Source organism: Streptomyces sp. NPDC087422 (assembly GCF_044744145.1).
GTDB lineage: Bacteria > Actinomycetota > Actinomycetes > Streptomycetales > Streptomycetaceae > Actinacidiphila.
Window position 1 is genome coordinate 112,963 of sequence record NZ_JBIUXT010000005.1, and the last position, 56,214, is coordinate 169,176.

General features: G+C 71.6%; 52 protein-coding genes and 2 pseudogenes (2 of these 54 cut by a window edge). 28 read left to right on the plus strand and 26 right to left on the minus strand.

Going from position 1 to position 56,214, the window contains the following annotated elements:
* The 8 genes from ACIO6U_RS17575 to ACIO6U_RS17610 form a co-directional block, all read right to left on the minus strand.
* Nucleotides 1–83, minus strand: partial view of a glycoside hydrolase family 2 protein gene (locus tag ACIO6U_RS17575; protein WP_401719928.1) — the start only. The gene continues 1,717 nt to the left of window position 1, outside the view; the window shows 83 of its 1,800 coding nt (coding positions 1–83); it begins with the start codon at nt 81–83; its stop codon lies beyond the left edge, outside the window.
* 65 nt (nt 84–148) lie between these two features.
* Complete coding sequence (locus tag ACIO6U_RS17580; protein ID WP_355335517.1) at nt 149–763, minus strand: hypothetical protein; 615 nt, start codon at nt 761–763, stop codon at nt 149–151.
* Nucleotides 764–772: 9 nt separating this feature from the next.
* The gene (locus ACIO6U_RS17585) at nt 773–1,609 is read right to left on the minus strand and encodes a carbohydrate ABC transporter permease (RefSeq protein ID WP_401719931.1); all 837 of its coding nucleotides are present in this window, start codon (nt 1,607–1,609) and stop codon (nt 773–775) included.
* Complete coding sequence (locus ACIO6U_RS17590; RefSeq protein WP_401719934.1) at nt 1,606–2,577, minus strand: carbohydrate ABC transporter permease; 972 nt, start codon at nt 2,575–2,577, stop codon at nt 1,606–1,608. The genes ACIO6U_RS17585 and ACIO6U_RS17590 overlap by 4 nt, the downstream gene beginning before the upstream one ends.
* Nucleotides 2,574–3,908 carry an ABC transporter substrate-binding protein gene (locus ACIO6U_RS17595; RefSeq protein ID WP_401719937.1) on the minus strand — a complete coding sequence of 445 codons (1,335 nt, stop codon included), beginning with the start codon at nt 3,906–3,908 and terminating at the stop codon, nt 2,574–2,576. Before ACIO6U_RS17595 ends, ACIO6U_RS17590 begins: the two co-directional genes overlap by 4 nt.
* Before the next feature lie 143 nt (nt 3,909–4,051).
* The gene (locus tag ACIO6U_RS17600; protein WP_401720904.1) at nt 4,052–4,777 is read right to left on the minus strand and encodes a cupin domain-containing protein; all 726 of its coding nucleotides are present in this window, start codon (nt 4,775–4,777) and stop codon (nt 4,052–4,054) included.
* A complete protein-coding gene (locus tag ACIO6U_RS17605; protein WP_355335506.1) occupies nt 4,774–5,694 on the minus strand; it encodes a PmoA family protein in 921 nt (306 codons plus the stop codon). The genes ACIO6U_RS17600 and ACIO6U_RS17605 overlap by 4 nt, the downstream gene beginning before the upstream one ends.
* On the minus strand, nt 5,691–6,839 hold the full coding sequence (locus tag ACIO6U_RS17610; RefSeq protein ID WP_401719940.1) for a Gfo/Idh/MocA family protein: 1,149 nt from the start codon (nt 6,837–6,839) through the stop codon (nt 5,691–5,693). Before ACIO6U_RS17610 ends, ACIO6U_RS17605 begins: the two co-directional genes overlap by 4 nt.
* Before the next feature lie 300 nt (nt 6,840–7,139).
* Between ACIO6U_RS17610 and ACIO6U_RS17615 the strand changes: the two genes are divergently transcribed.
* Nucleotides 7,140–8,183: a LacI family DNA-binding transcriptional regulator gene (locus tag ACIO6U_RS17615; RefSeq protein ID WP_355335501.1), complete on the plus strand. Its 1,044-nt coding sequence runs from the start codon at nt 7,140–7,142 to the stop codon at nt 8,181–8,183.
* Between the two features lie 110 nt (nt 8,184–8,293).
* Here ACIO6U_RS17615 and ACIO6U_RS17620 read toward each other — a convergent pair whose 3' ends face one another.
* On the minus strand, nt 8,294–9,553 hold the full coding sequence (locus tag ACIO6U_RS17620; RefSeq protein ID WP_391051254.1) for a Gfo/Idh/MocA family oxidoreductase: 1,260 nt from the start codon (nt 9,551–9,553) through the stop codon (nt 8,294–8,296).
* 70 nt (nt 9,554–9,623) lie between these two features.
* On the opposite strand from ACIO6U_RS17620, the gene ACIO6U_RS17625 reads away from it, so the two are divergent.
* The 5 genes from ACIO6U_RS17625 to ACIO6U_RS17645 all read left to right on the plus strand — a co-directional run bounded on the left by ACIO6U_RS17625 (nt 9,624) and on the right by ACIO6U_RS17645 (nt 15,573).
* Entirely contained in the window at nt 9,624–10,862 is a 1,239-nt protein-coding gene (locus ACIO6U_RS17625; RefSeq protein ID WP_401719944.1) for an ROK family transcriptional regulator, read from the plus strand.
* 139 nt (nt 10,863–11,001) lie between these two features.
* A complete protein-coding gene (locus tag ACIO6U_RS17630; protein WP_401719947.1) occupies nt 11,002–12,285 on the plus strand; it encodes an ABC transporter substrate-binding protein in 1,284 nt (427 codons plus the stop codon).
* A gap of 1 nt (nt 12,286) precedes the next feature.
* The gene (locus ACIO6U_RS17635) at nt 12,287–13,294 is read left to right on the plus strand and encodes a carbohydrate ABC transporter permease (protein ID WP_401719950.1); all 1,008 of its coding nucleotides are present in this window, start codon (nt 12,287–12,289) and stop codon (nt 13,292–13,294) included.
* Nucleotides 13,287–14,153 carry a carbohydrate ABC transporter permease gene (locus ACIO6U_RS17640; protein ID WP_355335489.1) on the plus strand — a complete coding sequence of 289 codons (867 nt, stop codon included), beginning with the start codon at nt 13,287–13,289 and terminating at the stop codon, nt 14,151–14,153. Before ACIO6U_RS17635 ends, ACIO6U_RS17640 begins: the two co-directional genes overlap by 8 nt.
* Nucleotides 14,154–14,217: 64 nt before the next feature.
* Nucleotides 14,218–15,573, plus strand: a complete 1,356-nt coding sequence (locus ACIO6U_RS17645) for a spherulation-specific family 4 protein (protein WP_401719955.1) — start codon at nt 14,218–14,220, stop codon at nt 15,571–15,573.
* Between the two features lie 64 nt (nt 15,574–15,637).
* Here ACIO6U_RS17645 and ACIO6U_RS17650 read toward each other — a convergent pair whose 3' ends face one another.
* The 5 genes from ACIO6U_RS17650 to ACIO6U_RS17670 form a co-directional block, all read right to left on the minus strand.
* Nucleotides 15,638–17,371, minus strand: coding sequence for a dipeptide ABC transporter ATP-binding protein (locus ACIO6U_RS17650; RefSeq protein ID WP_401719958.1), 1,734 nt, complete (start codon nt 17,369–17,371; stop codon nt 15,638–15,640).
* A complete protein-coding gene (locus ACIO6U_RS17655; protein ID WP_355335483.1) occupies nt 17,368–18,288 on the minus strand; it encodes an ABC transporter permease in 921 nt (306 codons plus the stop codon). The genes ACIO6U_RS17650 and ACIO6U_RS17655 overlap by 4 nt, the downstream gene beginning before the upstream one ends.
* Nucleotides 18,285–19,241: an ABC transporter permease gene (locus ACIO6U_RS17660; protein WP_355335481.1), complete on the minus strand. Its 957-nt coding sequence runs from the start codon at nt 19,239–19,241 to the stop codon at nt 18,285–18,287. Before ACIO6U_RS17660 ends, ACIO6U_RS17655 begins: the two co-directional genes overlap by 4 nt.
* A gap of 12 nt (nt 19,242–19,253) precedes the next feature.
* A complete protein-coding gene (locus tag ACIO6U_RS17665; protein WP_401719962.1) occupies nt 19,254–20,870 on the minus strand; it encodes an ABC transporter substrate-binding protein in 1,617 nt (538 codons plus the stop codon).
* Between the two features lie 105 nt (nt 20,871–20,975).
* Entirely contained in the window at nt 20,976–21,662 is a 687-nt protein-coding gene (locus tag ACIO6U_RS17670) for a response regulator transcription factor (protein WP_355335477.1), read from the minus strand.
* A 401-nt stretch (nt 21,663–22,063) separates the two neighbouring features.
* Between ACIO6U_RS17670 and ACIO6U_RS17675 the strand changes: the two genes are divergently transcribed.
* The 15 genes and pseudogenes from ACIO6U_RS17675 to ACIO6U_RS17745 all read left to right on the plus strand — a co-directional run bounded on the left by ACIO6U_RS17675 (nt 22,064) and on the right by ACIO6U_RS17745 (nt 39,041).
* A complete protein-coding gene (locus tag ACIO6U_RS17675; protein ID WP_401719966.1) occupies nt 22,064–23,548 on the plus strand; it encodes an FAD-dependent monooxygenase in 1,485 nt (494 codons plus the stop codon).
* 2 nt (nt 23,549–23,550) lie between these two features.
* The gene (locus ACIO6U_RS17680; protein WP_355335472.1) at nt 23,551–23,877 is read left to right on the plus strand and encodes a TcmI family type II polyketide cyclase; all 327 of its coding nucleotides are present in this window, start codon (nt 23,551–23,553) and stop codon (nt 23,875–23,877) included.
* On the plus strand, nt 23,874–25,154 hold the full coding sequence (locus ACIO6U_RS17685; protein WP_401719970.1) for a beta-ketoacyl-[acyl-carrier-protein] synthase family protein: 1,281 nt from the start codon (nt 23,874–23,876) through the stop codon (nt 25,152–25,154). The genes ACIO6U_RS17680 and ACIO6U_RS17685 overlap by 4 nt, the downstream gene beginning before the upstream one ends.
* Nucleotides 25,151–26,371 (plus strand): ketosynthase chain-length factor, encoded by a 1,221-nt coding sequence (locus tag ACIO6U_RS17690; RefSeq protein ID WP_355335468.1) that lies wholly within the window; start codon nt 25,151–25,153, stop codon nt 26,369–26,371. Before ACIO6U_RS17685 ends, ACIO6U_RS17690 begins: the two co-directional genes overlap by 4 nt.
* Nucleotides 26,372–26,550: 179 nt before the next feature.
* Nucleotides 26,551–26,823: an acyl carrier protein gene (locus tag ACIO6U_RS17695; protein ID WP_355335466.1), complete on the plus strand. Its 273-nt coding sequence runs from the start codon at nt 26,551–26,553 to the stop codon at nt 26,821–26,823.
* An 11-nt stretch (nt 26,824–26,834) separates the two neighbouring features.
* Nucleotides 26,835–27,620: a 3-oxoacyl-ACP reductase FabG gene (fabG, locus tag ACIO6U_RS17700; RefSeq protein WP_355335464.1), complete on the plus strand. Its 786-nt coding sequence runs from the start codon at nt 26,835–26,837 to the stop codon at nt 27,618–27,620.
* Between the two features lie 153 nt (nt 27,621–27,773).
* Complete coding sequence (locus tag ACIO6U_RS17705) at nt 27,774–28,712, plus strand: aromatase/cyclase (RefSeq protein ID WP_355335462.1); 939 nt, start codon at nt 27,774–27,776, stop codon at nt 28,710–28,712.
* 2 nt (nt 28,713–28,714) lie between these two features.
* Nucleotides 28,715–30,852, plus strand: a pseudogene (locus ACIO6U_RS17710) (SDR family oxidoreductase).
* Between the two features lie 55 nt (nt 30,853–30,907).
* Complete coding sequence (locus ACIO6U_RS17715) at nt 30,908–32,476, plus strand: carboxyl transferase domain-containing protein (RefSeq protein WP_391051274.1); 1,569 nt, start codon at nt 30,908–30,910, stop codon at nt 32,474–32,476.
* 13 nt (nt 32,477–32,489) lie between these two features.
* Nucleotides 32,490–33,452, plus strand: coding sequence for an LLM class flavin-dependent oxidoreductase (locus ACIO6U_RS17720; protein WP_391051276.1), 963 nt, complete (start codon nt 32,490–32,492; stop codon nt 33,450–33,452).
* A 61-nt stretch (nt 33,453–33,513) separates the two neighbouring features.
* On the plus strand, nt 33,514–34,827 hold the full coding sequence (locus ACIO6U_RS17725) for an MFS transporter (protein WP_401719975.1): 1,314 nt from the start codon (nt 33,514–33,516) through the stop codon (nt 34,825–34,827).
* Nucleotides 34,824–35,417 (plus strand): NAD(P)H-dependent oxidoreductase, encoded by a 594-nt coding sequence (locus tag ACIO6U_RS17730; RefSeq protein ID WP_355335452.1) that lies wholly within the window; start codon nt 34,824–34,826, stop codon nt 35,415–35,417. Before ACIO6U_RS17725 ends, ACIO6U_RS17730 begins: the two co-directional genes overlap by 4 nt.
* 170 nt (nt 35,418–35,587) lie before the next feature.
* Nucleotides 35,588–36,232 carry a hypothetical protein gene (locus ACIO6U_RS17735; protein WP_355335450.1) on the plus strand — a complete coding sequence of 215 codons (645 nt, stop codon included), beginning with the start codon at nt 35,588–35,590 and terminating at the stop codon, nt 36,230–36,232.
* A gap of 72 nt (nt 36,233–36,304) precedes the next feature.
* Nucleotides 36,305–37,666, plus strand: a complete 1,362-nt coding sequence (locus ACIO6U_RS17740; protein WP_401719979.1) for a LuxR C-terminal-related transcriptional regulator — start codon at nt 36,305–36,307, stop codon at nt 37,664–37,666.
* Nucleotides 37,667–37,862: 196 nt separating this feature from the next.
* A complete protein-coding gene (locus ACIO6U_RS17745) occupies nt 37,863–39,041 on the plus strand; it encodes an acyl-CoA dehydrogenase family protein (RefSeq protein ID WP_355335444.1) in 1,179 nt (392 codons plus the stop codon).
* Nucleotides 39,042–39,155: 114 nt separating this feature from the next.
* On the opposite strand, the gene ACIO6U_RS17750 is transcribed toward ACIO6U_RS17745, so the two are convergent.
* Both ACIO6U_RS17750 and ACIO6U_RS17755 read right to left on the minus strand, forming a co-directional pair.
* On the minus strand, nt 39,156–39,839 hold the full coding sequence (locus ACIO6U_RS17750) for a response regulator transcription factor (RefSeq protein WP_355335441.1): 684 nt from the start codon (nt 39,837–39,839) through the stop codon (nt 39,156–39,158).
* Between the two features lie 235 nt (nt 39,840–40,074).
* Nucleotides 40,075–40,818, minus strand: a complete 744-nt coding sequence (locus ACIO6U_RS17755) for a TetR/AcrR family transcriptional regulator (RefSeq protein WP_401719983.1) — start codon at nt 40,816–40,818, stop codon at nt 40,075–40,077.
* 198 nt (nt 40,819–41,016) lie between these two features.
* On the opposite strand from ACIO6U_RS17755, the gene ACIO6U_RS17760 reads away from it, so the two are divergent.
* The 3 genes from ACIO6U_RS17760 to ACIO6U_RS17770 all read left to right on the plus strand — a co-directional run bounded on the left by ACIO6U_RS17760 (nt 41,017) and on the right by ACIO6U_RS17770 (nt 44,233).
* Nucleotides 41,017–42,564, plus strand: coding sequence for a DHA2 family efflux MFS transporter permease subunit (locus ACIO6U_RS17760; RefSeq protein ID WP_391048207.1), 1,548 nt, complete (start codon nt 41,017–41,019; stop codon nt 42,562–42,564).
* Nucleotides 42,561–43,418 (plus strand): SDR family NAD(P)-dependent oxidoreductase, encoded by an 858-nt coding sequence (locus ACIO6U_RS17765; RefSeq protein ID WP_401719987.1) that lies wholly within the window; start codon nt 42,561–42,563, stop codon nt 43,416–43,418. Before ACIO6U_RS17760 ends, ACIO6U_RS17765 begins: the two co-directional genes overlap by 4 nt.
* Before the next feature lie 155 nt (nt 43,419–43,573).
* Nucleotides 43,574–44,233: a hypothetical protein gene (locus ACIO6U_RS17770; RefSeq protein ID WP_355335430.1), complete on the plus strand. Its 660-nt coding sequence runs from the start codon at nt 43,574–43,576 to the stop codon at nt 44,231–44,233.
* A 94-nt stretch (nt 44,234–44,327) separates the two neighbouring features.
* On the opposite strand, the gene ACIO6U_RS17775 is transcribed toward ACIO6U_RS17770, so the two are convergent.
* Entirely contained in the window at nt 44,328–44,558 is a 231-nt protein-coding gene (locus tag ACIO6U_RS17775; protein WP_355335427.1) for an acyl-CoA carboxylase subunit epsilon, read from the minus strand.
* A 224-nt stretch (nt 44,559–44,782) separates the two neighbouring features.
* Nucleotides 44,783–45,310: an AAA family ATPase gene (locus ACIO6U_RS17780; protein WP_401719991.1), complete on the minus strand. Its 528-nt coding sequence runs from the start codon at nt 45,308–45,310 to the stop codon at nt 44,783–44,785.
* 165 nt (nt 45,311–45,475) lie between these two features.
* On the opposite strand from ACIO6U_RS17780, the gene ACIO6U_RS17785 reads away from it, so the two are divergent.
* Nucleotides 45,476–46,546: a helix-turn-helix transcriptional regulator gene (locus ACIO6U_RS17785; protein ID WP_401719994.1), complete on the plus strand. Its 1,071-nt coding sequence runs from the start codon at nt 45,476–45,478 to the stop codon at nt 46,544–46,546.
* Nucleotides 46,547–46,668: 122 nt separating this feature from the next.
* Here the strand turns inward: ACIO6U_RS17785 and ACIO6U_RS17790 are convergent.
* The 4 genes and pseudogenes from ACIO6U_RS17790 to ACIO6U_RS17805 all read right to left on the minus strand — a co-directional run.
* Nucleotides 46,669–47,658, minus strand: a pseudogene (locus tag ACIO6U_RS17790) (MFS transporter); the annotation flags it as partial.
* A 96-nt stretch (nt 47,659–47,754) separates the two neighbouring features.
* Nucleotides 47,755–48,420, minus strand: a complete 666-nt coding sequence (locus ACIO6U_RS17795; protein WP_391048199.1) for a dihydrofolate reductase family protein — start codon at nt 48,418–48,420, stop codon at nt 47,755–47,757.
* Entirely contained in the window at nt 48,420–48,932 is a 513-nt protein-coding gene (locus ACIO6U_RS17800; RefSeq protein ID WP_401719999.1) for an SRPBCC family protein, read from the minus strand. The genes ACIO6U_RS17795 and ACIO6U_RS17800 overlap by 1 nt, the downstream gene beginning before the upstream one ends.
* Nucleotides 48,916–49,278, minus strand: a complete 363-nt coding sequence (locus ACIO6U_RS17805) for a metalloregulator ArsR/SmtB family transcription factor (protein ID WP_355335418.1) — start codon at nt 49,276–49,278, stop codon at nt 48,916–48,918. Before ACIO6U_RS17805 ends, ACIO6U_RS17800 begins: the two co-directional genes overlap by 17 nt.
* Before the next feature lie 151 nt (nt 49,279–49,429).
* On the opposite strand from ACIO6U_RS17805, the gene ACIO6U_RS17810 reads away from it, so the two are divergent.
* The 3 genes from ACIO6U_RS17810 to ACIO6U_RS17820 all read left to right on the plus strand — a co-directional run bounded on the left by ACIO6U_RS17810 (nt 49,430) and on the right by ACIO6U_RS17820 (nt 51,965).
* On the plus strand, nt 49,430–50,323 hold the full coding sequence (locus tag ACIO6U_RS17810; protein ID WP_401307900.1) for an oxygenase MpaB family protein: 894 nt from the start codon (nt 49,430–49,432) through the stop codon (nt 50,321–50,323).
* A 79-nt stretch (nt 50,324–50,402) separates the two neighbouring features.
* Nucleotides 50,403–50,690, plus strand: a complete 288-nt coding sequence (locus tag ACIO6U_RS17815; protein WP_401720003.1) for a hypothetical protein — start codon at nt 50,403–50,405, stop codon at nt 50,688–50,690.
* Nucleotides 50,691–50,810: 120 nt separating this feature from the next.
* A complete protein-coding gene (locus ACIO6U_RS17820; RefSeq protein WP_401720006.1) occupies nt 50,811–51,965 on the plus strand; it encodes a glutamate--cysteine ligase in 1,155 nt (384 codons plus the stop codon).
* A 57-nt stretch (nt 51,966–52,022) separates the two neighbouring features.
* On the opposite strand, the gene ACIO6U_RS17825 is transcribed toward ACIO6U_RS17820, so the two are convergent.
* The 4 genes from ACIO6U_RS17825 to ACIO6U_RS17840 form a co-directional block, all read right to left on the minus strand.
* Nucleotides 52,023–54,950, minus strand: coding sequence for a tetratricopeptide repeat protein (locus ACIO6U_RS17825; RefSeq protein WP_401720009.1), 2,928 nt, complete (start codon nt 54,948–54,950; stop codon nt 52,023–52,025).
* 34 nt (nt 54,951–54,984) lie between these two features.
* Nucleotides 54,985–55,350 (minus strand): hypothetical protein, encoded by a 366-nt coding sequence (locus ACIO6U_RS17830; RefSeq protein ID WP_355335405.1) that lies wholly within the window; start codon nt 55,348–55,350, stop codon nt 54,985–54,987.
* Between the two features lie 162 nt (nt 55,351–55,512).
* Complete coding sequence (locus ACIO6U_RS17835; RefSeq protein ID WP_401720012.1) at nt 55,513–56,166, minus strand: type 1 glutamine amidotransferase domain-containing protein; 654 nt, start codon at nt 56,164–56,166, stop codon at nt 55,513–55,515.
* Nucleotides 56,167–56,205: 39 nt separating this feature from the next.
* Nucleotides 56,206–56,214 carry the end of a hypothetical protein gene (locus tag ACIO6U_RS17840; protein WP_355335400.1) on the minus strand. It continues 1,032 nt past the right edge of the window, so the window shows 9 of its 1,041 coding nt (coding positions 1,033–1,041); its start codon lies beyond the right edge, outside the window — the gene reads right to left on this strand; it ends in the stop codon at nt 56,206–56,208.

The following is a 56,214-nucleotide window of genomic DNA, read 5'->3' on the forward strand; positions in this document are numbered from 1 at the left end:
GGGCCGCACAGGTCGTGCCAGTCGGGGTCGCGGACCAGTTGCGGCCGGGGGTGACCGGCCGCGTCGAGGTGTGTGAGGGGCATGGGGGAGTGCTCCGGAGGTGAGTCTTGACGGATGGCGGGACGCGGGCGGCGGCCGGGAGCGCCGGTCAGCGGTCGTACGGGTCGGCGGGGCGCCGCAGGTCCACGGCGGTCGCGGCGAACGCCAACGGGCCGGGCAGCAGCGGCAGGAGGACGGGCATGGCCCACAGCAGCAGCGCCGCCAGGACGACGGCTCCGGCCAGCAGGGCGGTGCCGCGCGGGTCGGCCAGGGAACGCGCCAGGGCCTCGCGGCCCGAGAGCCGGTGCGGTCCGTCCAGGGCGACCGCGCGCAGGCCGACGGCCGCCGCGCCGAGGGCGAGCAGCATCAGGACCGGCGCCATGAGGGCCGCGCCGGGCAGCCCGGAGCGCAGCAGTTCCTCGTCGAGCAGGAACAGCACGGCGAACGCGGGCGGCACCAGGCCCTTGAGCAGCGCGGGCAGGGTCAGTCGGGCTCGTACCTCGGCCAGCAGGTCGCCGAGCCGGACCTGCACGCCGTTCGCCGCGGTCCGGCGGAATACGGCGCAGGCGGCGGAGAGCGCCGCCGGTGCGGTGACCACCGGCAGGCAGGCCACGGCGGTGACCACGCCCACCAGCAGCATGTCGGCGAAGAGGGTGAAGCCGGAGCCGAACACCTCGCCCGGCTCGCGGTGGGCCCGGCGAGAAACGACGGGTGGGTGACTCATCGGTCCTCCTCAGCTCTTCAGTCCCGAGGTGGCCATGCCCTGCACCAAATAGCGCTGGAACACGAGGAAGAACAGCACGATGGGCAGCACGGAGATCACCGACATGGCGAACATGGGCCCGTAGGCGGAGGTGCTCGACTGGTCGACGAAGCTCCGCAGCGCCAGCGTGATGGTGGCCTTCTCCGGCGAGAGCAGGTAGATCATCTGGGCGAAGAAGTCGTTCCAGGACCAGATGAACGAGAAGATCGCGGTGGTGATCAGCGCGGGCCGGCTCAGCGGCAGGACGATGTGGAAGAACGAGCGGAACGGGCCGCAGCCGTCGATCCTGGCCGCTTCCTCCAGGTCCCTGGGCAGATTGCGCATGAACTGCACGATGAGGAAGACGAAGAACGCGTCCACCGCGAGGAATTTGGGCAGGATGAGCGGCCAGTAGGTGTTCATCATGCCGAGCTTGTTGAAGATGATGTACTGCGGGATCAGCACCACGTGCTGCGGCAGCATCAGCGTGGCCACGGTGAAGGCGAACATCGGGCCGCGCATCCGGAACCGCAGCCGCGCGAAGGCGTACGCGGCCAGCGAGCAGGACGTCACCGTGCCGATCACCGAACCGAGGCCGATCAGCATGCTGTTGCCGAGCAGCCGGGTCACCGAGACGCCCGAGACACCGTCGAGCGCGGTGGTGTAGTTGCTCCACTCGAAGTGCCGGGGCCACAGGTCGACGCTGGTCACCACCTCGTCGGCGGGCTTGACGGACGTCACCAGCAGCCAGAGCAGCGGGTAGAGCAGGGCGAGCAGCGCGATCAGGGCGACCGTGTGGGGCAGCCGGCGGCGCAGGGTCAGATTCATCGTTCCGCCTCGTCCGCGTAGAACACCCAGGACCGGGAGGTCTTGAACAGCACCGCGGTGACGGCCGCGATGGCGAGCAGCATCAGCCAGGCCATGGCCGAGGCGTAGCCCATGTGCGAGGCGGTGAAGCCGCGCTCGTACAGATAGAGCGTGTAGAAGAGCGTCGAGTCGGCCGGTCCGCCGTTGCCGCCGCTGACGACGAAGGCGGGCGTGAAGACCTGGAAGGACTGGATCACTTCGAGCACCAGGTTGAAGAAGACCACCGGCGAGAGCATCGGCACCGTGACGGACACGAACTGCCGCCAGGCGCCCGCCCCGTCGAGCGCCGCCGCCTCGTACAGCTCCGGCGAGATCTGCTGGAGACCGGCCAGGAAGATGACCATGGGGGCGCCGAACTGCCAGACCGTCAGCAGCACCACGACGTAGGTCGCCAGATGCGGATTGCCGACCCAGCCGCCGATGTGGATGCCGAGGGTGCCGAGGACGTTGTCGATCGTGCCGCCGTCGTTGAACAGCGCCCGGAACACCAGCGCGATCGACATGCTCGCGCCGAGCAGGGACGGGGCGTAGAACGCCGACCGGTAGAAGCCCCGGCCCCGGCTGCTGAGCCGCTTGAGCAGCATCGCGGCGCCCAGCGCGAGGGCCAGCTTGAGCGGGACGGCGATCACCACGTACTTCAGGGTGGTCAGGACCGACCGCCAGAACCGCGGGTCGGCGGTCAGCATCTCCGAGTAGTTGCGCAGGCCCACCCAGTGCGGGGTGGAGAGCATGTCGTAACTGGTGAAGGAGAGATAGAGGGAGACCGCCATCGGCACCAGGGTCACCGCGACCGCGCCGATCATCCACGGGGTGAGGAACACATACGCGGGCCAGCGCGCCTCCCGGCCGCGGCGGGTGCGCCGGTCCGGTCCCGGCGTGTCCTCGGCCCGCCCGGCGGCCTCGGCCGCCTCGATCCGCGCGACGCTCATGACTCCAACTCCTGCTTCGCCTGGACGACCAGCTCATGGGCCGCCTTCGCGGGCGACGCCAGGCCGAACTCCACCCGCTGGTACTCGCGGACGAAGGCGCTCTGGATCGCGACGTCACCTTTGGGAGGCGCGGACGGCGGCGGCCGCACGCCGTACTTCTGCATCACCTCGTCGAACTGCCAGACCTTCAACTCCGGTCCTGTCAGCTTGCTGTTCACCTCGGCGGCGATCTTCCGATTGGGCGGCTGGGAGCGGGTGACGCCCAGAATGTCGCCCGCCTGCGGGTCGTTGAGGAGGAAGTTCATCAACTGGGCCGCTTCCTGCGGGTGTTTCGAGTGGGCGCCGATGCCGATCAGCATCGTCGGCTTGAAGTACGACCCCGCCTTGCCGTCGATGGTGGGCACCGGCGCGAAGCGCATCGCGTGCCCGGTCGGGCTGGTGAAGCCGGTGAAGGTCGCGTCCCAGGAGTAGTCCATGGCGTCCAGACCGCGGCTGAAGGCGCTGATGCCCGTTGCGTCGGCCTGCGCGCTGTCCTTGGCCGAGACCACCGCCCCCGCCTTCTGGAGTTCGTGGAAGAAGGTCCAGAAGTCGGCGAGGTCCTTCTCGGTGTAGCCGAGCTCGGTGGGGCTCGCGTAGAGCTGCTTGCCGTGGCTGCGCAACCAGTCCTCGAAGACGTCCTCGTTGCTCCCGCCGTCGTTGCCGCCCGCCACGGTCCGCCCGTCGGGGGACTTCAGCTTCAGCCCGGCGATCCTCGCACTGGCGTCGGCCCAGTCCTGCCAGGTCCACGAGGGCTGCGGCGCCGGGACACCGGCGGTGTCGAAGACGTCGGCGTCGTAGACGTAACCGGTGATCCCGCGGCCCATCGGCAGCGCGTACTGCTTTCCCGCCAGGTAGCCGGTGCGCACCAAGGACGTGTCCATCTCGGCGGTGTCGAGGGTGCCGTCCTTGACGTACCGGTCCAGGGGGAGCAGCGCGCCGCCGGTGGAGAACTGGGAGATCTGGCGGTAGTCGAGCTGCGCCAGGTCCGGTATCCCGCCGCCCGCGGCCTGGGTGGACAGCCGCTGCTTGTAGGAGCCGAAGTCGGCGTTGGACATCTGGACGCTGATGTCCGGGTGCGCCTTCTCGAACAGGCGCACCGCCTTCTCGGTACGGGCCTGGCGTTCGTCGTTGCCCCACCAGGAGAAGGTGAGGGTGAGGTGACCGCCCGAGGCGCCGGAGGCGCCGCAGGAGGTGAGCGCGGCCAGCAGAACGGTGCTGCAACCGGCGGCGACCGCCGTGGCGACCGCTCGGCGGCGGAGGAACCGACGCCGGCCGCTTCGGGGCTCGGGCATGGTGGCCTTTCCGGGGTGGGTGGGTGGGTGGGTGGAGCGGTGGCACGAGGCGCCCGCCGCCGCACGGGGGCTGGGAACGGCGACGGGCCGTTCGGCTCACCCGTCGTGGGCGGACGCCGAGGGGCGGGGACGGGCCGTTCGGCTCACCCGTCGTGGTAGACGTCGAGACGGCCGCACATCCCGAACCGTCCGGTCGCGGCGGGTCCGCTCGCGTGGGTACGGGCGTCGGCCAGATGGCGCGCGTCGCCGTCACCGAGAGCGGCCAACTGGTCGTGCGTGGCGGTCACCGCCGCGTGGGCGCCCTCGCGCCAGCGCCGCTCCCAGTCGGCCAGGCGTGGCCGCACCAGCTCGGCCGCCGCGCGGTGGAAGGCGGCCAGCGGCTCCGGATCATCCGCGGCGAGCGCGTCGCGCAGATCGAGGAAACGGCGGGTGGCGAGGTCACGGCGGGCCCGCGCCGCGCCGACCAGCTCCCGCTCGCTCCCGCTCGTCGGCAGCCGGACCGCCGCCGCGTACACCTCGGGGTCGGTCAGCCGGTCGGGGGGCAGGGTGAGGACGGCGTCGCCCGCCTCGGGGAGTCCGCCGTTCTGCATCACGACGGTGATCCGCAGCCCGCCGTCGTTGACCAGCCGGTGGATGGTGCCGGGGGTGAACCAGGCCACGGTGCCCGCGCGCAGCGGGGTCTCCTCGAAACCGGAGGCGGTCAGGGTCTGCACGGCGCCCTCGCCGTCGGTCACCACGTACCCCTCGCTGCACGTCAGATGGAGGTGCGGGGTGCCGCCGCCCGGCCTGCCGTCCACGGTCGGCCAGTCGTAGACGCTCAGCCGGGAGACCGCGACCGCCCCGGGGAACCCGTCGTAGCCCGCCGTCACCACGGGTGCCGCTCCAGATGGGCGGTGACCGCCGCACGGTCCCAGGCGCCGTCGGCGACATGGACGCGGTACGTACGGTCCAGGACCTCGCCGGGGGCCAGGACCAGCTCCTCGTGGAAGGCGAAGGACGGGGCGACCGCGGCGAACGGGTCGGTGCGCACGAACCAGTGCGCGGGGTGGGTGCCCTTCTCGCCCGCGTGGTCGTTGCCCGGCGCGTGCTCGAAGACGACGGTGGCGTGTCCGTCGCGTCCGTCGTGCTCGCCGCTGTAGGCGAGCCAGGGCGCCTGCTCACCCATGAGGTCGCGCTCGGCGCTGTCGCCGTCCGCGGTGAAGGCGTGCCCGTCGCGGAAGGCGCGCGGCCCGCGCCAGAACAGCCCGGTGTAACCGGCGTCGGGCCGCCCGGCGGTGGTGGGGCTGCCGAACCGCAACGGCTCGGCGCGCCGGTTGGTGACGGCCGAGGACCAGGTCAGGGTCCAACCGCCCTCCTCGGCGGTGACCTCGATCCTGCGGTCCTCCTCGGCCCAGAGCGAGCCGTCGTACGGGTGCCAGGTCAGGCGCTCGGCGATCACCACGCCGTCGGGACCCGCCGACACCTCGTCGAAGCCGACGTGCGCCATCGAGCCGATCCGCTCGGGCAGCGCCACGTACCCCTCGCCGTGCACATACGTGTTGCCGCCCCACAGATTCTGACCCGACAGGTGCGAGGCGGTGAGCTGGAGGCCCTTGTGCCAACGGTGGTCGTTCGGGCGGTAGTCGGTGACCAGACCACCGCCGAGGGTGCGGATCGGGTGGAGGTACGGCTTCGGCGCCTCCCAGGCGGCCTCCGGGCGGTACACGTAGGCGAACAGCTCGGTACCGGTGGCCCGGTGGGTCACGGTGATCCGGTCGTCGTGGACGTGGGTCAGCGACAGCGTCATGCGGCCTGCTCCTCCTCGCGGGCGCCGACCGGCAGCCGGTCGGGTTCACCGCCGTGCATGGCGGCGTAGAACGGGTCGTCGGGGCCGATCTCGCCCGCCCGGACGGTGGCGTCGGTGAAGGCGGACTTGTAGAGCGCGGCGGTGAACTCCACGATCCCGCGGCCGCCTTCGCCGCCGGTCGGGTGCGGGGTTCCGGCCCGGATGTCGGCGACGAGGGCGCGTAGTTGGGCCAGGTGGGAGCTGGGTTCGTCGGGGCCGAAGTCGTTCCAGGCCCGTGCCGTCCGCGCCGGGACGCCGGGGGCCGGGGTGATCCGCCAGTCGGCGTTGCGGTAGCCGTAGAGATGGGTGAGCTCGACGGTCGCCAGCTCGCAGTCGATCCGTATCCGGCTGACCTCGTCGGGGCTGAGCACGCTGTTGACGACGGTGGCGACCGCGCCGCTCGCGAACCGGACCTGGGCGGTGGAGACGTCCTCGGTCTGCACGTCGTGCACCAGCCGGGCGGCCATCGCGCGGATCTCCCGCCACGGGCCCAGCAGGTCGAGCAGCAGGTCGTTCTGGTGGATGCCGTGCCCCATGGCGGGACCGCCGCCCTCGGTGTCCCAACGGCCGCGCCACGGCACGGTGTAGTAGTCCGCGCCCCGGTACCAGGTGGTCTGGCAGTGCGCGACCAGCGGCCGTCCGAAGGCCCCCTCGCGCAGCAGCTCGCGGACGTGGCGGGCGCCGGAGCCGAACCGGTGCTGGAAGACGAAGGCCGCGGTCGGGGCGCCGGGGCCCCGCTCGGCGGCGGCCGTCACCGCGTCGTAGTCGGAGAGCGAGGGGCACGGCGGCTTCTCGCACCACACATGGGCACCGGTCCGCAGCGCGGCGACGGCCTGCTCCCGGTGGAGCGAGGGCGGCGTGCAGAGGACGACCAGGTCGGGGCGTACCTCGCCGAGCATGGTGTCGAGGTCGGTGAAGGCGCCCGGCACGGAGAACTCCTCGGCGGCGGCGCGGGCCGCCTCCTCGGCGACGTCGACCACGGCGACGATCTCCACCGAGCCCTCCGCCGCCACAGCGGCGAGCGCGGGCAGGTGACTTCCTCGGGCGATGGATCCGGTGCCCACCACGGCGGTGCGCAGCGGGAGATTCGGGCGGTGCGGGGACATGCGGGCCCTCTCGTGAGGCTGGCGTACGTCACGGGCGGTGGCGCGGGAACGGGCTGTCCGGCCGCCGCTCGACCGCCGGGGGCGCGACGGCGGTCCGCCACGCGCCCACGGCGTCCGGGCGCACGGAGACCCCCGGCAGGGTCGGCCAGTGGTTCCTTCGCCCGGCTGTTCCAACGTTGTAACCAGTGTGTGTCCTGGCGGTCAACCCTTTAGGCGCGGACGACTGCCGCCTGCACGTGTCTGCGGGACGCTCTGCGTTGAACTGCCCTACAATGAGGCGTCTCCGAGAAAGGCGGGTACGTGACAGCAGTGCGGCTCAAGGACGTCGCCGATCGCGCGGGCGTCTCAGTCAAGACTGTTTCCAACGTTGTACGCGGAATGTCGAGAGTGGCCCCCGCCACCCGAGAGCGCGTCATGGTCGCGGTGAGCGAACTGGGGTACCGTCCGAACCCGTCGGCGGTACGGCTGCGCACCGGCCGCAGCGGGCTGATCGCTCTGGCGGTGCCGTTCCTGGCCACGCCCTACTTCGCCGAACTCGCCCACCACGTCAGGACCGAGGCGTCCCGGATCGGTCTCACCGTCCTGATCGAGGAGACGCTGGGCGACCCCCGCGAGGAGCTGCGGCTGGCCACCGGGCTCGGCGCGGCCCTGCTCGACGGCGTGATCCTCTCCCCGCTCCGGGTGCCCTTCGACCAACTCGCCGCCACCACGGCCGGTTTCCCGCTGGTGCTGCTGGGCGAGCGCGAGGACGGCCGGGAGCAACTCCACGCCGACCACGTCCTGATCGACAATGTGGCCGCCGCCCGTGAGGCCGCCGCCCACCTGGTCTCGCTCGGCCGGACCCGGCTCGCCGTCGTCGGCGTGGACCGGCAGGGCTCGGCGACCAGCAGGCAGCGCCTGGAGGGCTTCCAACTCGCCCTGCACGCGGCGGGTCTGTCCTTCGACCCCCGACTCGCGCCGCAGGTCGAGGAGTTCGACCGGCGCAGCGGGCTGCGGGCGGGCCGCGCGCTGGCCGCCCTGCCCGCCGGGAGCCGCCCGGACGCGGTGTTCTGCTTCAACGACATGCTGGCCGTCGGCGCGATCCGGGCCTTCCACGAGGCCGGTCTCGCCGTGCCCGGGGACATCGCCGTCGCCGGCGTCGACGGCAGCGAGGAGGGCCGTTACGCCACTCCCTCGCTGACGACGGTGGTGCCCGACAAAGCGGCCATCGCCTCGCTGGCCGTCACGTCACTGGCCGGCCGGATCGGCGCGGCGACCCCGCCGGGGCACGCGGTGCACGTGGCCCCGTACCGGCTGGAGGTGGGGGAGTCCACGACGGGGGTGCGGCGTCCGGTGGCCGACTGACCGGCGGTGGCGCGCGGGCCGGTCGTGTCCGGGGGCGCCGTGCGGTTTTCTCCGGGGCGCGGGTCGGCGTGCTCCGGGGCGCGGGCCGGTCTGCTCCGGGGCGCGGCTCCTCAGACCGCGGACGCGAGCGCGACGACGGTGCCGGTCGTCCTGGCCTCCTCCGCGGCCCACACCACGCGGTGGCTGGCCAGACTCGCCGCCGCGTCGGACTTCAGGACGCCGCCGTCTCCGGTGGCGACCGCCTCCAGGAAGGCGTCCATCAGCGCCTCGTCACCCCCGCCGTGACCGTCCGCGGCCGAGGCGCCCGCGGTGGTGCTGGTGTCCACGACGCCCTCCTCGCCGGTACGGAAGTCGACCGTCCTGATGGTGACGCCGTCGCCGTCGAGATAGCCGTGGGTGCCCAGCAGCCGGGTCCTGCGGTGCTCCTGCGGGGTGAAGGCGCTCATCGTGAACGAGCAGGTGGCGCCGTCGTCGAACTCCATCGAGACCACCTGGTGGTCGACGACGTCGTTGTCGCACGCGTAGACGCAGCGCCCGTAAGGACCGGTGCGCAGCGCCTGAAGGACACCGGCCTCGGTGTGGTCCTCGGTGACCGCGGACAGCGGCCAGTAGCGCCGCTCGGGGTCCGCCAGACAGTCCAGGTACAGGCGCTTGGCCGAGTACGGGCAGGTGCTCTCGATCGGGCAGTCGGTGCAGCGCGCGGCGGCGCCCGCGGGGGCGGCCTCGGCCCGGAAGTGGGTGAGACTGCCGAAAGAGCTGACCCGGCGCGGCGAGCGGCCGAAGAGGTAGACCAGCCAGTCGATGTCGTGGCACGACTTGGTGAGCAGCATCGGCGCCGAGGTGTCCGAGCGCCGCCAGTTGCCCCGGACGAACGAGTGCGCCTGGTGCCACCAGCCGACCGGCTCCAGGTGCTGGACGCTGACCAGTCGGCCGATCGCGCCCTCGTCCAGCATCCGCTTGAGCGTCTGCGTGTACGGGGTGTACCGCAGGACATGGCAGACGGCGAGCATGATCTTGTTCCGCTCGGCCGCCTCGGCGATCTCCGCGGACTCGGCCTCGGTGGTGGCCATCGGCTTCTCCAGGAGCACGTGATAGCCGAGGTCCGCCAGCGCGACGGCCGGTTCGGTGTGCTGTCTGTCCTGGGTGGCCACGATCGCGGCGTCGGCGAGCCGTCCCGCCGCCGCCAGTTCCGACCAGTCGGCGTACACCCGGTCCTGCGGGACGGCGAACTCCTCGGCCGCGGCGGCGCGCCGCACCGGATCGGGTTCGGCCAGTGCCACCACCCGCCCTGTGCCGGTGACCTGCGCGTGGCGTGCGTAGGTCTGTCCGCGCAGCCCGGCGCCGACGAGAGCTAGAGTCACCCGAGACATAGGATCCTTTCCTATTTATCATGGACTCTCTCATTATTAAGCGCGCAGCAACCAAACTCAAGGGGACGTCGTGACCGAGACTCCGAGCGGCGGCGACCTCTCCCGGCTCCGGCAGCTCAACTCCCTCGCCGTGCTGGGGGAGCTGAGGTCCGCACCGGCGATGACCCTGACCGAGCTGTCCCGGCGGACCGGGCTGTCGCGCGCCTCCACGGAGGACGTGGTGCGCGAGTTGCTGGACAACGGCTGGCTGGCCGAGGTGCCCGCCGCGGCCGGGATGGTGGGCCGGCCCGCCCGGCGGTTCCGGTTCCGCGCCGACGCGGGCCGTGTGCTCGGGGTGGACATCGGCGGCCACAAGATCCTGGCGCTGGTGGCGGACCTGGACGGAACAGTGCTGCACAGCGCCCGGGTCGCGGTGGCGCCGGCCATGGGCCGCAAGGAGCGCCTGGCCGCGCTGGACGGCGCGGTGGCAGGAGCGCTCGCGGGCGGCGGTCTGACCACCGGCGACCTGTGGGCGACGGGCGTGGCCACCACCGGACTGGTGGACGGCGCGGGCAGGGTGATGCTCTCCGAGGCGCTGCCGGAGTGGACCGGCGTGGACGTCGGAGCGCATCTGCGCCGCCTGGTCGGCGGCCCGGCGCTGGTCGAGAACGACAGCAAGCTGGCCGCGCTGGCCGAGTCGTGGTGCGGGGCGGCGCGTTACGCCAAGGACGTGGTGGTGATCCTCGCCGGTCTGCGGACCGGCGCCGGGCTGATCATCGACGGCAAGCTGCACCGCGGCTTCGGCAACGCGGCCGGAGAGATCGGAGCACTGCCCGCCTCGGGCTGGATCAGGGCGCAGGAGCACCTGCGCGCGTGGCCGCCGCAGGCCGGTCCCGCGCCGGAGCGGACCGGGCCGTCGGGGCAGGGGCAGGGGCGGGGCGCGGGAGCGCACGCGGACACAGCGGTTGACCAGGAGGCCGCGGCCGAGGCGGTGTTCGAGGCGGCGCGCGCGGGCGACCGCAAGGCGGCGGCGGTGGTGCGGCGCTATGTGCGGGACGTGGCCGTCGGGACGGCGGCGCTGGTGCTGACCCTGGACCCGGAACTGGTCGTGATCGGCGGCGGTTTCTCCCGGTCGGCCGACCTGATCGCGGAGCCGCTGCGGCGCGAGCTGGACCGCTGGTGCATCCGCACGCCCGAGGTGCGGATCTCCGAGTTCGGCGACGAGGGGGTGGCGCTGGGCGCGCTGCGGCTGGCCCTCGACCACGTGGACCGGCAACTGCGCGAACGGCACGAACTGGGCGGCGTGGAGCACTTCTCCCGCCGCGTCTGACCGGGCGCGGAGACCACTGAGAGGAATTCTTCATCTCACGGGTCTTGACTTAATTTCCATGGACTCCATGATTAATGCCACTCGACGACTCCGGCTGACGGTCCACCGCCGGGGCGTGTGGATCCTGGGAGGGCCCGGTATGCGGAAGTCGGTGCGATGGTGTGAGGTGGCGCTCGGGGTGGTGCTGGCCGCCTCGGCCTGTTCGTCGGGCGGGAGCGGCTCGGACGCGGGCGGTTCGGGCGCGGGCGGTTCGGGCGGCAAGGTCACCTTGTCGTACGGGGTGTGGGACGCGACGCAGAAGACGGCCATGGAGCAGCTCGGCCGCGAGTTCACCCGCACCCACCCCGGCATCACGGTCAAGGTCCAGCTCACCCCGTGGGCCGACTACTGGACCAAGCTCAAGGCGGCTGCCACCGGCGGCGCCGCCCCTGACGTCTTCTGGATGAACGGCCCCAACTTCCAGCTCTACGCCTCCAACGGCGTGATCCGCCCGCTGGACGACGGCATCGCCAAGGACAGGACCGACCTGTCCGCCTACCCCAAGCAGTTGGTCGACCAGTACACGTATCAGGGCAAGCACTACGGACTGCCGAAGGACCTGGACACGGTCGGCGTCTGGTACAACAAGACGCTCTTCGACGCCGCCAAGGTCCCCTACCCGAAGGCCGGTTGGACCTGGGGCGACTTCCGGAAGGCGGCCGCGGAGCTGACGGACGCGAGCAAGGGCCAGTACGCCACCGGCGCGGAGCTGACCAGCTTCCAGGAGTACCAGTACAACACCATCGCCCAGGCCGGCGGCTATGTGATCTCACCGGACGGCACGAAGTCCGGTTACGCCGATCCGAAGACGATCGAGGGCCTGCGCTTTTGGACCGACCTGATCCAGAAGAAGCAGTCGCCCGACCTGAAGACCATGACGGACACCGCGCCGCTCCAGCTCTTCGAGGCGGGCAAGCTCGCGATGTACTGGGGCGGCTCCTGGGACTCCCTGGAATTCGGCGGCAACGCCTACACCAAGGACCGGGTCGACGTCGCCCCGCTGCCCACGGGCGAGAAGCGGGCCACGATCATCCACGGCCTCGCCAACGTGGTCTCGGCGCGGACCAAACACCCCGACCAGGCATGGCAGTTCGTGAACTTCCTCGGCTCCGAGCCGGCCGCCGAGATCCTGGCCAAGTCCGGCGCGATGCCGGCGTACAACGGCACGCAGGGCGCCTGGATCGCCGCCTACCCGCAGTTCCACCTCCAGACCTTCCTCGACGAGGTGCCGTACGGCGTCCCGTACCCGGTCTCGAAGAACACCGCCGCCTGGAACGAGGCCGAGCTGACGTATCTCACCAAGGCGTGGAACGGCCAGGAGCCGGTGGACAAGGCGGCGCGCGGGCTGGCCGCGGCGATGGACGACCTGCTCGCCAAGGAGTGACATGACCCTCACGTCCACCCCCGGCGCCGCCGCCGGGGACGTGCAGGCGGCCACCGGCGCCCGGCCGCGGACCGGGCGGCTGTCACGGCTGCCCGGCCGCTTCCGGCGACCGCGCCGCGACCGCGTCACCGAGGCGCTGTGGGGCTACGCCTTCATCGCGCCGACCGGCTTGGGCCTCGCGGTCTTCTACCTGTGGCCGGTCGTGCAGACCGCGTACTTCTCGTTCACCCGCTGGGGCGCCTTCGGCGGCCACACCTGGAGCGGGTTGGACAACTACCACCGGATGCTGCACGACGGCGAGTTCGGCCGGGCGCTGGTCAACACCCTCGCCTACACCGGGCTCGGACTGCTGTCGATCCCGCTGGCGATCGTCTTCGCGGCGCTGCTCAACCGTCGGGGGCTGCGCGGCGTCGGCGTCTACCGCACCGTGTTCTTCCTGCCGGTGGTCACCATGCCGGTGGCGATCGGCATGGTGTGGCGCTGGCTCTACAACGGCGACTACGGGCTGATCAACTACCTGCTGTCGCTGGTCGGCATCGACGGCCCGAACTGGGTGGCCGACCCTCGGGTGGCGCTGTACGCCCTGGTCGTGGTGGGCGTGTGGAGCAGCATCGGCTACAACCTGGTGATCTTCCTGGCCGGGATGCAGGCGATCCCGCGCGAGTACTACGAGGCCGCGGAGATCGACGGCGCGGGCCCGCTGCGGCAGTTCCGCTCGGTCACCCTGCCGCTGCTGTCGCCCACCGCGTTCTTCGTCTCGGTGATCTCGGTCATCGGCTCGCTCCAACTGTTCGACCTGGTCTACGTCATGGCTGGATCGGGCGCCGCGGCCCGCTCCAACCCGGCGTTCCCGCGCCTGGAGACGGTCGTGCAGCTCTTCTACGACCGCGCGTTCGTCACCAACGACCGCGGCTACGCGGCGGCGATCGTGATGGTCCTGCTGCTGGTCATCGTCGCGCTGACGGCCTTTCAGTTCCGCATGCAGAAGAGGTGGGTGCACTATGGCTGAGGTCCACACGGCCGGCCGGGCCGCGGACCGGCCCGCCCGCCGCTCCCGGCGCGGACGTCATCCGCTGGTGCACACCGTGCTGATCGCGGCGTCGCTGGCGATGGTCGCGCCGTTCCTCTGGCAGATCGTCACCTCCCTGAAGTCGCTGAGCGACGCGACCCATGTGCCGCCGTCGCCGCTGCCCGGCGGGCACTGGGACAACTACGGCAAGGTCTTCGACCTGCTGCCGTTCGGCCGGCAGTTCCTCAACACGCTGCTGATGTCGCTCGGGCGGACGCTCGGCCAGGTCGTGCTGTGCCCGATGGCCGCCTACGCCTTCGCGCGGCTGCGTTTCCCCGGCCGCGGGATGCTCTTCGGGCTGTTCCTGTCGGTGCTGATGGTGCCGCCGCAACTGTTCATCATCCCCCAGTACCAGATCATGTCCGACCTCGGCTGGCTCAACAGCCTCCAGGCGCTGATCCTGCCCGGCATGTTCAGCGCGTTCGGCGTCTTCCTGCTCCGGCAGTCGTTCCTGGCCCTGCCGAAGGAGCTGGAGGAGGCGGCGCGCATCGACGGCGCGGGGCCCTGGCGGATCTACTGGTCGGTGATGCTGCCGCTGGTCCGCCCCGGACTCGTCGCGCTGGCGGTCCTCGCGCTGCTGTGGTCCTGGAACGACCTGTTCTGGCCGCTGGTGGTCAACACCGACCCGGACAAGATGACCCTGTCCGCCGGACTGGCCTCGCTCCAGGGGCAGTTCCAGACCGACTACCCCGTGCTGATGGCCGGATCGCTGCTCGCCTCGCTCCCGGTCATCGCCGTCTTCGTGCTCCTGCAACGGCAGTTCGTGCAGGGAATTGCGCACACCGGGGTCAAGGGCTGACGCCTCCTGTCCCCCTGGTCCCACCCCCTGTTCACGCAACCCCCCACCGTCGAAAGGGGATCACATGTCCCTCATCCGATCACTCGCACGCACCCGGTCGCGGCATCGCCTCACCGCCGCGCACCGGACCAGGGCCGCCGTGAGCGCGGCGGTCGCCGCCGCGCTCGCGCTGACCATGTTCGGCACGCTGTCCGGCCGGGCGAGCGCGGCAGCCGGAGCGCAGCATCTGGCCGTACCCGCGTACTTCAACCCCTCGGACGCCGCCGGCCGCGCCTTCTGGACCCAGATCGACCAGGCGGGGTCCCGCGTCGGCATCGCCGTCGCGAACCCCTCCAACGGGCCCGGCACCGCGGTCGACAGCGGCTACGCCTCGGCCGTGAGCGCGGCGGCCGGAGCCGGGGCGAAGGTGCTCGGCTACGTCGACACCGGCTACTTCGGCACCACAGGGCGTACCACCCGCGGCGGACAGACCAGCGTCGCCGCGTGGACCGCGCAGATCAACGCCGACGTGGCCAACTGGTACTCCTGGTACGGCTCTTCGGGCCTCGCGGGCATCTTCTTCGACGACGCCCTGGGCGACTGCGGCTCGGGCAACGCGCACGTGAACCTCTACAGCGGCATCAACTCCACCACCAAACAGGCCCACCCGGGCGCCCTCACCGTCGACAACCCCGGTTCGCCCGCCGAGTCCTGCTACGCGTCGGCGGCCGACGTCCTGGTGATGTTCGAGAACACCTACAGCGTCTACGCCTCCTGGACCGCGCCCGACTGGGAGCTGAACTACGCCAACCCCGACAAGTTCTGGCACCTGGTCTACGACACCCCGGCGCAGGCCGACATGGAGAACGCGGTCGCACTGAGCAAGCAGCGCAACGCCGGTTATCTGTACGTCACCCCGGACAACCTGCCCAATCCGTGGGACACCCTGCCCACCGGCGCGTACTGGTCCGACGAACTGGCGAAGGCCGCTGCCGCCGGATCGGGCGGGTCCGGGGGCACCGGCGGCTCCGGCGGGGGCACCGGGTGCACCACCACCGCGGGCTCCGGCGCCATCACCTCGTACTCGGCGTGCGCCTCGGCGGGCACGGCCGTCTTCAAGGCGACCTTCAACAGCTCCGAGAGCTTCCACCACGTCTTCATCAACACCGACGGCAACACCGCGACCGGCTACCAGGCGCCCGCGCCGTCGTCCTCACCGCTCGGCGCGGACTACATGATCGAGAACGGCTCCCTCTACCGCAGCACCTCGACCGGCTGGGCGTGGGCTGCCGCCACACCGGCCCCGACCACCACGATCAGCGGCTCGACGTACACCTGGACGCTGCCGCTGACCGCCCTCGGCTCGCCCAGGGGCACCCAGCAGGTGGAGTTCAACGCCGGCACCGCCTACACGCCGGTGGTCTCCTTCAGCGCGGGCTAGAACCGCCCGCGCCAATGTCCGTGCCCGGCCCGCGACGAACCGCGGGCCGGGCACGGACGACCGGTCACCGGACGAGGCTGCCCGGCACGGAGGCCAGCAGTTCCCGTGTGTACGGGTGGGAGGGCGCGGCGAAGACCTCCTTCACCGTGCCGCTCTCGACGAGCCGTCCCGCCCGCATCACGCCGACCCGTGAGGCGATCTGGCGGACGACGGCCAGATCGTGCGAGATGAAGAGATAGCTGAGACCGAGCTGGTCCTGGAGACCGGCGAGCAGATCCAGGATCTGCGCCTGCGACGACACGTCGAGCGCGGAGACGGGCTCGTCGCAGACCACCAGATCCGGGTCCAGTGCCAGCGCGCGGGCGATCGCGACCCGCTGGCGCTGACCGCCGGACAGCTCGGAGGCGCGGCGGCCCAGGAACGCGGCGGGCAGCCGGACCAGGTCCAGCAGATCCGCCGCCCGCCTGGCGCGCTCGGCGCGGGAGCCGATCCGGAAGGCCCGCAGCGGCTCGCAGACGATCTCCGCGACGGACATCCGGGGGGACAGCGAGGCGTACGGACTCTGCTGGACGATCTGCATACGGCGGCGCAGTCGGCGCAGCTCACCGCCGTCGAGGCCGGTGATGTCCCGCCCGTCGAAGGTGATCCGCCCGGAGGTCGGCTCGGTGAGCCGTACGAGCATCCGCGCCGTCGTCGACTTGCCCGAGCCCGACTCGCCGACGAGGGCGACGGTCTCGCCCCGGCCGACCCGCAGGCTGACCCCGTCGACGGCCCGTACGCCGAGGCGCCGGTCCCCTCGGCGGCCGGGGTACTCCTTGACCAGGTCCTCGGCCACGACCAGGTCCTCCGCCGCGCCCGGCTCCCCGGCCACGAGCGGCGCTTTCCCCGCGACCGGGCCGGCTCCGTACGCCCGCTCCCGAACGGACCGGAACGCGGCTCGTGACCGGGCCGGAGCCGGTACCGGCGACCGGGCCAGACTCGGGGCCGCCGCGAGCAGGCCGCGGGTGTAGGGGTGCTCCGGTTCTTCGAGCACCTGCCGTACGGGTCCGGTCTCGACGACCTCGCCGCGCGACATGACACTCACCCGGTGCGCCCGGTCCGCCGCGACCCCGAGGTCGTGGGTGATCAGCAAAACCGCGATGCCCCGGTCCCGGGTCAGCGTGTCGATGTGGTCGAGGATCGTCCGCTGGACGGTGACGTCCAGCGCGCTCGTGGGCTCGTCGGCGATGACCAGCCGGGGCCGCGCGGCCAGCGCGATGGCGATCAGCACCCGCTGGCGCATGCCGCCGGACAGCTCGTGCGGGTACTGGCGCGCGACCCGGACCGGGTCGGGCAGTCCCGCCTCGCCGAGCAGGTCGAGGGCCTGCCGGGCCGCCTCCGCCCGGTCGGCGAGCCGGTGGATGAGCAGCGCCTCGGCCACCTGGGACCCGACCCGCCGCACGGGATTGAGCGACAGCATCGGGTCCTGCGGGATCAGGCCGATCTCCCGGCCCCTGAGCCCGCGCAGCCCCGTCTCCCCGGCGCGCGCCACGTCGGCGCCGTCGAAGAGGACGGACCCCGCGTCGAGCGAGCCGCCGCGCGGCAGCAGCCCCGTCACCGCGAGCGCCGCCGTGCTCTTGCCCGAGCCCGACTCGCCGACCAGGGCGACCACTTCGCCCGGCTGGACGGTCAGGTCGACGCCGCGGACGGCGGGCACGGTTCCGGTGCGGGTGCGGTAGGAGATCCGCAGCCCCCGGATGTCGAGCAACGGACCTGCGGACGGCGGGGATGCGCCGTCCGTCGGTGTCGTGTGCGTCATCGGTCCTCCGTGTCTTCGCCGTCGAGGGAGCGGGCGATGCGATTGGCGGCGAGCACGGTGGCCGCGATCACCAGCCCCGGCAAGGTGGTGAGCCACCAGGCCGTGGCGAGGTAATTGCGGCCGTCCGAGACCAGCGAGCCCCACTCCGGCGCCGGGGGCTGCGCGCCGTAGCCGAGGAACGACAGCGAGGACACCTGGAGGATGACCGCGCCGAAGTCGATGGCCGCGTAGACCAGTACGGGACCGGCCGCGTTCGGCAGCACGTGCCGCCACAGCACCGCGGGCCATCGGGTGCCCGAGGCCCGCGCCGCCTCCACATAGCCGGACCCCGCGACCTTCAGCACCTCGGCGCGCATGATCCTGGTGAAGGTCGACACGCTGGTCACCCCCACGGCGAGGGCCACCTTGACAGTGCCGAATCCCAGCGCCGTCACCAGCGCGAGCGAGAGCAGCAGGCCGGGGATGGACAGCAGGACGTCGGTGAGCCGCATCAGCGTGTCGTCCACGACCCCGCCGAGGTAGCCGGCGAGCAGCCCCGCCAGCGACCCGACGACGAGTCCGACCAGTACGGCAAGCCCGCTCGCCTGGAGGGTGAGCAGGGCGCCGTGCACGACACGGGCGAAGACGTCGCGGCCCAACTGGTCGGTGCCGAAGAGGTGTTCCGCGCTCGGCGCCGCGAGCTTGTCCCGCGGCGCCGCGGCCAGCGGATCGCGGGAGGTGAGCAGCCGGGGGAAGAACGCGGTCGGCAGCAGCACCGCGATCAGCAGCGCCGACAGCAGCAGCCCCGGCCGCGTCAGCCAGAACCGCGCGTACCGGCGGAGCCGGGACCGCGGGTGCGGCGACCGCGCGGGCTCGGCGCGGGTCAGGTCCGCGCCCGGCCCCGCCGTGTCCGCGTCCGGGAGGCTCAGTTCGGTCATGTCCGCACCGTCGGCTTCGTCGTCGCGGTGATCCGCGGGTCCAGCAGGGGCAGGAGCAGGTCGACGGCGAGAGTCGTCAGGACGAACGTGACGGCGCCGAGGACGACGACGCCCTGGACGACCGGGATGTCCTGGGCCGTCACCGCCGCGGCCGTCTCACGTCCTATCCCGGCACGGGCGAATACGGTCTCCACGACCACCGCCCCGGCCAGGAGATTGCCGATCATGATGCCGACCAGGGTCAGCGGGGCGATCGACGCGTTGCGCAGGGCATGTCCGAACAGCACCCGCCGCCGGTTCGCCCCCTTGGCCAGGGCCGTCTGGACGTACGGCTCCGCCAGTGCCGTGCGCAGACTCTTGGCGAGAACCTGCGCGATGAGCGCGGCACCGGGCAGCGCGAGCGTGACCGACGGGAGGACCAGGGAGTCGAAGCCCTCGTCGCCGAAGGCCGGGAAGACATGCCAGCGGAACGAGAACAACTGGACCAGCACCAGCCCCACCCAGAAGGTCGGCGCCGACACCCCCAACGCCGGTAAGGAGAGCAGGAGCTGGCGCAGCGGCCCGCTCCGCGTCCAACTGGCCAGCAGCGCCACGGCGCTGCCCAGCACCAGGGCCAGCAGCAGCGCGCTAGCGGCCAGTTGGACGGTGGTCGGGAGGTCGTGGGAGAGCAGCCGGGTCACCGGGACACCGTTCTGCACCGACCGCCCCAGATCACCGTGCAGGGCATGGAGCAGCCTGGTGCCGTACTGCTCGGCCAACGGCTGGTCCAGGCCGTACTGGTGGCGCAGTGCCTCGGTCTGCGCCGGGGTGACCGTACTGGCGTCACCGCCGCCCGCCGCCATGATCGTCGCCGGGTCGCTGGGCAGCAGGTACAGCACACCGAAGGACACCGTGTAGGCGGCCCACAGCACGAACACGGCCTGGAGCAGCCGCCGTAGGAGATAGGTCCTCATCGTCGCCTTCGTTCAGGAGAGCCAGGCGTCGTGGAACTGCGCCTGGGACGACGAGCCGAGGGTGATGTCGTGCACCTTGCCGCTGAGCGCGTACACGCTGGTCATCTCGAACACCGGTATCTGGTAAGCCTGTTCGAGCACGCGGCGCTGCGCCGAGGCGACGATGGCGGCGCGCTTGGCGGGGTCGGCCGCGGCGGCCTGGGTGTCGAGCAGGGTCTGCAACTCGGGGTCGTCGATGTGCGAGAGGTTGAGCAGCTTGCTGGAGAAGGCGGTGCGCAGGATGTCCGGGTCGGCCCTGGTGCCGTTGCCCCAGGACAGGTCGTAGTCGCCGCTCTTCTGGGCGACCTGGTAGTCGGCGATGCTCAGCACCTTGAGGGTGAGGCCGATGCCGGCCTTCTTCACCTGCTGCTGCACGAGTTCCAGGACGGACTGGTTGGGGCCGAAGTTGGGCGCGAGAATGACCTTGAGGTCGAGCTTCGCGCCGTTCTTCACGCGGATGCCGCCGGGCCCCGGCTTCCAGCCCGCCGCGTCCAGGATCCGCCCCGCGGCGGCCGGGTCGTGGGCGAGGAGCTTGGAGTTGTCCTGGTAGCCGTCGGTGGTGCTGGACAGCGAGCTGGTGGCCGGGTGGTAACTGCCGCTGAGGACGGTGTCGACGACCTCCTTGCGGTCGATGGCGACCTCCAGCGCCCGGCGTACCGCGATGTCGCCCGCCTGGGGCCGCGAGGTGTTGACGCTGAGCGCGACCGGAACGCCGGGGTTGGAACGGGACAGCAGCTTCGCGCCCTGGCCGGTGACGCCCGCCTCGTCCTGCGGCGCGACCCCGGCGATGGCGTCGACCTGCCCGGATTCCAGGCTGCCGGTGCGCACGCCCGACTCCGGTACGACCTTGAAGGTGATCTTGTCCAGGTAGGCGGGGCCGCTGTGCTTCCACAGGGCCGAGCCCCCGGTGTAGTCGGCGCGCCGGTTGAGTTCCACCGAGCGTCCCGGGGTGTAGCTCGCCAGGGTGAAGGGGCCCGAGCCGATCAGCGGCCCCGCGCACAGCTTCTCGGCGCTGACCTTCAGGCTCGCGGGGGCCAGCAGGCCGAGCGTGGTGGTGGAAGTGGCCTGGAGGAACTGGGCGTTGGGGTGGTCGAAGGTGACCTTCGCGGTGTGCGCGTCGATGACCTCGGTACTCCGGTAGCCGCTGAGGTAGCCGGAGCCGAAGATCGACTTCGCCCCGAGCTTCACCACGGCGTCGAAGTTGGCCTTCACGGCGTTCGCGTCCACCGGGCTGCCGTCACTGAAGGTCGCGCCGTCGCGCAGATGGAAGGTGAACGCCGAGGCGTCCGGGCTCACGTCCCAGGAGGTGGCGAGCCAGGGGGCGATCTTCCCGGTCGCCGCGTCCTGGTCGGTGAGCGAGTCCACCAGCCCGCGCGCGGCGTAGACCGCGTCGTTGGTGGCCGCCTGGTGCGGGTCGACGCAGATCGGGTCCGAGCCCAGCGCGAAGGTCAGATGACCGCCCGCGTGGGGCTTGGCCGTCTTCCCGTCGGTCGACGGGGACGTGGAGTCCGACGACGAGCAGGCCGCCAGCGTCAGGGACAGGACGACGGCCGTGGCGAGCAGGTGGGCTTGGTGGCGTGAGCCGGGCATGATGCAGGGCCTTCCAGGCGAGATGTACCGGACACAAGTTCCGGGGTGCGAGATACCGGAACGGGTGTTCCGGCGGTGAAGTGAGGTGGGGGCGGCGGGAGTCGTTCAGCCGTGTCCCATCCGGAACCCGATCCCGCGGAGCGTGACGACCCAGCTCGGGTCGCCCAACTTCTTCCGCAGCGCGCTGACATGGGTGTCGATGGTGCGGCTCGCCCGCGCGCTCAGCGGGCGGCCGTCGTGCTGATAGCCCCACACGTCGGCCATCAACTGCGTACGGGTGAAGACCGTCTGCGGCTGTGACGCGAGTTGGAGGAGAAGGCAGAACTCGATCCGGGTGAGCCTGATGAGCCGGCCGTTCACCCGGACCTCCCGGGTGTCCGGGTCGACGCACAGCGAGCCGATCATGATCGGCTGCGACCGGACGGCGGCCGAGAGTTGCGGTCCTGAACGCCGCAGGACGGCCTCGATACGCGCGTGGAGTTCGCGGTATCCGAAAGGCTTGGCCATGCAGTCGTCGCAACCGGCCTGTAAGCACAGGATCCGGTCGAGTTCGGTGTCGGGGTCGGTGAAGGCGATGATCGGTATGTCGCTCGCCGACCGGAGCAATCGGCACACTTCGAGACCGTCCATGTCGGGCAGCGCCAGGTCGATGAGGAAGAAATCGAACTTGGAGTACTTCTCCAGCGCCTCCGCACCGGTGCCGCACTGCTCGATGTCGAATCCGTGCCGCTGCAACTCGGTACTCAGGCTGCCGACCCCAATCGTGTCGGAATCCGCTACCAGCACCCGCATGACTTTCCAACCTCGATGGGGATCGCTCAAATTTCTTTGGCAGATTAGCGGCCGCCGGGCCCGCTTTGAAGATCCGGCGGGACATTTCATACTCCTGCAAGGTTCCCGCAACTATCCGGCGCATACGCGCAGTTGGGGCGGAGCGCCCGGTCGTGCTCGGTCAAGAAACCTGTACATCCCTTGACGGTTTCTTATGAATCGCCGTCGAGCGGTGTGGCGCCTGACGTCGGCTTCATGGTCGGAGTGTCAGGAACCTGAAGACACGGTTTGACGTTCCTCTGACGGTCATTTTCAGATACCCTTTAGATTTTTGCTTGAATTCTGGGCAGGGCGTGACGGACGATATTTGCGTCCAACGGAAACCCGGCGGACGCGATTGCCCTTTCAGATGGGAGAGGTGTATGAGCGCTTCGGTCATCATTGCGGGAGCCGGACCGGCCGGGCTCGTACTCGCCGGGGAACTGCGGCTGGCCGGTATTGACGTCATTGTTTTGGAGCGCCTTTCCGGACCCACCGCGGAATCACGCGGAATAGGATTGGCGATTCGAACAGTCGAGACTTTCGCCCAGCGCGGACTGCTCCGCCGCTTCGGTGAGCTCACGACCAGCGAGCAGGGCCACTTCGGCGGGGTCCCGCTGGACCTCGGCGTGCTCGACGGCCCGTACCGCAGCGCCAAGACCGTGCCCCAGTCCGTCACCGAGACCGTTCTGCAGAACTGGGCGCTCGAACTCGGCGCCGAGATCCGCCGCGGTCACGAGGTCCGCTCCTACCAGGAGGAAGACGCGTCCGTCGCCGTACGCGTCGGCACCCCGGACGGGGAGCGGACACTGCGGGCGGACTACCTGATCGGCGCCGACGGCGGGCGCAGCACCGTCCGCAAGGCCGGCGGCTTCGACTTCCCCGGCACCGCGGGCGCCACCGAACTGCTGCTCGCGGACATCCGCGGCATCGACGTGGCGCCCCGTATGACCGGTGAACTGTCGGCCGGCGGCATGGTGATGTCCGCCCCGCTGGCGGGCGGCGTGCACCGCATCATCGTCGGCGAGCGCGGCACACCGCCGCGCAGGCGGAGCGGCCCGCCGCTCTTCCACGAGGTCGCCGACACCTGGAAGCGGCTCACCGGGGACGACATCTCCGGCGCGGAGCCGGTGTGGATCAGCGCCTTCACCGACGCCGCACGCCAGGTCTCCGACTACCGCAGGGGCCGGGTCCTGCTGACCGGCGACGCCGCCCACATCCACTTCCCCGCAGGCGGCCAGGGCATGAACACCAGCATCCAGGACTCGGTGAACCTCGGCTGGAAACTCGCGGCGGTCCTGCGCGGCACCGCGCCGCAATCCCTGCTCGACACGTACCACACCGAACGGCACGAGGTCGGCAGGCAGTTGCTCGCCAACACCGGCGCGCAGAGCCAGTTGATCCTCGGCGGCAAGGAGGCGCAGCCGCTGCGCGATGTGCTCGCCGAGCTGACCGCGTACCAGGACGTGACCCGCCATCTCGCGGCGCAGGTCAGCGGGTTGGCGATCCGGTACGACGTGGGACCCGGCCCCAATCCGCTCCTCGGGGCGCGGATGCCGCATGTGGAACTCAGCGTGCGGGGCCGCCCGACCAGCAGCACCGCGCTGCTGCACGCCGGCCGCGGCGTCCTGCTCGACCTGGCCGACAACCCGCACGTGCGCCGCCGCGCCGCCGACTGGCGCGAGCGGATCGACATCGTCACCGCCGTCCTGCGCGGCGACGGACCCGATCCGCTCGACGGCACCACCGCGGTGCTGATCCGCCCCGACGGCTATGTGGCGTGGGCCGGACCCGGCAGCCACTACGACCTTCCGGCGGCACTGGACCGCTGGTTCGGTCCCGCCCGACTCGATTCGCGAGAGAGGTAGAGATGCACAGCACACTGATCGTCGCCCGAATGAACCTGGGCTCGGCCGAGGAGGTCGCCCGGATATTCGGCGCCTTCGACGGGACCGACATGCCGCATCTGATGGGCACGCGCCGCCGTGAGCTGTTCTCGTACCGCGGTCTGTACTTCCACCTCCAGGATTTCGACGCCGAGAACGGTGGCGAGCGCATCGAGACCGCCAAGAACGACCCCCGGTTCATCCGGATCAGCGACGACCTCAAGCCGCACATCGAGGCGTACGACCCCGCCACCTGGCGCTCGCCGGCCGACGCGATGGCCCAGCGCTTCTACCACTGGAGCGCTTCGTGAGCAGGTCGACCGGCCGCCGCGTCGTGATCACCGGAGTCGGTGTCACGGCCCCCGGCGGCATCGGGGTCAAGGACTTCTGGCAACTGCTGGCCGACGGACGCACCGCGACCCGCAGGATCTCGTTCTTCGACCCGGCGCCGTTCCGCTCCCAGATCGCCGCCGAGGCGGACTTCGACGCCGAACTGTCCGGGCTCACCCCGCAGGAGATCCGCCGGATGGACCGCGCCGCGCAGTTCGCGGTGGTCACCGCCCGCGAGGCGGTCGCCGACAGCGGACTGGACTTCGACTCCGTCGACCCGCACCGCGTGGGCGTGACCATCGGCAGCGCCGTCGGCGCCACCACCGGCCTCGACCAGGAGTACCGCGCGGTCAGCGACGGCGGACGGCTGGACCTGGTCGACCACGAGTACGCGGTCCCGCACCTCTACAACTTCCTGGTCCCCAGTTCCTTCGCGACCGAGGTCGCCTGGGCCGTGGGCGCGGAGGGGCCCGGCACGGTGGTCTCCACCGGCTGCACCTCCGGCCTCGACGCCGTCGGCTACGCGACCGACCTGATCCGCGACGGGGCGGCAGACGTGGTCGTGGCCGGGGCGAGCGACGCCCCGATCTCGCCCATCACCGTCGCCTGCTTCGACGCGATCAAGGCCACCACGGCGCGCAACGACGACCCGGAGCACGCCTCCCGCCCGTTCGACGCCAGCCGCACCGGCTTCGTACTCGGCGAAGGGGCGGCCGTGTTCGTCCTGGAGGAGTTGGAGAGCGCGCGCCGCAGGGGCGCCCACATCTACGCCGAGGTCGCCGGTTACGCGACCCGGTCCAACGCCTTCCACATGACCGGACTGCGCCCGGACGGCGCGGAGATGGCCGAGGCGATCCGGGTGGCGCTCGACGAGGCCAGGATCGATCCGCAGAACATCGACTACATCAACGCGCACGGCTCCGGCACCAAGCAGAACGACCGCCACGAGACCGCCGCCTTCAAGCGCAGCCTCGGGGACCACGCCTACCGGACGCCGGTCAGCTCCATCAAGTCGATGGTGGGCCACTCGCTCGGCGCCATCGGCTCGATCGAGATCGCGGCCTCCGTGCTGGCGATGGAGCACAGCGTCGTACCGCCCACCGCCAATCTGCACCACCCGGACCCGGAGTGCGACCTCGACTACGTGCCGCTGACCGCGCGCGACTGGCGTACGGACACGGTGCTGTCGGTCGGCAGCGGCTTCGGCGGCTTCCAGAGCGCGGTAGTGCTCGCCCGACCGGATCGGAGCGCTCGATGAACGCCCACCCCGTGGTGACCGGACTCGGTGTCGTCGCGCCCAACGGCCTCGGCGTCGAGGAGTACTGGGCCGCCACCCTCGAAGGACGCAGCGGCATCGGACGGATCACCCGCTTCGACCCCTCGGACTACCCGTCGCGGCTCGCCGGTGAGATCGGCGGCTTCGACGCCCGCGAGCACCTGCCCAGCAGGCTGCTGCCGCAGACCGACCGAATGACCCAGTTGGCCCTGGTGGGCGCGGACTGGTCGCTGAAGGACGCCGGGATCGACGCCGACGACCTGCCCGCCTACGCGGCCGGGGTGATCACCGCCAGCCACTCCGGCGGCTTCGAGTTCGGCCAGAACGAACTCAAGGCCCTGTGGAGCAAGGGCGGCCGGTACGTCTCCGCCTACCAGTCCTTCGCCTGGTTCTACGCCGTCAACAGCGGGCAGATCTCCATCCGCCACGGACTGCGCGGCCCCAGCAGCGTGGTCGTCAGCGACCAGGCCGGCGGCCTGGACGCGCTCGCCCAGGCCAGGCGCCAGATCCGCAAGGGGACGTCGGTCGTGGTGGCCGGCGCCGTCGACGCGTCGATCTGCTCCTGGGGGTGGGTGGCCCAACTGGCCGGCGGACGGCTGGCCACCGGGGACGACGCCGAGCGCGCCTACCTGCCCTTCGACGCGTCCGCCCGCGGCCATGTGCCCGGCGAGGGCGGCGCGTTGCTGGTCGTCGAGGACGCCGAGCACGCGCGGGCCCGAGGCGCCGGGAACATCTACGGCGAACTCGTCGGCCACGCCGCCACCATGGATCCCCGGCCGGGCAGCGGCCGGGCGCCCGGCATCGAACGGGCCATCGAGGAAGCGCTGTTGGACGCGGGCACCGGCCCCGACGAGGTGGACGTGGTCTTCGCGGACGCCGCCGCGATCCCCGAACTCGACCGTATCGAGGCCGAGGCCATCACCAAGACCTTCGGCCCGCACGGGGTCCCGGTGACCGCGCCCAAGACCATGACCGGCCGCCTCTACTCCGGCGCCGCGCCGCTGGACGTCGCCGCCGCGCTGCTGAGCATCCGCGACGGCGTGATCCCGCCGACCATCGGCACGGCCCTGGCCGACCGGTACGACATCGACCTGGTGGTCGGCGCCCCCCGCCCCGCGCCCGTACGCACCGCCCTGGTGCTCGCCCGCGGCCAGGGCGGATTCAACTCGGCCCTCGTCGTACGCGCCGCCGACCGCTGAACCCACCCGGCGCCGACGGTTGTTGTCGCCCGCCCACGACGGCTGAAGCCACCTGCCGCCGACCGCTGTAGTCACCCGCCGCCGACCGCTGAGGCCGCCCGCCGCCGGAACCACCGGCCACCGCGGGCTCCGGCCTTCGCGCGCCCCGGCCACCATCCCCACCACGAAAGGCACCGGACATGTCCACCACCAGCCCGTTCACCCTCGACGACCTCCGCCGCATCCTGCTGGAGGCCGCGGGCGAAGAGGAGGGCGTCGACCTGAGCGGCGACATCATCGACACCGAGTTCCAGGCGCTCGGCTACGAGTCGCTCGCCCTGCTGGAGACCGGCAGCCGGATCGAGCGCGAGTACGACATCTCGCTCGACGACTCCGCCCTGACCGACGCGGTCACACCGCGCGGCCTCATCGACGCCGTCAACTCGCAGCTCTCCGCTGCCCCGAGCGTCTGAGGAGACGGCACATGTCGCAGAACACGGAGCGGGTCGCCCTGGTGACGGGCGCGACCAGCGGTATCGGCCTGGCGGTCGCCCGCCTGCTGGCCGGCCAGCGGCACCGGGTCTTCATCGGCGCCCGCAACGCCGACAACGTCGCGGCCACCGTCAAGGAACTGCGCGCCGAGGGGCTGGAGGTCGACGGCGCGGTCGTCGACATCCGCAGCGACGAGGAGGTCAGGTCGTTCGTCCAGGCGGCCGTCGACCGCTTCGGCACCATCGACGTGCTCGTCAACAACGCGGGCCGCAGTGGCGGCGGAGTGACCGCCGACATCACCGACGAGCTGTGGTACGACGTGATCGAGACCAACCTGAACAGCGTCTTCCGGGTCACCCGTGAGGTGCTGAACACGGGCGGTCTGCGCGACAAGAGCCGCGGCCGGATCATCAACATCGCCTCCACCGCGGGGAAGCAGGGCGTGGTGCTCGGCGCCCCGTACTCCGCCTCCAAGCACGGCGTCGTCGGTTTCACCAAGGCCCTGGGCAACGAGCTGGCGCCGACCGGGATCACGGTCAACGCGGTCTGCCCCGGCTACGTCGAGACGCCGATGGCCGCGCGGGTCCGGCAGGGCTACGCGGCGGCCTACGACACGAGCGAGGACGCGATCCTCCAGAAGTTCCAGTCCAAGATCCCGCTCGGCCGCTACTCCTCGCCCGAGGAAGTGGCGGGACTGGTCGGCTATCTCGCCTCCGACACCGCCGCCTCCATCACCTCGCAGGCGCTCAACGTGTGCGGCGGCCTCGGCAACTTCTGAGCCCTCGCCGATCTCCGGCCGATCTCCGGCCGATCCCGTTTGCCCTTTGCCCGACCCCTGACCGACCGCTGCCCGACCCCTGACCGGCCCCTGACCGACCGCGGACGACCGCCCGGTCCCGCGGTCCTTTCCACCACCGATCGGAGCTGTGACATGACGACCCGTGAGGTCGAACACGAGATCACCGTGCGGGCCCCCGCCGCCGACGTCTACCGGCTGCTCGCCGAGGTCGAGAACTGGCCCCGGCTGTTCCCGCCGTCCGTCTACGTCGACTACCTCGAACGCGACGGGAACGAGGAGCGCATCCGGATCTGGGCCACCGCCAACGGCGAGGCGAAGAACTGGAGTTCGCGGCGGACGCTGGACCCGGAGGCCCTGCGTATCCGCTTCTGGCAGGAGGTCTCGGCGCCCCCGGTGGCCGAGATGACCGGCACCTGGATCATCGAGCGGCTGGGGGAGCGGGAGTCGCGGGTACGGCTGCTGCACAGCTACCGCGCGATCGACGACGACCCCGAGGGTCTGCGATGGATCGACGAGGCGGTTGACCGCAACAGCCGGGCCGAACTGCCGGGCCTGAAGACCAACTTGGAGCTGTCGGCGCAGGACGCAGGGCTGAGCCTGTCCTTCGAGGACAGCGTGCGGGTCGAGGGCGCGGCCAAGGACGTCTTCGACTTCGTGAACGAGGCCCACCTGTGGACCGAGCGGCTGCCGCACGTCGCCAAGGTCGAACTCACCGAGGACACCCCGGGCCTCCAGACCCTGCGGATGGACACGCTCACCAAGGACGGCTCGACCCACACCACCGAGTCGGTCCGGGTCTGCTTCCCCCACCACAAGATCGCCTACAAGCAGACCACGCTGCCCGCGCTGCTCGACCTGCACACCGGCTACTGGACCTTCGAGGAGGGCGAGGACGGGGTCACCACCGCCACCTCACAGCACACCGTCGTGCTCAACGCCGAGAACATCGGCAAGGTGCTCGGCCCCGAGGCGGGGGTGGAGGAGGCGCGCCGGTTCATCCGTGAGGCGCTCGGCAACAACAGCCGGGCCACGCTGAACCACGCCAAGGAGCACGCGGAAGCGCGGCGCTGAGCATGGCGGGCCCACTGGACACCGACGTCGTCGTGGTCGGAGCAGGCCCCGTCGGGCTGCTGCTCGCCGGTGAACTGCGCCTCGGCGGAGCGCGGGTGACCGTGCTGGAGCAGCTCACCGAACCGACCACCGAGTCCCGGGCGTCCACGCTGCACACCCGCACGATGGAGATCCTGGACGAACGCGGGCTGCTGACACGGCTGGGCACGCTGCCCAGCGGCGGCCCCGGGCACTTCGGCGGCCTGCGCCTCGACCTGACCGCGGCGGCTCCCGGCCGCCGCTGGGCCGGGCAGTGGAAGTGCGCCCAGGCGCGTCTGGAGGCCGTGCTGTACGCCTGGGCCACGGAGTTGGGCGCGCGGGTGCTGCGCGGGCACGCGGTGACGGGCCTGCGTTCGCGGACCGACCGGGTGGAGGCCGGGTTCATCCAACTGGGCTCACAACCGGGCGTCCTGACCGCCTCCTACGTGGTCGGCTGCGACGGCGAGCGCAGCACCGTACGGCAGTTGGCCGGATTCGAGGTGGACGGCGGGGACGGCACGCTGGAGATGCTCCGGGCCGACCTCGCGGGCATCGACATCCCCAACCGGCGCTTCGAGCGGCATCCGAACGGGCTCGCCACCGCCTTCCGCTGGCCCGACGGCAGCACGCGGGTGATGGTCCATGTGCACGACGAAGGCAGCGGTCCGTCCGCCGAAGCCGAAGCCGGCACCGGTCCCAGCACCGGCACCGGTCCCAGCACCGGCACCGGAACTGGCACCGGCCCTGGACGGCGGACCGGCGCCCCGAGCCTGGACGAGGTCGTCCGGGCCTGGGCCCTGGTGACCGGCGAGGACATCGGCGCCGGCACCCCGGTCTGGCTCAACGCCTTCGACAACACCACGATCCAGGCCACCCGCTATGTGAAGGGCCGGGTGCTCCTCGCGGGCGACGCGGCCCATGTGCAGATGCCCGTCGGGGGCCAGGCGCTCAACCTCGGCCTCCAGGACGCCGCCGACCTCGGCCGCAAGCTCGCGGAACAGATCGCCAAGGGCGACGGGGGCAGCGAGGACAGCGGCTCGGCCCTGCTGGAGAGCTACCACGACACCCGGCACCGGATCGGCGCCGCGACGCTCACCAACATCCAGGCCCAGGCCCGGCTGCTGCTCGGCGGTCCCGAAGTGGACGGCCTGCGGTCGGTCTTCGGCCAACTGCTGGAGATCGACTCGGCCCGGCGCCATCTGGCCCGCGCGATCAGCGGCCTCGGCGCCGCCGCCCCCGACCCCGCCGAACCCGGTCCGGCCGACCCCGACCCCGACCCCGTCGACCCCGACCCGTCCGGCCCCGCGGCACCACACCAGACCACCACAGATGACGTCACCCCAGGAGAGGCATCATGAGCAGGCTCATCGGCAAGACGGCGCTCGTCACCGGCTCCAGCCGCGGCATCGGCCGCGCCATCGCCGTACGGCTGGCCAGGGAGGGCGCGCTGGTCGCCGTGCACTACGCCGCCAACGAGGCGGCGGCCCAGGAGACCGTCGAACTCATCGAGAAGGACGGCGGCCAGGCGTTCACCGTCCGCGCGGAGTTGGGCGCGCCCGGCGATGTGCACGAACTCTTCCTCGGCCTGGAGAAGGGCCTCAAGGAGCGGTCCGGCGGCACCACCCTCGACATCCTGGTGAACAACGCCGGTGCGACCAGCGCGAGCGGCATCGCCCCCGAGGACGTGACCCCGGAGCAACTCGACCTGTTCTTCGCGGTGAACGCCAAGGCCCCGTACCTCATCGTGCAGCGCGCCCTGGCGCAGATCCCCGAGGGCGGTCGCATCATCAACATCTCGTCCGGCCTGACCCGGGTCGCCAACCCCGACCAGGTCGCGTACGCGATGACCAAGGGCGCGATCGAGCAGCTCACCCTGCACCTCGCCCGCCACCTGGCGCCGCGCGGCATCACCATCAACAGCGTCGCGCCCGGGATCACCGACAACGGCAGCGCCGTCTTCGACATCCCCGAGGCGGTCGAGCAGATGGCTCAGCTCTCGGCCTTCAAGCGGGTCGGCAAGGCCGGTGACGTCGCGGACGTGGTCACCTTCCTCGCCACCGACGAGGCCCGGTGGATCACCGGCGCCTTCATCGACGCCACCGGCGGCACGCTGCTGGGCTGACCGCCCAAGGGGAGCAGGAACCGACCGAATCGAACGGGAGAGGAGGTGGCCCGGCATGCCGACAGACGTCCCGGGAAGCATCGCGGACCGCACGTCCGAACTCGGCGCCCTGAAGGAACGGGTCCGGCAGGGACCCGATCCGCGGGCGACCGAACGACAGCACGCACGCGGCAAGCTCACCGCGCGGGAGCGGATCGAACTGCTCCTGGACAAGGGCAGTTTCACCGAGGTCGAAGGGCTGCGGCGGCACCGCGCCAGCGGCTTCGGCCTGGAGGCGAAGAAGCCGCACACCGACGGTGTGGTCACCGGCTGGGGCACGGTCGAGGGCCGGACGGTCTTCGTGTACGCCCATGACTTCCGGATCTTCGGCGGCGCGCTGGGAGAGGCGCACGCCGAGAAGATCCACAAGATCATGGACCTGGCCATCGCGGCCGGCGCCCCGCTGGTCTCGCTCAACGACGGCGCGGGCGCCCGTATCCAGGAGGGCGTCTCGGCGCTCGCCGGTTACGGCGGGATCTTCCGGCGCAACACCAGCGCCTCCGGGGTGATCCCGCAGATCAGCGTGATGCTCGGCCCGTGCGCGGGCGGAGCCGCCTACAGTCCGGCCCTCACCGACCTGGTGTTCATGGTCCGGGAGACCTCGCAGATGTTCATCACCGGCCCGGACGTGGTCCAGGCGGTGACCGGCGAGGAGATCACCCAGAACGGCCTCGGCGGCGCGGACGTGCACGCCGCGACCTCGGGGGTCGCCCACTTCGTCTACGACGACGAGGAGACCTGCCTGGCCGAAGTCCGCTATCTGCTCTCGCTGTTGCCCGCCAACAACCGCGAACTGCCGCCGCGCGCCATCACCGCGGATCCGCCCGACCGCGAGTCCGAGGCACTGCTCGACCTGGTGCCCGCCGACGGCAACCGGTCCTACGACGTCCGGCGGGTGATCGAGGAGATCGTCGACGACGGCGAATTCCTCGAAGTGCACGCCGCGTTCGCGCCCAACCTGGTCTGCGCGCTCGCCCGGCTGGAGGGCCGGGTGGTGGGCCTGGTCGCCAACCAGCCCGCGGCGATGGCGGGCGTACTGGACATCGACTCCAGTGAGAAGGGCGCCCGGTTCGTCCAGTTCTGCGACTCGTTCAACATCCCGCTGGTCACCCTCGTCGATGTCCCCGGCTTCCTGCCCGGCGTCGACCAGGAGCACAACGGCATCATCCGGCGCGGCGCCAAACTGCTCTACGCGTACTGCAACGCCACCGTGCCGCGGGTCTCACTGATCCTGCGCAAGGCGTACGGCGGCGCGTACATCGTCATGGACTCCCGCTCCATCGGCGCCGACCTGGCCTTCGCCTGGCCCACCAACGAGATCGCGGTCATGGGCGCCGAGGGCGCCGCCAACGTGGTCTTCCGGCGCGAGATCGCCGCCGCCGAGGACCCGGCCGCCATGCGCGCCCAGAAGATCGCCGAGTACCGCGACGAGCTGGTCCATCCGTACTACGCGGCCGAACGCGGCCTCGTCGACGACGTGATCGACCCGCGCCTGACGCGGCCGGTGCTCTGCCGCGCCCTGAACATGCTCAGCGCCAAGGGCGCCGACCTGCCGCACCGCAAGCACGGCAACCCACCCCAGTGAAAAGGATCGTGGCATGGACGTCGGACTCCTCTTCGACCTGCGCAACCCCGAGCAGTGGCACCGGCCGTGGGCCGACCACTACGCGCATACTCTGGAACTCTGCGAAGAGGCCGACCAACGCGGTGTCGGCGGCCTGTGGTTCACCGAGCACCACCGCTTCGAGGACGGCTATCTGCCGCAGCCGCTGACCGTCGCGGCGGCCGTCGCCGCGCGCACCCGGCGGGCCCGGATCGGCACCTCGGTGGTGTTGCCCGCGCTGCACCACCCCGTCGACCTCGCCGAACAGGCCGCGCTCGTCGACCTGATCAGCGGCGGCCGGCTCGAACTCGGCCTGGGCGCCGGGTACCGGGTGCCCGAATACGAGCTGTTCGGCGCGGACTTCGGCCGCCGGTTCGCGGGCACCGGCCGCAACATCCGCGAGATCCTGCGCCTGTGGCAGGAGCGGGTGATCTCGCCGCTGCCGATCCAGGACCCGCCGCCGCTGTGGGGCGGCTTCTACGGTCCGCGCGGCGCGAAGCTCGCGGGCGAGCTGGGCATCGGGCTGCTGCACATCTCGCGCCCCATGTTCAAGCACTACCGCAAGGGCCTGGTCGAGGCGGGCCACGACCCGCAGGCGGCCCGGGTCAGCGACCTGATGCCCATCATCCTCGCCGAGGACCCGGAGAAGGCGTGGCACCAGGTCGCGCCGCACCTGGCCCACCAGGTCAACTCCTACCGGCAGTTGTCGGTGGAGGGCCGGGAGAAGTCCGAACCGCTGCTCACCGCCGAGGATCTCCGCGACCCGAACGCCGAGGACACCCGCGGCCTGCTCGACATCCTCACCCCCGAGGACGCGGCCGTCCGGATCAAGGAACTGACCGGTGACCTGCCGGTCAAGCACCTCATCTTCTGGGCGAGCATCGCCGGGATGCCGGACGAGCTGGTCGCCGAGAACATCCGGCTCGTCACCGAGAAGCTGCCCGCGCTGCTGCCGTGAGCCGGACCCGACGCCGAAGCCGACACCGCGACCCCATCCGACACAGACACGGCGGCCCCTCATGACAGCTCCCTCGTGGACCGACTCTTCCGATGCCGATGCCGATGCCGATGCCGATGCCGATGCCGGTGCCGACCCCGACGCCGAGGCCACGGGAACGGGCACGGGCACAGGACCGGCGGCGGAATCGACGCGCTGGGACGCCCGGCTCTGGACCGTCCTCCTGATCCTGTCGGCCAACATGATCCTCGACGCGATCGAGGTCTCCCTGGTGCTCGTCGCGCTGCCCTCCATCGGCGCCGCGCTCGGCCTTGACCTGTGGACGGCGCAGTGGCTGATGAGCGGCTTCGCCGTCGGATTCGCCACGCTGCTCGTCCTGGGCCCCCGGCTCAACGCCCGACTGGGCCGCAGGCGGGTCTACCTCGCCGCGATGCTGCTCTTCGCCGCCGCCTCGGTGGTCGGCGGACTCACCGACAGCGCGGCCCTGCTGATCACCACCCGGGTGGTCAAGGGGCTCAGCGCGGCGCTCACCGCACCGACCGGTCTCGCCATCATCGGCACCACCTTCCCCAGCGGACCGCAGCAGCGGCGGGCGGTCTCCGTCTACGCCCTGTTCGGCGCGGCCGGTTTCACGGTCGGACTGCTGCTGTCGGGCGCGCTGCTGACCGAGAGCTGGCGCTGGACCTTTCTCTTCCCGGCGCCCGTGGCCCTGATCCTGCTGGTCTTCGCCCTGCGGATCATCCCGCGCGACCGGGGCGCCGTCCCGGCCCCGCGCGTCACCCCCGCGCTGCTGCGCAACCGCCAACTGCTGCGCTCCGCCGTCGGCGCGGCCTGTCTCAACGGCACGTACCAGAGCCTGTTGCTGCTGCTCATCTTCCAGACCCAGCGCCAACTGGGCTGGTCTCCCTGGCAGTCGGCGGTCGCCCTGCTGCCCGCGTGCGTGCCGCTGGCCGTGACCGTGCCCTTCGCCGGAGCCATGACGGCGCGGTGGGGCACCGGGCGGCTGATCGCCCTCGGCGCGACCGCGCCGCTGCTGGGCTACGCCCTCTACCTGTGGCGGCCCGACAGCGGTTCCTACCTCACGGGAATGCTGCCGACGCTCCTTCTGGTCGGCGCCGGGTTCGTGCTCTCCTTCGCCGCCCTCAATCTCCAGGCGACCGGGGCGCTGCCGCCCGCCGAACGGGCCGCGGCCGTCCCGCTGTTCCAGACCGCCGTGCAGGTCGGCGCCGTCGTGATGCTCCCGGCCACCGCGGCGCTGCTCGGCTCCCACCACGGTCACCGCCCGGCGCTGACCCTGATCACCGCCGTCTCCGGGATCGGCCTGCTGGCCGCACTGACCGGACTCCGTACCCCTCACAGACAGGTCGCACCATGACGGATGACCAGCTCTCCCTCGCCATCATCACCGCCAGCGTCCGCGACGGGCGGCTCGGTCCCGCCGTGGCCGACTGGTTCCTGTCCCAGGTCAAGGAACGCCCCGAATTCACCGTGCAGAGCGTCGATCTGATCGACCATCCGCTGCCGCTGGTCCTGCCGGGGCCCGGCAAGGACGTGTCGCTGGAGACGGCCAGGACCCGCGAAGCGCTGCGTTCCGTGCTCGTGGCGGCCGACGCCTTCGTCGTGGTCACGCCCGAGTACAACCACAGCTTCCCGGCCGCGCTGAAGAACACCGTCGACTGGTTCTACGAGGAGTGGACCGCCAAGCCGGTCGGCTTCGTCTCGTACGGCGGCCTCAGCGGCGGCATCCGCGCCGTCGAGCAGCTCCGGCAGGTCTTCGCCGAGGTGCACACCCTGACCGTACGGGAGAACGTCGCCTTTCCCCTGGCGGGAAACCGTTTCGACGAGGCGGGCCGACTGATCGACCCGGAGCCGAGCGTCCTGTCGGCCGGACTGCTCCTGGACCAACTGCACTGGTGGGGCAACGCGTTGCGGGCGGCCCGCGCCGAGCGCGCGTACCCGCGCTGAGCCCGCGCCCGATCCGTACCCGCGCTGAACCCGCGCCCGATCCGTACCCGCGCTGAGCCCGCGCTCGATCCGTACCCGCGCTGAGCGCGCACCCGGCCGGTGACTCCCCACGCACCGGCCGCTTCCCGCCCCGAACCCCCGGACCCCGGTCCTCTGGAAGGACGACGGCAATGACCCAGCAGATCTCCTCCGCACCGCCGGACATCCGGCGCGCCGACAGCACGGCCGCGCACGTCGCGCAGTGGCACGTCCCCGACCGCGAGTCCGGGGTCGAGGCCGTGGCCGAGACCGTCGAGCAGTGGCGCGCCGCCGACTGGCCGACCGGGCTCCTGTCGGCCTCCGCGTATCTCAGCACCGAGGACGACACGGTGCTGACCTACCTCCAGACCTCGCGAGCCTCGGCCCACCGCGACTTCACCTCGGGGCTGACGGGACTGGCGGGCGCCGCGACGGTCGCGTACACGCTGCGCCGCGCGATCGTGCTGCACAAGGGGCCGCTGGTGCCGTCCAGCTTCGTGGTCGCGACCTTCGACGTGGACGGGCCCGCCCCGCAGGAGCACATCGTCGAGTCGATCGCGGGCGCCCTCGAAAGCGCCCCCGGCGCGCAGCACCCCGGCCTGCTCTCGGCCAACTTCCACCTCAGCACCGACGGCACCCGCGTCCTGAACTACGCCGAGTGGACCAGCGACGAGGCGCACATCTCGTTCCTTGAGGGCGCCACGCGGGCGGCCACCCTGCGCGCCACCCACGACACTCCCGGCGTCCGGCCGATCGGCTTCAAGCGCTACCACCTCCTGCACAGCCTCACCGCCTGACACCACGTCACATCCGCGCGCCCATCGGCCCATCGGCCCACCGGCCCACCGACCTACCGAACGGAGTCCACCGTGCAGGGCGGAAGGAACGAATCCGCGCCGCTGCGTCTCGCCGAGGCACCCTCGGCGGTCGCACGGTGGCGTCACGAGGAATACGCGGCGGCGCACCCGCCCGCACCGGGCATCCGCCGCGCCGACGACGGCGAGCGCGCGCGTCCCGACGAGACCGAGGTGTCCGCGGCCCCCCGCGTCCTCGAACTGGCCCACCGCGGGGTGAACCGCTCCACGGCGATGCGCCAGGCCGAGCGCCTGCTCGCCGCGGACGAGCGGCGAGCCGACGCCGACAGCGTGTGGCAGGCCGTACTGACCCTGCTGTACGCGGGGGACACCTCGTCCGCGAGCGCGCACTGCGCCCGGCTGGCCCGCGAACCGCTCTGGTCGGGTTCGGTCCGCCACCGCCAGACGCTGGCCCTGCTGCGCGCACGGATCAAGCTGCTCGGAGGGGATACGAGCGGGGCCGTACGCATTCTGCGCGCGGTCCTCGCCCGGGGCCGGTCCGGTACCCGCGTCCCCCTCGCCGCGGTCTGGCTGACCGAGGCGCTGGTCGGGACCGGCGACCTCGACGGCGCGTGGACGGTGCTCCAGGAGAACGGCATGGTCGGCGCGCTCGACCTCGAAGGCCACGACCGGGCCCACGTCCTGGCGGCGCGCGGCGCGCTGCACCTGGCCGCGGGCCAGTTCCGGCAGGGGATCGACGACTGCCTGAGCAGCGGCCGGCTGCTGGCCTCGCACGGCATCGACAATCCCGCGGTGGTCGCCTGGCGTTCGGCGGGCGCGCTCGGGGCCGCGGTCGCGGGCCGCCGTGACCTCGCCGTCGCCCTGGCCGAGGACGAACTCGTCGCCGCGCGGAAGTGGGGGTCGGCGCGCGTCCTGGGGACGGCCCTGCGCGCCGTCGCCGTGGCACGCCGCGACAAGACCTCCCTCGTACTGCTGGAGGAGGCCGTCGATCTGCTCCGCCTGGCCGACGCCCAGGGCGAGGTGGCTCAGGCCCTCTACGACCTCGGCTCGCTGCGGGCCGAACGCAAGGACGCGGCCGGGGCGCGGAGCCGGTTCACGGCCGCCGCCGCGGTCGCGCGCACCTGCGGCAACACCTTCTGGGCGCACCGCGCCGAGTCCGCGCTGCGGCGGCTGGGCGGACCGGGCGCCCCGCGCGGACTCACCCCGCAGGAGGCCAGAATCGCGCAGCTGGCCCGTGCCGGATACAGCAACCGGCGCATTGCGGAAGCCCTTTTCCTCAACGTCAGAACCGTCGAATTCCATCTGTCGGGCGTCTACCGCAAACTCGCCATCTCCGGCAGAGGCGAACTCGTCATGGTACTGAGCGCGGTCGGGGAATCCCCGGCAGTGCGACACAAACCTGCGGGCGAACCGTAGGTTTCCCCGGCTCCTTCGCCGCCGCTTCGCCGAGGGTGCGAGGATCGGGAAAACGGTCGGTCGGTGATCAGAGCACCGAACGCATTCCGTTCTCAACTCCCCTTTCCCGCCGGCGATGTCAGCGCGCGGACCGTCCGGAATACCGGTGCCCGGCAGCGGGCGCGTCAAGTGCTACCCACATCGGGAGGAACCCATCATGACCACCACCGCGCCGTCCCGGGACGATCTCGTCGAGGCCGCGGGGAAACTCGTGCCCCTGCTGCGCTCCCGGGCGCTGTGGATCGACGAGAACCGCAGGCTCCCGCAGGACGTCATCGAGGCGATCGAGGCGTCGGGTCTGCTCAAGATGCAGGTGCCCACGCAGTACGGCGGATACGAGTCGGACGCGCGCGCCTTCGTCGACGTGCTGGCCGAAGTCGCGAAGGGCAACAGCTCGGCCGCCTTCGTCCTGTCCATCTACGCCTCGCTGACCTGGATGGTCGGCCTGTGGCCCGACGAGGCGCTGGACGAGGTGTTCGCCGAGCCCCATGTCCGCGTGACGGGCACGACGGCCGCGTCCGGCAAGGCGACCCGGGTCGACGGCGGCTATCTGTTCAACGGTAGCTGGGGCTACAACAGCGGCGTGCTGCATGCCCACTGGAAGATCACCGCGGCGATGCCCGAGGGACCCGCGGGGGAGACCCTGCCGGTCTTCGCCCTCATCCCGATCTCCGAACTGGAGATCGTCGACGACTGGAACACCATCGGCCTGGCGGGCTCCGGCAGTGTGACCACCGTGGCGAAGGACGTCTTCGTCCCCGACCACCGGGTGATCTCCGGCGCCGACTTCTACCAGAACGTCTCGAAGTCGCAGGCCAACGCGGCCAAGGGCGCCTACCGGGTGCCGATGCTGGTCAGCGCCACGGTGATACAGACGGGCCAGCTCGTCGGCGCCGCCAAGTACGCCCTGTCCAGCTTCCTGGAGCGGCTCCCCGGCCGGCCGCTGACGTACACCAGCTACCCCAGCCAGTTGGAGGCGCCGATCACGCATCTCCAGGTCGGCGAGGCGGCCCTGCTGATCGAGGACGCCGAGGCCCGCGCCCACCGGTTCGCCGATCTGCTGGCCGACAAGATCCGGCGGGACGAGCCGTGGTCCCAGGACGACCGGGTCTTCTCCCGGGTGCAGATCGGCTGGATCGCCAAGCAGACCAAGCAGGCCGTGGAGATCCTCGCCGCCGCCAGCGGCGGCTCCTCGATCTTCCGGGACGTGCCGATCACCCGCATCCAGCGGGACGTGCACGCGACGTCCCTGCACGCCCTGATCACGCCGAGCACCAACATCGAGCTGTACGGCAGGTCCCTGACCGGCCTTGAGCCCAACTCGCTGTACCTGTGAGCGACATGCCGCGCTGAGCGGAGCGTGACGCGGGCGCGCGTACGGCGGGGCCCCCGCCGTACGCGCGCTTCCGCTTCCCTTTCCGTTGCCGTGCGGGCGGGTCCGGGGGCCGGATCAGCCGAGGCCGACCCGGAATCCGACCCCGCGGACGGTGACGATCCAACTGCTCCGGCCCAACTTGTTGCGCAGCGAGTTGACATGGGTGTCCACCGTGCGGCTGGCCTGGTAGCCGACCGCGAGCACCGTCGGGATCTCCCATATCTCCGCGAGCAGCCGCTGCCGGGTCACGACCATCTCGGGGTGCCGCGCGAGGTAGTACAGCAGGTCGAACTCCTTGCGGGTCAGCTTCACCGGCTTCTCGTGCACCTGCACCTTGCGCGAGGCCGCGTCGATCCGCAGACCGCCGATCGACACCGTCGTCTTGGGGGTGACCACCGGTCGGCGCGGCTCCCGCCGCCGCATGACGGCCTCCATGCGGGCCGCCAACTCGCGGATCTCGTACGGCTTGTCGATGCAGTCGTCGGCGCCCGCCCGCAGGCCCAGGACCCGGTCCAGCTCGGTGCCGCCGCTGGCGAACGCGATGACGGGGATGTCACCCGTCTCCCGCATGCTGCGGCAGACGGCCAGGCCGTCGATGTCCGGGAGATCGAGGTCGAGCAGGACGAAGTTCGCCTGCCGGAAGGTCTCCAGAGCCGCGGTTCCGGAATCCACGGTCGTCACCTCATGGCCGTACCGCTCCAGATTGCGGGCCAGGGCCGCGGCTTCGTGCTCCTGCGCCTCCACAACGAGTATGCGCACGGTATCTCCCTTGGAGTTGTACGGACCGAAGGTGGATTCACGGCCGCAAGCTCCATTGCCTGCATAGCTGTTAGGTGGACACATCCATCTAGTGCTGATCCGCGGCGCGGATTCTCAAACCGTTCTCATCGATTCGAGCCAGGGAGTTCATGCGAGGACACACGGACTTCGCGGATCCGCTTCGGAGATATCCGTTCGCGGGAAGGCGCGGTAAACCGTGTCGAATCGTCAGAGGTCAGGGAGCGGTCACCGGCAGGGAGCGGTTCTGCTGGACATCTCGGAACGCGCGCAGGAATGTGTCGACCGCGGCGTCGGCCACGGTGTGGAGTTCGGTGTCCGGTACGGGTCGGGTGCCGAGTTGGGACCGCGCCTCCATGGGGCCCGTGAGCAGAGCGAGGAACTGCTCCGCGGCCTCGACGGGGTCGCAGGGGCGCAGCAGACCGGCCAGGGAGAGCCGGGCCATCCGGTCGGCGAGGGTCTGCCGGAGCCGGTCGGCGCCGCGCCCCCAGACGACTTCGAGCAGTCCGGGGAAGCGGGTGATCTCCGCGTGCAGCAGTCGGCGCAGCGCCCAGGAGCGGGGGTCGCAACACTGGAGCAGCATGCGGTATCCGACCTCCTCCAAGCGGGACCTGACCGGGTCGGAGCCCTCGCCGTCCCCGCTCTCCTCGTCGGCCTCGCCGCTTCGGCCGTTCGCGCCGCCCTCGACCGTCAACTGCTCGGCCAGGGCGAGGTTTCCGTCCATCACCGCGTTCCCCGTCGCCTCCATCGCGGCGTGGAAGAGGTTCTCCTTGTCGCCGAGGTGGTTGTAGACGGTGTGCTTGGCGACGCCCGCCACTTCGGCGATCTCCTCCATGCACGCACCGGCGTACCCCCGCTTGGCGAACACGGCGAAGGCCGCGTCGAGGATCGCCTGACGCTTGTCGATGCGGCCTCGCGAGGCCGTTCGGTTGCCTGATGCCGGTGTCGCAGTTCCGCCCACCCTCGCAGCGTACCCGATACGGGCGTTGAGTTACACCGGCCGGTGCAGTTTGTTGCCCACCGACGTTGTCAGCGTCCTGAGTGGTGCCCTAATCTGCACTGGCGAGTGCAATTTGGCTCGCTGTCATCTGACGTGCCGCCATCTGACGCGCGGCCACCTCACGCCACCTCATGCCACTTCACGCCACCGGAGAGACTCATGGCGCATCCGTCGAACGAGGGCCTTGACCCCGCGCTGCGGCGACTGATCGGAGTGATCCTGTTAGGCGGGATCATGGGGATCCTCGACGGCTCGATGATCGCCGTCGCAGCGGACACCCTGGTCAAGGACTTCGACACCTCACTCAGCGCGGTCAGTTGGGTGTCCACGAGCTATCTGCTCGCCCTGACCGTGAGCATCCCGGTCACCACCTGGGCCGTCGACAGGTTCGGCGGTCGACGGCTGTGGCTGCTCGGCCTGGTGATCTTCCTCGCCGGTTCCATCAGTTCCGGACTCGCGTGGAACATCGGCAGCCTGATCGCCTTCCGCGTGCTCCAGGGACTCGGCGCGGGTCTGCTCGACCCGCTGATGCTGACCCTGCTGGCCCGTTCGGCCGGACCCAGCCGGATCGGACGGGTCATGGGCCTCATGGGCGTCGTCGGCTCCAGCGGCCCGGTGTTCGGCCCGGTGATCGGCGGATTCATCCTGCAAGGCGTGTCCTGGCGCTGGATGTTCCTGGTCAACGTCCCGATCGGCCTGCTCGCGCTGGTGCTCGCCCTGCGGGTGATCCCGGACGACAAGCCGACCGGCGAGCAGCCGGTGAGCAAACTCGACACCGTCGGCGTCGCGCTGATCGGCCCGGGCGTCGCGGCCGCCGTGCTGACCTTGTCGCAGTACGCCGAGCGGACCGAGTTCTCCGCCTGGCAGGTACTCGTCCCGCTGGTCGCCGCGGTCGTGCTGCTCGGCGCCTACGCCGTCCACGCGCTGCGCGAGCGCACCACGCAACCGCTCATCGACCTGCGGCTGTTCGCCTCGCGCAGCTTCTCCGCCAGCGTCACCGTCGGCGCCCTGGTCGGTCTGGCCACCTTCGCCAGCCTGTTCGCGCTGCCGCTGTACTACCAGCAGGTACGCGGCCACGACACCTTCGCGTCCGCGCTGCTGCTCGCTCCGCTCGGTGTGGGGTCGGCCCTGTCGATGCCGCTGACCGGACGGCTGTCCGACAAGGTCGGCTCACGGACCCTGGTGATGTGCGGCGGCGCGGTCGCCACGCTGAGCGCGCTGGCCTTCACCCAGCTCAGCGCGGACACGTCCCAAGTCTGGACGGCCGTGGTGGCGTTCACGATCGGCCTCGGCCTCGGCAGCGTGGGCGCGCCCACCATCGCCTCCCTCTACCGCACGCTCCCGCCGCATCTGGTGCCTCAGGGCAGCACCGTGCTGTACATGCTCAACCAGCTCGGCGCCGCGATCGGCATCGCGCTGGTCGCGCTGCTCGTCCAGAGCGCGGGCAGCGGCGACGCCCTCGGCGGCTTCCGGCACGCATACTGGGGCGTGACCGGCGCGCTCGTCCTCGCCCTGATCGCCGCGACCCAACTGCCGGGCCGTCCCAAGCCGCAGGAATCCGACGGCGGTACGCCGCAGGAACAGCACGCCGACGTGAACTCCGACGTCACCGCCGACGTCCACTCCCATGCCGACTCCGCGGTCGGCTCCGACATCCGCTCCGCGGAGGCTCCCGCCTCCCTGGCCGCCCAAGGGGACACCCTGTGAAGACCATTGTGATCGCCGGCGGCACCGACGGCATCGGAAAGGCGCTGGCGGCCACCCGGCTCGGCAACGGCGACACCGTCGTCGTCATCGGCCGCAGCGAGGTGAAGGGGAAGGCGTTCCTGGAGACCGCCGCGACCGTCGGCGCCCAGGACCGGGCCTTCTTCATCCCTGCCGACCTCAGCCTGCTGGGCGAGAACGAACGGGTCCTCAAGAAGCTGCGCGCGCGGTTCCCGACGATCGACGCCCTGGTCCTGTGCGCCCGCCACTACCGCACCGAGCGCGCCCTCACGGCCGACGGCATCGAGGAGAACTTCGCGCTGTTCTACCTCAGCCGCTACCTGCTCGGACACGGCCTGGTCGACACGCTGTCCGCCGCCGAACGGCCCGTGGTGGTCAACGTGGCCGGTCCCGGCGCGAGTCTGAGCGTGGTCCGCTGGGACGACCTGGAGCTGCGCCACGGTTACCACGGCGGCGCCGCGCTCGGCCAGGGCGGGAAGCTCAACGACCTGCTCGGCGTCACCTTCGCCGAGCGGTACGGGGACAGCGGCATCCGCTACGTCCTGATCCACCCGGGCGTCACCGCGACGAGCTTCTCCGGCGAGTACGACGATGTGACGCTGCGTCAGATCCTGTCGATGCAGTCGTTCGCCAAGCCGGTGGAGGCCGCCCTCCCGCCGATCGTCGACGCCATCGACGCCCCTCCCGCCGAGCCGTTGAGCGCGTTCGTCGAGGGGCTTCGGATCGGGGTGAAGGACCGGTCCTTCGCGCCGGACGCGGCCGAACGCCTCGACGCGGCCACCGAGCGGATCCTGGAGGAGCACCGGGGGCGGACCGGCGGTCCCGGCGGGAATTGACGGTCTCCAGAAGGTGTCACAAGCGGAATTGATGTTCTTTTCACAATCCTGAGCCGGGATTCCTGGGCGCGGGTCACCGCTGGTCGGAGAATGTTCCGTACCACGCCGTGGCCCGCGCCTTTCGTGGAGCCACCTCATTCCCGAGGAGCCGAAGAATGTCCCACGCGTCCACCTCGCGGCCCGTCATCGAGAATCCCCAGAGCGACATCGTGCTCGTCGGCACGGTCCCGACGGAGAGCGGAAAGGCGGCGCAGACCGCGGAAGCCGTCGTCGCCCACTGGCGGTCCGGCGAGTGGCCGCCGGAGCTGCTGTCGCTCACGGTCTACACGAGCAGCGAAGGCGACTCGGTGCTGACCTACGCGCAGTGGTCCGCGGAGGAGCCGCTGCGGCAGTCCCTGAAGGAGGAGGGCAGCCTCTCCGACACGGCGTCCGCCGTCCCCGGCGCCCCGGCGCCCGTGCCCTACCGCCTGTACCGCGCGGTCCGCGGTTCCGGCATCGCCGACCCCGCCCCCGTCGCCGAGTCCTTCCCCGTGGCCTTCTTCGGCGCGGAGAACGACCAGGCCGCCCGCGCCTTCGTGGACGCCCTGTTCGCCGGCGAGGAGGCCACCGAGGGCCAGGACCGCGACTACCCCGGCGGGATATCGGCGAACATGCACATCAGCGTGGACGGCACGAGCGTCCTCAGCTTCTCCGAGTGGGTGACGGAGGCCAACGCCGTCGCCCACATCGAAGCCGTCTGGGAGCCGGTCCTGAAGGACCTCGGCGGCACCGGTCTGCTCTACCGGCACTTCAGCACCCTGCTCCCGACCGCCTGAACACCCCACCGGCCGGCCCCCGCCCTCGGGGCGGGAGCCGGCCGGTTCCTCATGGCTCAGGACCTCAGCGGCTCATCCGCAGGACCTCGGCGGCTCATCCGGCCGCGCGCGCGTACGCGTGCCAGACGCGAGGCGCGTCGAACAGGTGCACCCGCTCCGACCGCCGCCACCGGGCGGCGGGCACCGACACCACGTCCCCCGGCACCGGCAGATCGGGACCCGCCGCCGTACGGGCGAAGAGCACGGCGACAAGCGCGGCCAGTTCCTCAGGAGTCGCACAACCGCGCACCACGCGCAGCTGACGAGAATCGATCGAGTCGGTCATCACACATCCTTCTTCGCGCGGTCGGGAAAGTCGAGGCCACACCGGCAGCGGAAATGCGCCGCACCTCAACCTCAAGGTTCCAGGGAAACCGGCCCCCGCTCAAGACACCCCGATTCAGGACTCCGTCAGATTCCACAAGTCCTCGCCAGCCGAATTCAGCGACCGCCAGCCGAATGTCAGATCCCCTTGACCCGGCCCGCCTTCCGCGCCGCGGGGACGGAGCGTCAGGCGAAGGACGGCCAGCGATGGCCGACCCAGTGGCGCCAGTCCGTCCAGCCGGGCGGTGGGGCGGGGGCGGGCTCGCGGCCTGTCCGCTCCGCCGCGTCGGGCTCCTCGAAGTGGGCTCGCCCGCGCAGGAGGTCGGCGTCGGTCATCGGAAAGGTCTCCGCGGGAGTGCGCGCCCAGCGCCGGGCGATCCGGGCACGCTGGGTCGCGTCGTCCACCGGCAGGTAGACCATGCGGAAGCGGGCGTCCTCGGCCTCGGTGAGCCAGCGGATCGCAGACCGTTCGTCCCGGGACCAGCAGCCGTAGTCCACCACGACGTCGGTGCCGAGCCGGAGTGCCTCCAGGCCGAGCCAGAGCATGCGGCCCTCCAGTACGTCGCGCTTCCCGTCCGCGTCCGACCTGTCGAAAAGCGGGATCATCCACTCGTCGGGTGTCAGGCGCAGCGCGCCGTGCTCCGCGGCGAGCAGGCGGGCCCTCGTGGTCTTTCCGGCCCCGGGCAGGCCGACCATCAGGAACAACGTGGTCACGCCCCGAGCGTGGCAGGCGAGCCGGGCGGACGGCCACCGCTTTATCCGCCCGACCGCCTGACCGCCCCGACCGCCCGACCGCCCTCACCGCCCTCACCGCCCCGACCGCCCGGGCGGTCCCCGTCGAACCGGCGCACCCGCTCCCGGACCTGGAATGATCGGGCCATGCGCGCCGCCCGGCTCCTCTCGCTCATCCTCCTGTTGCAGAACCGGGGGAGGCTGACGGCCGGTGAGCTGGCGCAGGAGCTGGACGTCTCGGTGCGGACCGTCTACCGGGACATCGACTCGCTGAGCGCCGCGGGCATTCCGGTGTACGGGGACGCGGGGCACGGCGGGGGATACCAGCTGCTCGGCGGGTACCGGACCCGGCTGACCGGGCTGCATGTCGACGAGGCGGAGTCGCTGTTCCTGGCCGGACTGCCGGGCGCGGCCGACGACTTGGGCCTGGGGGAGGTGCTGGCGGCGGCGGAGCTGAAGCTGACCGCGGCCCTGCCGCCACCGCTGCGGGACCGGGCCGGGCGGATCCGTGAGCGGTTCCACCTCGACGCGCTCGGCTGGTACCGGGAACAGGACTCCCCGTCCGCTCTCGTACCGCTCGCCGACGCGGTGTGGAATCAGCGGCGGATCCGGGTGCGCTACCGCCGCTGGGCCGCGCCGCAAGAGGTCGAGCGCGACCTCGACCCGTACGGCCTGGTCCTCAAGGCGGGGGTCTGGTACCTCGTCGCCGCGGCGGACGGCGCGGTGCGCACGTACCGGGTGTCCTCGATCCTCCGCCTGGACGTCGGGACGACCGGCTTCGAGCGGCCGGACGGGTTCGACCTGGCCGCTCACTGGCAGCAGTACCTCGCCGTCTACGACGCCCGAAGGCTGCGGCTTCAGGGCTCCGTACGGATCGCTCCCGCGCTGCTGTCCGCGCTGCCGGACCGCCTGGACGCGGCTCTGGTCCGCGCGGTGGAGACCTCGGCGGGGCCGCCGGACGCGGACGGCTGGGTGACGGCGACGGTGCCGCTGGAATCGGTCGAGCTGGCGGTGCCCGTACTGCTGTCGCTGGGCCCGGACATCGAGGTGCTCGGCCCCGAGGAGCTGCGCCGCGCGATCGCGGAGCGGGCGGCGGCCGTGCTCGACCGGTACCGGCCGGCGGACTCGCCCGGCCGGGCGGGGGCCGACGAGCGCAGCAGCACTCCGGCGGACAGGGTCGCCAGCAGGGCGGGAGCGGCGAGGACCCCGAAGCCGTAGCGCGTGTCGGTGCTGTCGGTGACCTTCCCGACCAGGAACATCACCGCGACCGTGGCCGCCAGCCCGCCGCCGTTCGCCAGCCCGAAGACCCGGCCCACCGAGGCGTCGTCGGCCGAGGTCATCAGCATGGTCCGCGAGGCGATCCGGGCCTGCCCGAAGAAGAACGCGCCCACCGGCACTCCGACGAGATAGCCGGCGATCCCGAACTGGCTCTGGAGTACCAGGCCCACGGCGCAGAGCAGGAAGCCCACGACGGCGATGCGGAGGTCGGGACTGCGTCTGCTGACGATCCGGTACGCGCCGGCCGCCGCCAGGAAGCCGAGGCAGCCCAAAGCGTCCACCGCGCCGAACGTCCCCGCCCCCAGGTGGAGTTCACCGATGACCGCGGTGGGCAGCAGGGCGTTGAAGACCGTGACGACCACGCTTCCCTGGGCGTAGAGCAGGATGAAGTGCCGCATCCGCATCGGTGTCCGCGTCGGCGTACGCGCCGCCACCGGCGCCGACTCCCCGGCGGCGGTGGCCGTCGGCGCCCGTTCCGGGCGACGCCCCACCGCGGCCACGCACAGCGCCGAGACGGCGAAGGTCCCGGCGTTGAACACCAGCAGCGGCACGGCGCCGAACGCCTGGACGGACAGCCCGCCGACCGTCGCCGACAGCAGCATCCCCGCCTGGGTCCCCATCTCGTAGCGGGCGTTGAACCGCCGCAGCCGGTCCGCCGGGACCCGTTCCTTGATCAGCGCGGAGCTGGCGGGGAAGAACAGCGCGCCGACCACGGCGAGCGCCAGGTTGGCGCCGTAGATCCCGGCTCCCGGAGAGCCGCCGCAGACCAGCCAGAGCGGCAGGGCCAGGGCCAGCGCCGCGCTGGAGAGATCGCAGCCGATCCACAGGGCCCGCCGGTCGAAGCGGTCCGCCAGCCGCCCGAAGAAGGGTGACAGCAACGCCTGCGGCCCGGCGACGGCGATGAAGAGCCAGCCGACGGCCATCATGGTGCGCTGTTCCCTGATCATGAGCAGCGCACCGACGATGAGCTGGACGTTGTTGCCGAGAGCGGTGGCGAAGGCAGCGGGTACGAGCAGCCGCTCGGCCCGCCGGGAGTGCCGACTGAGGATCATGGCACCACTGTCCGGCGCTTCGCTGACATCCTGTGTCAGTGAAGTCTCTCCGCCCGGTGACGTCTTCGCACCGCCCCCGAGCGGCCGGGCCGCCCGCTACCGCCGCTTGACGGTGTAGGTCAGGTGGGTCACCCGGGACGACGCGTCCGTGCGGGTCTGGTCGAGGGCGAGACGGTCGGGGTCCACGCGCTCGAACAGGCGGATGCCGGTGCCGAACAGCACGGGCGCGAGGGTGATCGAGAACTCGTCGACCAGGCCGGCGTCCAGGTACTGCTGGATCGTCTCGGCGCCGCCGGAGATACGGATGTCGCGGTCGCCCGCGGCCTCGCGGGCCCGGTCGAGCGCGCTGGAGATGCCGTCGTTGACGAAGTGGAAGGTCGTGCCGCCCGGCCGCTCCCACGGGTCACGCTCGACGTGGGTCACGACGAACACCGGGGTGTGGAACGGCGCCTCCTGGGGCCACGCCAGCTCTCCGGCGTCGAACATCCGCTTGCCCATGACGCTCACGCCGGTGCGCTCGTACGTCGCCCGGGCGATGTCGTTGTCGATCCCCTCCTCGCCGCCCTCGCCGAGCTTGAGGTTCTCGCGGAACCACCGCTGCGGGAAGATCCACGCCTGGAGCTCCGACCACTTCGCCATCCAGCGCCGGACCCCGGGGTCGCTCTGGCCTTCGGGCGAGAAGACGTCCTCGACGGGCACGGCGTCCGGCGCCATGAAGCCGTCGAGCGACATCGTCACACTGAAGAACACCTTGCCTGCCATCAGTCGTCCGCTCCCTTCGACGCGGTCCCGTTCCCGGTGAGTTCGGCGACGTAGACCGCCAGATTGCGCAGCGTCTGCTCGCCGCCCTCGACCGCGTGGTACTTCTCCGCCGCCTCGTCGCGCAGCTCCCTGGTCGGGAACACCGTGCGCATCACGAGCCGGGTCTCCTCCTCCGCCGTTTCGAAGGTCAGGACCGACTCGAAGGTGTGGGGGTCGTCGCGGGACTCGCCGTGCAGCAGCGCGATCCGCCGCGACGGGACGATCTCGGTATAGGTGATCCACTCCTGGTAGTCGGTCCCGTCCGGCCCGTGCATCACGAAGTCCCAGACCCCGCCGACGCGGAAGTCGAAGGACCGCGTCGTCGTCGTGAACCCTTCGGGGCCCCACCACCGCGAAAGGTGCCGGACCCGTGTGAACGCCTCGAACACCAGCTCCCGTGGGGCGCCGATGGTCCGGGAGACCACGATCTCGCGGTCCGCCGCCGCCTCGCCGCCGCTATTGGTCGTCGTCATCCGGTGGTTCCTCCTGTCTTGCCTGTTTCAGATCTCGTACGTACGTGTCCAGCCGGTCGAAGGTCCCGTTCCAGAACTCCTCGAAGCCGCCCGTCCACTCATGGATCGGCCGCAGCCCGCGGGCGTCCAGTCCGTAGAGCCGCTGCTTGCCCGCGCCGCGGACCCGCACCAGCCCGACCTCGCGGAGCACCCGCAGGTGCTTGGACGCCTGCGGCTGGGTCATCCCCAGCTCCCGCGCCAGCTCGGTCACGGGCCGCTCGCCGCCCCGCAGCAGCGCCAGGATCTCCCGCCGCTGCGGCTCGGCGATCGCGTTGAACGCGTCCGAGGTCGTCGCCGCTCGTGCCATGACTCCATCGTATGCCCATATCGGCATGCGTCAACCGCGGCATGCCGCTCCTGTGGCTCGGCGCCCTCGGTGCGGGCCGCTCGTCCTGGCCGCCGCGCCCGCCGGGCGGCTCGGTACCCTCGGCGGAGGGAGACGGCCCCTGGAGGCGCTGGTGGGACTGCGGGAACGGATCGCGAGGGAACTCACCGCGACCATGCACGGCGGGGACCTCGAACTGGGACGGTACGCGGCGCCGCCCGGTGATCCCGGACTGTTCGGGATCGCGCCGGGGGACCCGGTGTGGCGGGTGCACGGGCACGCCACCGGGATGCTCACCGGCGGATTCGCCGCGCTCATGCTCCAGTCGCTGCATCCGCTGGCCATGGCGGGGGTCGACGACCACTCCGACTTCCGCGCCGATCCGGTCGGACGGCTGAACGGCACCGTACGGTTCATCACCACGACCACCTTCGGCTCCTCGGCCGCCGCCCGCGAGGTGATCGACCTCGTCCGGCGGATCCACACCCGCGTGCACGGCACCGCCCCCGACGGCCGCCCGTACCGCGCGGACGACCCCGATCTGCTCACCTGGGTGCACACCGCCGAGGTACGCAGCTTCCTCGCCGGCCACCAGACCTACGCGCCCCGGCCACTGCGGCTGACTCCCGCCGAGTGCGACGCCTACTACCGCCAAGCCGCCCCCGTGGCCGAGGCGTTGGGCGCGCGGAACATACCGCGCACATCCCTCGAAGCCGAGCGCTACCTGGCCCGCATGCGCCCCCAACTCCACGCCACCGCAGCCGCGTTGGACTCTGTACGGTTCCTGCGCCGCTTCGGACGCACACGACGGGAGCGGCTGGTCGTCGGCCGGCTCATGAACGCCTCGGTCGGACTCCTCCCCGGCTGGGCCCGTACCGAATTGGGCGTTCACCGCCCGGCCGCCGTCCGCACCGGCTGGGACCGGCCCCTCGCGACGGCCGTGGGCCGCACCATCGAATGGGGGCTCGGGCCCTCCCAGATCCAGGCCGCCGCGCGAGGGCGGCTGGCGCAGGCGCCACAGGGATGACGGGGGCGCGGACCGGACCGCGGCCGACGTACGGGCCTCACGACCCGGGGGCGCGCGACCCGCGTGGGATCATCGGTCCATGAGCAGCGACCTGGAAGTGAGCGCTCTGGCGATCAACGTGACGATCCCACGGGAGCACCGCTGGACGGACACCCGACGCGGCGAGGAGTTCACGCTGACCACACTCAACGTCCGGCTGCTCCCGGACGGTCGACTCGCCGCCAAGGCCTACGGCCGGCCGGTCGGCGGCGGCAGGGGCGCCTACGTCTCCTTCCCCGTCCCCGACAGACCCGAACTCGCCGCCCTGGTCGACGCCGCCGCCGGCCGGGCCGGGGCGCTGTGGGCCGCCCATCGCGGTCTCGGCTGAACCCGTTTCGCCGCGAGGGGGAGAGGGCTCGCAGGGGAGCGCGGCCCGAGACGCCGATCGATGCCAGGTCTGCTCCGTGACGAGGCCGTTCTGGGGTAGCAGACGGCTATGACGACAGGCGTGACCATTGGGGTCGAAGAGGAATTCCTGCTGCTCGACCGCAGGACCGCACTGCCGGCGCCACGCGTCGGCCAGCTCCGGATCGCGGCGGAGCGCGAGCCCGACCTGGGGAGCGAGGAGGTCGACACCGAGCTCCTGCAGTCCCAGGTGGAGGTCGCGACCCCGGTCTGCTCCGACCTGGACGAGGTCGCCGCGCATCTCACGCGGTTCCGGAAGTCGCTGAGCGCCGCGGCGCGCAGCGTGGACTGCCGCCTGGCGGCGACGGGCGGCGCACCCCTCATGGCCGAGGCGTCGGTGCCGGTGACCGGTGAGCAGCGGTACCGGGACATGCGGGTGGACGCGGCACGACTGGTCGACGAGCAGTTGATCTGCGGTATGCACATCCATGTCGCCGTGCCCGACCGCCACGCCGGGGCCGCCGCGCTGGGCCGGATCCGTCCCTGGCTGCCGCTTCTGGTCGCGCTGGGGGCCAACTCCCCGTTCTGGGACGGGCGGGACACCGGCTTCGCCAGCTGGCGCACCGTGATCTTCGGCCGCTGGCCGGTCAGCGGATCGCCGCCGTTCTTCTCCGGCGCCTCCCATTACGAGGAGCGGGTCGACGCCCTGCTGGGCACCGGGGTGATCGCCGACCGGCACCAGCTCTACTGGCACGCCCGGCTCTCCGACGAGTACCCGACGCTGGAGGTCCGCGCCCCCGACGTCCAGCTCGACGTCGACAGCGCGATCACCCTCGCCGGGCTCGCCCGCGGCCTGGTGGTCACCGCACTGCGCGAGGGCAGCGTCGGCGGCCGTCCCCTCGACCCGCCGGCCAGCGTCCTCCAGGCCGCGGGCTGGCACTCCGCCCGCCACGGCCTGACCGCCAACCTGGTCGACCCCCGCACCAATGAGCCGTCCCAGGCCGCCGACGTGCTCGGCGCCCTCCTGGACTGCGTCACCCCAGCCCTGAAGGAACTCGACGACCTCGACCGGGTGACCTCCGGCGTGCGACGACTCCTCGACAAGGGCACCGGCGCCGCACGCCAGCGCGCCGCCCTCGCGCACGGCGGCACCGAGGAACTCCTCGACCTGATAGCACCCGAGCCCGTCGATCCGGCGGACGGTGACGACGCCCGCCAGCCGGAAGCGCCCGTCATCGCCCGGGCGGGACGCCCGTAGGGCATGGAATCGGCGCCGGCTCCCGGCGACGAGCGGCAGCCGCGCGCCGATTCCCCGCTACGCCCCGGACGACCCGCTGAGGCGACTCGCGAGCAGAAGCGTCGCGGCCACGGACTTCACGGGGATGTCGCCGAGCTTCTGGCAGAGGGTCATCGCCTGTCGCAGCGCGAGGTCGGCTTCCGCGGGGTGTCCGGAGGCCAGGAGGTGTGAGCCGAGGTTGGTCAGGACGATCGCCTCGCGCTCGCTGTCGCCGTGTTCACGGAAGACGGCGAGCGCCCGGCGAAAGGCCGCTGTGGCGTCCGCCTCCTGACCGGTCTTGGACAGGGCCAGGCCCAGGCGGTTCTGCGATTCCGCTTCGCCCGCGCGCGCACCGGCTTTCCGGCTGAGCGCGATGGCCTGCCGGAGGTGGTCGGCCGCCTCTTCGTAGCGCCGCGCCGCGAGCAGTGTCGCGCCGAGGCTGTCCAGGAGGACGGCCTGATTCGGTTCGTCGTCCTCTTTGCGCCGTACGGCGAGCGCCCGGCGGAGGGTCTTCTCGGCTTCGTCGTACCGGCCGAGCCAGTGGAGGGCCGCGCCGTGCGCGGCGAGCCGTCGGCGTTCGTTCGAGGCGCTGCCGCTCTCCTCGGCGCAGGCGGCGGCTTCCTCCAGCGCCCGTAGGGCCTGCGCGAACCGGCCCACGCGCACCAGGGCCTCGCCGATGTCCCCCTGGATCTCGCCTTCGACGCGGCGGTCGCCGATGTCGCGGAAGATCGAGACCGCCTGCTCCAGGGCCTCGATGCCCTGCTCCTCCCGTCCGTTCCGGCCGTGGACGAGACCGAGGAAGCCCAGCAGCCTCCCCTCCCCGAAGCGGTCGCCGCTCTCCCGGCAGATGAGCAGGCCCTTGCGGAGGGCCGCGACGGCCTCGTCGTCCTGTCCCGTCCGGGTCAGACACGCGCTGTCAACGACGACGGCTCTGCCCTCGGCGGCGCGGTCGCCGGTCCTCCGGTGGATGGCCAGCGCCCGCTGGTTCGCCTCCTCCGCTTCCGCCGCGCGCCCCGTATGGGCCAGGGCGAGCGCCAGATACGTCAGCGCCGACGCCTCGTTGTCATCGGCACCGGCCTCCCGGAAGAGCGAGGCGGCCGTCCGGAACGGTTCGACGGCCTCCTGCTCCCGCCCCGGCAGCAGCACGGACAGCCCCAGAAGATGCTGTGCCCAGCCCTCCGCCGCCCGGTCACCGGTCCATCGGCAGACCGGCAGGGCGACGGCCGCCAGAAGGGTCATCTCCTCGAAGTGGAGGCGCAGGGAGCAGAATTCGGCGAGGCAGTACGAGAGGGCGACGGGCACGGCGGGGTGGCCGAGTCCCGTGGCGAAGGCGGCGGTACAGATCAGGTTGGCGAATTCGTCCTCCAGCCAGGACAGTGCCTGCGCGCGATCCCGGACCAGGGGCGTGGGCGACGGTACGGGGCCCTTGAGGTGCGCGTCGGCCGCGACCGCGGTCCGTACGTAGTAGTCCATCAGCCGGGCCAGCGCCGCCTGCGCCTGATCCGCGTCGGCGCGCGCCGCGCCGCGTTCGTCCGCGTAGAGGCGTACGAGACCGTGCATGCGCCAGCGGCCCCAGGTGCGCGCGGGTTCGATGAGGTGGGCGCGGGCGAGGTCGCGCAGCATGACCTCCGAGGTCGTCTCGTCGGCGCCGCACAGGTGGGCCGCCGCGCTGGTGCCGATGTCGGGGCCGCTGTTGAGGGGGAGCAGCCGGAAGAGCCTGGCGCACGCGGGGGAGACCTGTTCGAGGTGCTGGTGGGAGAGGTCGAACGCGGCCCGTACCGCCCGGTCCTCGCGGGTGAGGTGGTCCAGGCGGCGCTGGGCGTCGGCCAGTGCCTGGGCGAGGGACGCGAGCGGGCGGCCGGGGGTGTCGGCGAGGAGCGCCGAGCAGATCCGCAGGGCGAGAGGTAATCGCCCGCAGTATTCGGCGATGCGCAGGGCGTCGTCGGGTTCGTCGGCGACGCGGGTGTCGTGCGGGCCGCGGGCCTGCCGCAGGACATTGCGGATCAGGTCCACCGAGGCGTCGGCGGCGAGAACGTCGAGTTCGCACAGGCGGGCGCCGACGTCGAGGGTGTGGCGTGAGGTGACCAGGGCCGCGTTGCGGCCGTCGCCGGGAAGCAACGGGAGCACCTCGTCGGCGCTCGAGGCGTTGTCGATGACGACCAGGACCCGGCGGCCGTGTTCCGCGCAGGCGGCCAGCACCGACCGGTACAGCGCGACGCGGGCCCGCGGATCGGCGGGAATGTCCGCGTCGGCGATGCCGAGAGCGCTCAGCCATGGGCCGAGGACCCGTTCGGGGAGCAGACGCAGGTCCCGGTCGTAGCCGAGGAGATCGGCGAAGAGGACACCGCCGGGGAACCAGCCGGGTTCTGCGGTCGCCCGCGCGGCGGCCTGGAGGACGAGCTCCGTCTTGCCGACGCCCGCCAGCCCGGTCACCACGGCGGCGACGGGTCCGTCGTGCCGCTCGGTCCGTGGCCGCAACAGGTCCAGCAGCTCGGCGAGTTGCTTGTCCCGGCCGGTGAAGTTCGAGGCGCGGACCGGCAGTCCTGACCCGGCCAGGGGAGTCTCGCGCGGCACCTGCACGGTGATGTCCCGGCCCTGGAACACGGCGCTGAAGAACGTACCGCCGTGCACGTGGTTGGCGACGTCGCTCGCCGAACCGGCTGCGGAGGCGGGGTCATTGGGCTCGTCCCGGCTTCCGCGCCGCCAATCGTCCAGGCCCGCGCGGAAGTCCGGATCGACGGCGGCGCGCTCCGCGAGTGCGACGCTGAGCGCCTGCGCGCGTCGCAGGTCACCCGGTGCCCGCTCCAGAGCCCGCAGCTCCGCCGACGCCGAGCTGACCGGGAGCGGTGAAGCCGGTCGCTCCGGGACGGGGCTGCTGACGAGTTCGCCCAGCTCCCGCCAGGCAGCCCGCGCCTCGTCCCGCCTGGCCGACAACTCCGCCAGCCGTCGCGCCGAGATCACCTCCACACGCGCCCCGCCCCGGTCACCGCGTCCGCCGTGGCTACGCGTCGGAGGGCCGACGGAGTGTGTACCAGGCCGCTCCCGCCAGGGCGGCGGCGGTCACGGCGAGGGCCGCGTGCGGCAGGAACCGTCCCGGCCGGCTGGCCTTACGGTAGGCCAGCACGGCGCCGTTGGACTGCCAGCTCAGCGCGGAGCGATTCGACTGGCCCGACAGCAGCGAGCCAGCCGACTGGAACGAGCCGATGGACGTCGCGGACATCACCGATCCGAGCGACCCGATGGACAGGACCGACGCCACCGAACCGATCGACAGGACCGACCCGGCCGAGGCGATGGACAGCACCGAATCCGTGCACCCGATGGACAGCAGCGAGTTGTGTGACCCTGTCGGCCAGCGTGAGGACATACGGACACTGTCTCACCCCGGCACCCTGTCGCGCCCCGCATTCCCGGCCGCGAGACAGCCCCCGGCAGCTTCGGCGCCGCACCACTCACAGAGCCGTGACGACGCCCTCGCCCGGCCCCGCGCCGGACCGATCGGCCCGGTCACCGGACATGTGCGAGCGTGCTAACCCACCGCGTAGGCGCGGTAGTTCGCCGAGCCGGGGCCCGCGGCGCGGTTCTTCAAGGTGGCGGACCGCTGATAGGTCGCGGACGAGTGGGGGGCCGAGATGGGCGGCCGGTCGGGGGTGAGCTGCTCCGCGGCCTCGAGCGCCGTGATGATCGTGGAGACGAACACCGGCAGGTCGTCCGGCAGCGGTGACGTGATGAGATTCCCGTCGACCACGATCGGCTCGACGACGTAGTCGGCCCCGGCGTGGATCAGGTCGTCACGGATCGGCGCGACCGAGGTGACGCGGCGGCCCGAGACGATTTCGGCGGAGGCGAGCAGCCATCCCGCGTGGCAGATCGCCGCGACGATCCTTCCCTGCCGGTCCACTTCACGGACGAGCGCGACGATGGACTTGTCGCGTCGCAGGTATTCGGGCGAGAACCCGCCGGGGACGACGAGCGCGTCGATGTCCTCGGCCACCAGGTCCGCGACGTTGACCTCGGCTCGGGCCGGATAGCCGATCTTGCTCGCGTAGACCGCGTCCGTGGCCGGTCCCGCGATGACGACCTGGGCACCCGCCTCGCGGAGCCGGAGCACCGGGTACCACAACTCGAGTTCCTGGTAGAGGTTCTCGACAAGGACGACGACTCGGGCGTCTTGAATTCTCATGTGCTTCCCTCTTGGGCGACGGATCGATTGCGGGGCGGCTCAGACGTC

Bases quoted from the DNA above. Each gene is read 5' to 3' on its own strand.
- ACIO6U_RS17585 (WP_401719931.1), bottom strand. From the start codon at position 1,609: ATGAATCTGACCCTGCGCCGCCGGCTGCCCCACACGGTCGCCCTGATC.
- ACIO6U_RS17620 (WP_391051254.1), bottom strand. From the start codon at position 9,553: ATGTCTCGGGTGACTCTAGCTCTCGTCGGCGCCGGGCTGCGCGGACAG.
- ACIO6U_RS17650 (WP_401719958.1), bottom strand. From the start codon at position 17,371: ATGACGCACACGACACCGACGGACGGCGCATCCCCGCCGTCCGCAGGT.
- ACIO6U_RS17730 (WP_355335452.1), top strand. From the start codon at position 34,824: ATGACGGATGACCAGCTCTCCCTCGCCATCATCACCGCCAGCGTCCGC.
- ACIO6U_RS17795 (WP_391048199.1), bottom strand. From the start codon at position 48,420: ATGGCAGGCAAGGTGTTCTTCAGTGTGACGATGTCGCTCGACGGCTTC.
- ACIO6U_RS17760 (WP_391048207.1), top strand. From the start codon at position 41,017: ATGGCGCATCCGTCGAACGAGGGCCTTGACCCCGCGCTGCGGCGACTG.
- ACIO6U_RS17805 (WP_355335418.1), bottom strand. From the start codon at position 49,278: ATGGCACGAGCGGCGACGACCTCGGACGCGTTCAACGCGATCGCCGAG.
- ACIO6U_RS17655 (WP_355335483.1), bottom strand. From the start codon at position 18,288: ATGACCGAACTGAGCCTCCCGGACGCGGACACGGCGGGGCCGGGCGCG.
- ACIO6U_RS17815 (WP_401720003.1), top strand. From the start codon at position 50,403: ATGAGCAGCGACCTGGAAGTGAGCGCTCTGGCGATCAACGTGACGATC.
- ACIO6U_RS17605 (WP_355335506.1), bottom strand. From the start codon at position 5,694: ATGACGCTGTCGCTGACCCACGTCCACGACGACCGGATCACCGTGACC.
- ACIO6U_RS17775 (WP_355335427.1), bottom strand. From the start codon at position 44,558: ATGACCGACTCGATCGATTCTCGTCAGCTGCGCGTGGTGCGCGGTTGT.
- ACIO6U_RS17735 (WP_355335450.1), top strand. From the start codon at position 35,588: ATGACCCAGCAGATCTCCTCCGCACCGCCGGACATCCGGCGCGCCGAC.
- ACIO6U_RS17690 (WP_355335468.1), top strand. From the start codon at position 25,151: ATGAACGCCCACCCCGTGGTGACCGGACTCGGTGTCGTCGCGCCCAAC.
- ACIO6U_RS17630 (WP_401719947.1), top strand. From the start codon at position 11,002: ATGCGGAAGTCGGTGCGATGGTGTGAGGTGGCGCTCGGGGTGGTGCTG.
- fabG (WP_355335464.1), top strand. From the start codon at position 26,835: ATGTCGCAGAACACGGAGCGGGTCGCCCTGGTGACGGGCGCGACCAGC.
- ACIO6U_RS17675 (WP_401719966.1), top strand. From the start codon at position 22,064: ATGAGCGCTTCGGTCATCATTGCGGGAGCCGGACCGGCCGGGCTCGTA.
- ACIO6U_RS17705 (WP_355335462.1), top strand. From the start codon at position 27,774: ATGACGACCCGTGAGGTCGAACACGAGATCACCGTGCGGGCCCCCGCC.
- ACIO6U_RS17725 (WP_401719975.1), top strand. From the start codon at position 33,514: ATGACAGCTCCCTCGTGGACCGACTCTTCCGATGCCGATGCCGATGCC.
- ACIO6U_RS17835 (WP_401720012.1), bottom strand. From the start codon at position 56,166: ATGAGAATTCAAGACGCCCGAGTCGTCGTCCTTGTCGAGAACCTCTAC.
- ACIO6U_RS17770 (WP_355335430.1), top strand. From the start codon at position 43,574: ATGTCCCACGCGTCCACCTCGCGGCCCGTCATCGAGAATCCCCAGAGC.
- ACIO6U_RS17640 (WP_355335489.1), top strand. From the start codon at position 13,287: ATGGCTGAGGTCCACACGGCCGGCCGGGCCGCGGACCGGCCCGCCCGC.
- ACIO6U_RS17645 (WP_401719955.1), top strand. From the start codon at position 14,218: ATGTCCCTCATCCGATCACTCGCACGCACCCGGTCGCGGCATCGCCTC.
- ACIO6U_RS17595 (WP_401719937.1), bottom strand. From the start codon at position 3,908: ATGCCCGAGCCCCGAAGCGGCCGGCGTCGGTTCCTCCGCCGCCGAGCG.
- ACIO6U_RS17665 (WP_401719962.1), bottom strand. From the start codon at position 20,870: ATGCCCGGCTCACGCCACCAAGCCCACCTGCTCGCCACGGCCGTCGTC.
- ACIO6U_RS17715 (WP_391051274.1), top strand. From the start codon at position 30,908: ATGCCGACAGACGTCCCGGGAAGCATCGCGGACCGCACGTCCGAACTC.
- ACIO6U_RS17720 (WP_391051276.1), top strand. From the start codon at position 32,490: ATGGACGTCGGACTCCTCTTCGACCTGCGCAACCCCGAGCAGTGGCAC.
- ACIO6U_RS17785 (WP_401719994.1), top strand. From the start codon at position 45,476: ATGCGCGCCGCCCGGCTCCTCTCGCTCATCCTCCTGTTGCAGAACCGG.
- ACIO6U_RS17745 (WP_355335444.1), top strand. From the start codon at position 37,863: ATGACCACCACCGCGCCGTCCCGGGACGATCTCGTCGAGGCCGCGGGG.
- ACIO6U_RS17580 (WP_355335517.1), bottom strand. From the start codon at position 763: ATGAGTCACCCACCCGTCGTTTCTCGCCGGGCCCACCGCGAGCCGGGC.
- ACIO6U_RS17695 (WP_355335466.1), top strand. From the start codon at position 26,551: ATGTCCACCACCAGCCCGTTCACCCTCGACGACCTCCGCCGCATCCTG.
- ACIO6U_RS17680 (WP_355335472.1), top strand. From the start codon at position 23,551: ATGCACAGCACACTGATCGTCGCCCGAATGAACCTGGGCTCGGCCGAG.
- ACIO6U_RS17670 (WP_355335477.1), bottom strand. From the start codon at position 21,662: ATGCGGGTGCTGGTAGCGGATTCCGACACGATTGGGGTCGGCAGCCTG.
- ACIO6U_RS17830 (WP_355335405.1), bottom strand. From the start codon at position 55,350: ATGTCCTCACGCTGGCCGACAGGGTCACACAACTCGCTGCTGTCCATC.
- ACIO6U_RS17635 (WP_401719950.1), top strand. From the start codon at position 12,287: ATGACCCTCACGTCCACCCCCGGCGCCGCCGCCGGGGACGTGCAGGCG.
- ACIO6U_RS17610 (WP_401719940.1), bottom strand. From the start codon at position 6,839: ATGTCCCCGCACCGCCCGAATCTCCCGCTGCGCACCGCCGTGGTGGGC.
- ACIO6U_RS17590 (WP_401719934.1), bottom strand. From the start codon at position 2,577: ATGAGCGTCGCGCGGATCGAGGCGGCCGAGGCCGCCGGGCGGGCCGAG.
- ACIO6U_RS17660 (WP_355335481.1), bottom strand. From the start codon at position 19,241: ATGAGGACCTATCTCCTACGGCGGCTGCTCCAGGCCGTGTTCGTGCTG.
- ACIO6U_RS17800 (WP_401719999.1), bottom strand. From the start codon at position 48,932: ATGACGACGACCAATAGCGGCGGCGAGGCGGCGGCGGACCGCGAGATC.